We start from the raw sequence: 57,671 nt of genomic DNA on the forward strand, positions 1-57,671 counted from the left end.
CTCTACAAGTTGAATTCTCACACAGGCAGAGCCTGTGGTTTTAAAACCAGTAAATGAAAAAACAATCTAGCTAAGAGCTACATTGTTTTAGCGAAATCTATGATTACTTTGAGGCATTAATTTGAATTTGACTAAACACTGTCGGGATATAATATTTACTATACATCGCTGGATATTTATCACTTATATATACACTCTCTATGAATAGATCACATTGTTCGCCTTTAAATAAATTATATTTTTGTGTAGTTGGATTACCAGCAACAGAATGCTTTATCGTTATAGTCGATGAATTTACATAGTCATATATTTTTTGCTCCAGCATGTTTTTTAATTGGGTATTATCCTGTAAGTCAATTTGGAGCTCAGTTACAGCTTCAATTGGCAACATAGACAGCGCATATCCAATTACATTATTCCCGCTTTTATACCAACGATCACAATATACAACAGCAGAAGTCTCTCGTTGCAACACTTCTAGCGCATAATCACTCGCCATTTCAATTCTAAAATTCAATTCTATCGCAGTAATTTCTTCTGTACAGCATTTATAGACAGGATTACCGACCTTCTCGAGACCGATGGTTTGGCGATTACAGTGCGTTTTCAAGATGAAGTTACCTTTACCATGGATGTTCTTAATTAGTCCGTCATCCTGTAACAAAGCAAGCGCCTGCCTTAATGTCATTCGACTAACGCCAAACATCTTAGCTAAATCAGGCTCAGATGGAAGTCTACTTTCAGGAGGAAATGTACCATCCATAATGAGCTTATAAAGCTTATCATATATTTTTGTATATAACGGTTTCTTTGATTGATGTACTGCGTCTAAATTAAATTTCATTATCTCACTTCCAATTTCCTGTCAGCTTACCTTCATCACTTCATACTATTATAACATGTTCTATCGCTAACCTTAATTTTGGAGGTATTGGGCGCTTCAAAAAAGGAGACGAGAACATGACTCGACTCCTTTTCATACATTTATCTTGGCGGACGGTTTTGCCGATATTTTTTATCATCTTTCATCGCATTCAACTCTTCTTTACTTTTGTTTTTCTTCTTCTTTCCTTTACTCACTGACCATCCCTCCTTTTTCCATATTGTTCACTAGTTGTGGCGAAACATGTGGCATTCAATGAATAATTTTTTACACAACCATGCAAAATAGTGCTAACTATAAAACGAGGAGGGAAAGAGATTGTCGGAAGAAAACAAAAATCGAAACAAGGATAAAAACAAACAAAATAATAAAAACAAGCATAACAAGCAGCTGGGTCATGATGTGGAATTTTCCAATGACAGTGAGTTTCTAAATTTAGATAACAAAAAGAACAAACGCAAACGAACATAAAGCAGACTGATATTTATTCGCATCAACATTTAAAAAGATCTGTGCTGATTGGTACGCCTGCACAGATCTTTCTTTATTATTTAACAAGAAAACGCGTTTCGCTTGCACCTTCTTTTAATTTTTTCACCTCTAACACAGCTGGGAAAATGGTTTTCAACTCTTGTACGTGAGAAATAACCCCAATCATACGTCCCGACTGCTGCAAATCAACCAGTGTATCGATTGCCTTATTTAACGATTCCTCATCCAATGTACCAAAGCCTTCATCAATAAACATCGTTTCAATAGAAATACTTCCTTGAAAGCTTTGAATAACATCTGCCATCCCTAATGCTAAACAAAGAGAGGCATTAAATTTCTCACCACCAGATAATGTCTTCACATCTCTTGTCTGGCCAGTATATACATCATAAACATCCAATGCGAGACCACTTTGGCGACCATGGGATTCCTGACGATCACTTCGCGTTAAAGAATATTGTCCATTCGATAAACCCTTTAATCGTTGATTGGCGGCAGAAATAATTTGCTCTAAATATTCAATTTGCAAATATCTTTCAAAGGATACCTTCTGTGGATTTTGTCCTCGAATCAGGTCATATAAGTCAATAACAAGGCTCAATTCTTTTTCCTGTTTATTTACTGCTTCATCTGCTTCACTTATCATTGTTATTAAGCGTTTTGCTTCTTGTAAATGATCTTCACTTTGATTCCATTGATTCAAGGCGGTTTCAAAGGCCTTCTTCAGCTGTTCTACTTGCAGCTCTAACGCAGACAAATCTACACGTTGTTTATCCTTCAGCTCTGCTTGCAGCTCTTGAACTTGTTCCTTCACTGTTGCAAGCTGCTGCTTGTACATCTCAATCTGTTCCTTTAAATGCTGGCGAGTTGCCTCATCCAGCTTTGCCTCAAAATACGCTTCCTCTGATGGAAAGCCGGATTTTTCAATTTCTTGCGTGAATTGAAGAACGACTTGCCGATGCTTTATTTTTGTCTCCTCAAGCTGTTTTTCTGCATTCGAGAGATTCGTTTTTGCTTTCGTTAGCTCATTGTTAGCATAGTTTAATTGCTCCTGAGCTTTTGTCCAAGCTACTTCCAATTGTGCTTGTTTCATTTCTGTTTCACGAATCCGCTCCTGTAAAATAGACAGATTCTGATATTCTTCTGGAATCGGTTTTAAGCGTTCTTCATAAACAGCATACGCTGTCTCATATTTTTTTGTTAACTGGTGATAAAAAGTGAGCTGTTCTTCTTTTGCTGCTTCCAGTTGTTTTAATGCTGCTTGAGCTTTTTCTTGTGTAGACTTTAATTCCACTAGCTGTTGTTTGCCTTTTTCTAGCTCATCCACTTCTTCTTTTAACTTCTTCCCTTTTAAGACAAGCTGTTCTTGAATCCCTTCTGCATCTATAGGCTGAAATGAATGCGCAATTACTTCCTTTTCCTTCTCCATTAAAGCAGTCGCATTAACACTTAGGTTTGCTTGAACAGTTCGATAGGCATTGTCCTTTTCATCCAAGCTTTTCTTAGCTGATTCCATTTCATTCTCGTCAACCAGAGCTGTTTTTTCAGTAGCTAATGCAGGATGATCTAAGCTCCCACAAACAGGACATGGGGTTCCATCATGTAGGTGACTTGCTAAGCGGCTAGCTTGATTATTTAACCAGGCCGACTCTAATTTTTCATAGTCGGTCTTTTGTTTGTAAAAGTCAGCCTCTTTCTCTTTTACATCCTTTTCAAAACCCTTCTGTTTCTTTACAAGCTTTAAATAATCCATTAATACCTTTACTTGCTCGCGCATTTTATGTAGCGCTTCTTGTTTATCTGGTAATTGAGCAATTCCTTGATTAAGCTTTTCAATTTGTTGATGTAATTTTTCGAGTTCCTCTCTTTTTTGCTTAACCTTTTCTTCCGTTTTATCGTAGGTCTCTTTTTTCTCTGTTTCTTCTTTTTTTACTTTTACAAGCTGTTCCTTTTGTGTAGCGATATCCTTAACAATTGGTAAATAATCGTAAAAACGATTAAGCTGCAAGCCCGTTTTTTCTCGTTCTGCTTTTTTTCCTTCTTCCTGCACATAGACTTGCTGTGCATGTTGTAGCGCTTTTTCTGCTGATGCATGGCTCGAAGTTGCCGCTTGTAACTGTTCTTCTCGTCCCTGCTTTTCATGCTTCCACTCATCGATTTGTTTTTCAAAATACTGAAGTCCGTTCGCTTGTTCTGCACTTTTTAACTTCTGTTCAAACGCCTGTATTTCTTTCCCTTGCTCCATTAAGCGTGTTAGCAATTGTTCTTTTTGTTCTAGATTATTAAATTGCTTATTAATAAATTCTGCTTCTGTATAGGCTTTCTGTTTCGCGTCGTGCGCATTGGATGCTGATCGATACTGCTTTTTATCCGTTTCTATCTTGGCCTCATAATAAAGACATTCTGTTTCCAAAGCCTGCACAATTTGATGAACATTCGTATACTCCTCCTGCAGCAAGTGGAACAAAGGTGAATCTGCTCGTTCAGGAAGTACCGCTTGAATATGTTGCACATACGTATCCAACATTTGCTTCGCCTCACGATACTTTTCTTCCATACTACTTTTTCGTTCCTTTAAACGTTCACTAATTCGTTTATAGGGCTCTGTTTTAAACAGCCTACGTAAAATCTCCTCTTTATTTTCGGTTTGCGAGGTTAGAAGCTTCCGAAATTCCCCTTGCGGCAGCATAACAATTTGCTTAAACTGATCCTGGGTTAGCCCCATAAGTGCTTCTACCTTTTTATCGATTTCAGATACGATTTGCCTGTCTACACATGAAATTTCACGTCCATCCTTTAGTTCGAAGAACGCATACTTTTCCCCAGTTTTTGATTTATTTCCTTTTTTCACATGCCCTAATTGACGTAATATTTTATAACGACGACCCTTTAATTCAAATTCCAACTCCACAGCTGTATGTACTTCATCGGAAGCAAAGTCACTTCGAAGCATCATCGTATTTTCCCGATCTTGACCACTTGCCGCACCATAAAGTGCAAAGCAAATCCCATCAAAAATCGTTGTTTTTCCTGCACCCGTATTTCCAGAGATAACAAATAGACTATTTCCTTGTAAATCTCTAAAATCAATTATCTCGGTATTTTTATAAGGTCCAAATGCGGTCATCGTTAATTTTATTGGTCTCACTTCTCTTTTCCTCCTTTCATCCTTTTATCGCGTATGGTTTCTTCTCACCTTGAGAAATTGTTTCATTATTTTCCTTTAATAAATCCTCTAGCACCTCTTTGAAAATTCCTTGTATTTCTTCTGAAGGCTCGATTCCTTTCACTTCTTTGTAAAACGCTTGAAATAACTCCATATCACTCAAACTTGTTCGTTCTATTTTATCCTCACCGGAAGCCGCGCCTTCAATTTCCCTTCTGCTTGCACGTTCTACATGCATGGCATTTGGATATACGGAACGTACTTTTTCCATCGGAGAAAGGACTGGTGCCTCATCGGTTAGTTTAATAAATACATAGTCTTCATTTACAGGATGTTTTAGCAGTTCTTCTATTTCTCCTTCAACCGTACGCATATCCCTTTTTGGCGTTAATAGACGCTTTTCTACCTTTACTTCTCCGTTTGCATCCATTTCAACTACAAGATAGCCCTTTTTATGATGTTCCTCTGAGATAGAATACTTTAGGATAGAGCCTGCATAGCGAATTGTCTCATTTCCTACGTAATGCGCTTGATGTAAATGGCCAAGTGCTGTGTAATGAAAAGGGGTGAAATTCCTTGCATCAACATATTCTGATCCGCCAATAGATAAAGGGCGTTCGGAATCGCTTGTATTTGCTTCCACTTCACCATATGGTGTAACAAATGCATGTCCAACCAAAACGTGACGAGCATTCGGATCCATCCTCTTTTGTATTTGTTCGATTATTTTTTCAGCAGCATCATTGTGGGTTCGAATAGACTCAGCCTCTAATACATTGCGAACGATGCTTGGATCTGTATATGGTACAAGATGGAAATGTACTTCCCCTGCTTCATCACTCAGTTTAATCGGCTCTGGATTTTCGGTTATATGTCCAGCAATATGCAAGCCATTTTTTTTCATTATCTTACTACCGAAATGAACCCGACTAGGACTATCATGGTTCCCTGCTATCGCAAGAACAGGAACTTTTAAGTCCATCACAATTTTATCGAACACATCATTTAATAAATAGACTGCCTCTGTTGGAGGAACCGCCCGATCATAGAGATCGCCAGCAATTATAACAGCATCTGGCTTTTCTTCCTCGATTGCTTGCACAAATTGCTTAAGGATATCGTCTTGATCCTCTGTCATGTATACACCTTGTACTAATTTTCCTAAGTGCCAATCAGCAGTGTGAAAGAATTTCATTATATTCGCCCCTTCCAATAGAATAAATATATAATCGATAACATTATGTTCTAGTAAGCTAATATATCTATTTTACTAGATACACGATTCATAAGGTACTCATTTATTTGCGCCCCACCGAATAAAATTTCACAATATCTTGTCATTGTTGTTCATTCCAATATGACAGTCTTTTTCACATACGCTACACTAAGTATAAGAATACGAGAAGGGAGATATCGTTGCATGGAAAAAACAACTGATCACCTAGGTCGTTCGCTAGCATATCGTTATCCACCGAAACGAATTATTTCGTTATGCCCTGCTATCACAGATACAATGTACTATTTACAGCTAGATGATGAAATCATTGGCAGAACTAGATTTTGCATTCATCCAAAAAGCAAGGTAAAAAAAATCCCACCTGTTGGGGGAACAAAAGATTTAAAAATCGAACGAATTCATGCATTACAACCAGATCTCATTATTGCAGAAAAAGAAGAAAATACAAAAGAGATGGTCGAACAATTAGAGAAAGACTATCCTGTTCACGTATTTGAGGTTAATAATTATGAAAGTGCATTACGCATGATAACAGATCTTGGAGCACTTACGAATCGAGATAATGAAGCAGCAAAGCTCCTGCAACGCATTCAAATACAATTTGACTCCATCCCCCAAATAATGAATAAACGTGTTGCCTACGTTATCTGGAAAAAACCATACATGGTTGTTGGGAAAAACACATATATTCATTCACTTTTAGAAAAAATGGGATTCATTAACCCATTTACTTCGTATGAAGGAAGATATCCTGTCATCACAGAAAAAGATTTTGAACAAGCTGCCCTTGATTATATCTTTCTGTCAACCGAACCATTTCCTTTTCAGGATAAGCATAAAAGTGAATTTGCATCGATGCTTCCTAACACGAAACCAATGATCGTAGCTGGGGAAATGTTTTGGTATGGTGCTAAAATGCTTGAAGCTGCACCTTATTTTCAAAAACACCTTTCCACTATGCAATCATCCTAACCATCGAACGAATACGAGCACATATGGCTTTTTACACATCACTTGAATCAGTGGGACATACTTTTCCCCACTGATTCAAAAATAAGCAGATAAGGACTACAAAAAAATGTATACCTTGTTGGACATCCTATAAATATAGCTTGGAGAGCTATTAGCACGACACTTTTTTAAAATTTACGAAAAAGAGGGGTTTTTTTATGCTTGAAACAGAACATACGTTCGTATATAATGAAAACAACTTACGCAAATAGGGCGGAATTACGCTTTGGACAACTTGCACATCACTCGATGAAAACAGTTGCGATTTTCAGTGACCCGACAGCAGTGTATTTTACGATTATTATTTTAAAGGAATAATTAGGAGGGATTTCGTTGCGTACAAACCAAGAAAAATTTACTTTTGAAGAAGTTTTCAAGCAAAACAAAAATAGAATTCACTATCACATTAACCGCTTGAACATTCACGACCCTCATGAAGAGTATTTCCAAGAAGGACTGTTTGCACTTTGGAACGCCTATGAAAAGTACGAACCTGATAAAGGACCACTTGCTACTTATTTTAATTACACCATTCGCAATCGGCTCATCGATCAAATTCGCAAGGAAAGTAGACGAATGGAAAAAGAGTCCATCGTTTGTGAGGAAAATCGGAAGCAGTATGATAATGGAAATCGTCATCGCCGAACAGAAGTCTCTTATCCAATGATTGAAAATAACGGTATCACCGTAAACAATCCAGAACTTTGGGATCGATTAAAAGAGCAGTTAACCGATAATCAATGGAAATGGGTTTCTCTTTTTATAATCGAAAACATGTCTATCAAAGAAATTGCTGCGAAAGAAGGAAAGACAGAGGAGGCTGTGAAAAGCTGGGGAAAACAAGTACGAAAAAAATTACGAAATGACGACTTTCGAAAAAAAATAAAGCTTGATGTAACTGATTAAGCCTTTTCTAGTCGACAAAACAAGAGCATTTTTATTAAAAATCTGAACAATTCCCTAGCAGTTTGAAAATGGGTTCGCTTTCCCCGGGAGCGGCCTCAACTAACTCGGAAAAGAAAGTCTGCTTTTCCGAGTGGTTTTTCGACGTACAGAACGTAGCGGTTTTAGTCTGCGTTCCCCTGTTGCTGTTCCCGAGGGAGTCCCCCCAATTCAAGTGTTCAATAATTTCATTTAATTAAACAGATTGTTTTGTTCCAGTGCTTTCTCTTACATACTTGCATTATTTACGGGAGCAACTGTCTTCTTTTTTCGTTTTCGTTCCGACGCATCAACAATAACACTTGCTGAAGCATCACCAATGACATTAACAGATGTACGCATCATATCAAGTATCCGATCAATACCAGCTACAAGTGCTAGCCCTTCTAATGGCAAGTTGATTGCCGCCATTACCATTGTCAGCATAATCATACCTGCTCCTGGAACGCCTGCTGTCCCGATTGAAGCTAACGTACCAATTAAAGCGACGGTTACGAGCTGGGAAAATGTTAAATCGACTCCAAAATACTGGGCAATAAACACAACTGCTAACCCTTGATAAATAGCAGTTCCATCCATATTAATAGTTGCGCCTAATGGTAACACAAAGCTACTCGTTTCCTTTGATACCTTTAGGTTTTCTTCTGCACATTTCATCGTTACAGGTAACGTTCCAGAACTACTACTCGTGCTAAATGCAACAACAGCTGCTGGGAAAATCCCTTTTAAAAAGGTAATAGGGTTCATTTTCCCTAACGTTTTCACTGCAATAGAATATAAGACGGTTACGTGGATAATACTTGCTACAAACATTGCTATGATTAACTTGATTAAAGGAAGCAATACCGCTGCACCATACGCTCCGACAATTGGTGCAAGCAATCCAAATATCCCAATAGGAACGACCATCATGACAATGCTCGTTATTTTATACATAACCTCGGCTAGCCCATCAAAAAAACGTTGAACAGGTTTCGCCTTTTCACCAGCAATTGTAATTCCGACTCCTAAAAAGATAGCAAAGAAAATAATTTGCAGCACATTACCAGTAGCAAGCGCTTCAAATGGATTGGTCGGAATGATATTTAGAATCGTTTGTACGACACCTTCTGTTTCGTTTACACTCACTTCCTCTTGACCGGTAAGCTCGATATCCGTTCCAATTCCAGGTGAGAAAACATAACCAGCAAGGAGTCCAAGAGAAATGGCAACGAGACTCGTTAATAGATAAAACGAAATTGTCTTTCCTCCCAAACGGCCAAGTTTTTTCACATCATTCGTACTCGTTACGCCTACAATAATTGTTGATAGAATTAAAGGAACAATAATGAATTTAATTAATCGTAAAAACAAATCACCAAGTGGCTTTACTACTTCTATTTTTTCACCGAATAATAAACCAGCAATAATAGCTAATATAAACGCTCCAATTATTTGCCACATTAAGCCTTTTTTCATCGTAATCCCCTTTCCTATTTATTATGTAAAGATCCATTTATAAACAAACTGTTATAAAATAGTTTATTTTAAACTCATCATAATATCAATATAATTTCGATTTATGGTAATATTCACCAATTTTACTTCACCGATTAAGTGAAACTTTTAACATGTGGTTTTTCTTTTATTCCTTATTGCTTAATTGTGAATAGAATCGCACATTTAACGTTCACCCAACTAACCGCTTCATTATCGCCTCACATGCTAGATTTAGCGGGCTTAATGCCAGTTAAGTGCAAAATAAAAAACATAAAAATATCATACCATACGTAGTTTTTGTTCAACTGTGAGCAAAATCACAGTAATATTTTTCCCTTTCCTTTATAATACCCTCATAGGTATATTTTATTTTATGAATTGGGGGAGTAATAATGTCTAAAAAAATTGTTATTGTAGGTGGAGTTGCTGGTGGTGCAACAGCTGCAGCTCGTTTAAGAAGATTAGATGAAACGTCACACATTGTTTTGTTTGAACGTGGGGAGCATATTTCTTTCGCGAATTGCGGATTACCTTATTACATTGGTGAAGTGATTCAAGATCGAAATAAGCTTATGGTACAGACAGTTGAAGGGATGAGCAAACGTTATAATTTAGATATTCGTAATTTAACAGAAGTAACGCAAATCAACCGTGAAACGAAAACAGTGAGCGCTAAAAACGTAGTTACACAGGAAACATATGAAGAAACCTATGACGTACTCATTCTTTCTCCTGGAGCACAACCAATCGCACCGCCAATTCCAGGATTAAAGGAAGCAACAAACATTTTTACATTGCGTAATATCCCGGACACAGATCAGATTAAAGATTATGTAGATCATCAACATCCAAAGCATGCTGTTGTAGTCGGTGGTGGATTTATCGGTCTAGAAATGGCAGAAAACCTCGTAGAACGTGGTATTCAAGTAACCGTTATTGAGATGGCAAATCAAGTCATGGCACCACTTGACATTGAAATGGCAGCAATCGTTCATAATCAACTCAAGGAGCATGGGGTTGAGCTGATTTTAGAAGATGGTGTCAAATCCTTTGAAAATAATGGGGCAAAGGTGATCCTTTCAAGTGGTAAGGAAATTGATACAGAACTCATTATTCTATCCATTGGAGTGAAACCAGAGAATAAGCTTGCAATGGATGCAGGGCTAAACATTGGTGAACGTGGTGGCATTCAAGTAAATGACCATCTACAAACGAATGATCCTGTTATTTATGCACTTGGTGATGCGATAGAAGTAAAGGATTTTGTTTCTGATCATCCAGCAATGATACCACTTGCAGGACCAGCAAATCGCCAAGCACGTATTGTTGCAAATAATATTTACAATCGAAACGAAGTGTATCAAGGTACATTAGGAACATCGGTCGCTAAAATATTTGATCTAACCGTTGCAACAACAGGAAACAACGAAAAGGTATTAAAACGAAACAAAACAGCCTATGAAGCACTTCACATTCATCCTGTTTCCCATGCGGGTTATTATCCTGGTGCCTCTCCAATTGCTTTAAAAGTGATCTTCGATAAAGAAACTGGAAAAATATTTGGCGCACAAGCTGTAGGTAAAGACGGCGTTGAAAAAAGAATCGATGTCATCGCAACAGCAATAAAAGGAAATATATCTGTATTTGATTTAACAGATATCGAGCTTTCCTATGCTCCACCATTTTCATCGGCTAAGGATCCAGTAAATATGGCAGGATATGTCGCATCGAACATGAAAGAAGATGGAATCCAAACAGTCCAATGGCATGAAATTGATGAAATAGTGAACAATGGAGGTATCCTTGTTGACGTACGTGAAGAAAAAGAGGTCGCAAAAGATGGAATGATTCCAGGCTCCATCAACATTCCGCTAAATGATGTTCGTGATCGAATGCATGAACTACCGAAGGATAAAACAATTCATGTTACATGTCGCTCTGGCCAACGTGGATATTTAGCAACGCGGATATTACTTGCTAATGGCTTTGATGTGAAAAATTTAGATGGTGCTTGGTTAACGTATGCTGCAATGTTTGGCAATCAAGCATAACACCCTTAAACCCAAACAGCTTTAATTGTTGTTTGGGTTTTTCTTTGAGTCTACTTACTTATTTTCCATTCCAATATATTCATTGATCTCAATTAAGTTTCCCTCAGGATCTCTAAAATGAGCAACACGGATTCCCCAATCTGAACGATTCATCGGCGCTGTCACAAAGTCTACTTTTTCCTGCCAGCTGGAGTAAAATTGATCAACATTTTCAACACGAAAAATTAACATTACTTGTTCCTGCTTTTTGGAACTTTCAATTGGTACCTCCCCTATTGCTTGAAGCATTTGTTTGCGTTCAAATATCGCTAATTTGAAATGATTATTCACGAGAAAATCTCCATATAAAGAATTCTCATCTCCCCACCCTACAGTAAATCCTAAAACATCACGATAAAATAAGAAACATGCTTTATAATCATCAACTAAAAGACGGATATGGGTCATGTTCATGCTTATTTCTCCTCTCCTTCAAAAAATTCCATATGCTTTTTTGCATCCTTATAATAATCTAAGCGTTCCTTTAATGTACCTGTATGAAATTCAAATTTATGGCCATCTGGATCGGTAAAGTAAATGGATTGCTTATCCCTTTGCTCACGCTTACGACCTGGTAAAATCGGAACTTGTAGACGCTGAAGTCGTTGATAAATTCCATCGTAATCAGCTTCATTAATTGAAAATGCTATATGAGTGTATGATTCATTTATCTCATTTCGAGGAATATCTTTTTCTTCATTTAAAGCAATCCATAAATTATTCAAGTCCAAATATGCCGTTGTTTTACCTTTCACTAGTAGCTTTGCATGAAAAACATTTTCGTAAAATGAAATCGATTGATCTAGATTTGATACAGAAAACAACAAATGATTAATTCCTTTTATATCCATGTTTTGCTCCTCCTAATCTCTACTTACTTCGACAAAAATGACCTGTTCCCTTTTTTATTCCGATAAGAAAGCATACAAAGAACGAAGCAATGTTTGCTTCGTTCTACACAACATTAATTATTATCATACTTTGGTCTGCTTTTTCTATTTGTTCTACTACTTAAGAATCTTTTAATAAATGGTAGCAAGATAGGTCCGTATTTAATAAGTAGTTTAATAAATCGCTTCACCAAATCCCCTCCAGCATTAGCAAGCTAAAATAGCTTTCTTCCCATCCCCAAAGCTACTTTATAACTTACCATGTTTTGTCCAATTGTTTTGCGTAAAAAGAAATAGCATTTTCATATTTCTTAATCCATTCTATCGAGGAACACTGTGCTACTAAATGTAATAAGATTTCCATCCCTTGCTTTGCTTTATTTTGATTATATAATACCATGGCATAAAAAACATTCAAAGCTTCATTGGTTGGATATCGCTGTAAACCGGCCTTCAGTAAACGTTCTGCCTCTTCATATTGACCGATACTTCGGTAACTGCTTCCTAACTGACAATACGCCGCAATCAGTCGCTCCTCATCTATTCCTTCTTCAATTACTTGTTCATAATAAGGGATTGCTTTTCTCTCAGCACCTTGCGCATCAAAAGTAACAGCAATATAATAATTTTTTTCAGCACCCTCTAAATTATTACCATTATTAAAGAGTATATTTCTCGCTTCATCATACTGCTTATTTCGGATTAGCTGTTCTACTTTATCCTTCAAAGTTACTTCTCCTCTCTTAATTCACAAAGCAGCTGCCAGGTAACTTGTGTAATTTTTCGGATATCGTGTTCATGTTTAGAGTCTTTTACAGCATCGGCAAGCGATACTAAAACACTTTCTACAAGATGAACTCTTGGCTGTTCGGTTGAAATCTCTTCTCGTAAAAATCGCACAAGCTCGATCTGTTTTTTTGAACTTCCGTTCGCAACAAGTTGGTCCTCTAAATCCTCTAAATCTGAAAGAATAACATGATTCAACTCTGAAACTGAACGCTCATTTAATGCAGTTGCAAGCCAATTAACAGGAAAAAATACTTCCTTAGAGGCTAATTGATCATTTATCATCGGCTTTAACCGATTTAAGGCAAACTGAACCACTTTTTCTGAGGCAATTTCCTTCTTTGTTCCGAGTCTCCATAATTGCATAAGATGATGAATCATTCCAAGTAGTAAAGCACCATGGTCAAGCGCATATTTGTTCGTCTCTGGTGTAAAAACCTCTGCGATTCTACCAGAGATCCACTCGATCTCTTCAATGTGCATTTTTTTAATAAAATTTAGAAGTACTTTATCATCTGAAAAAGATGCTGCTTCAAAAAGAGCAATTAAGTTATGATCACGGTTCATGTTCATCCGAATAGCAAGCTGCTCCACAAGCAATTTTTCCTCTCGTTTATCTCGACCATATTCAAGCTCGCGACGCTTTTGATCTCCTTGTTGTTTCACATAATCCAAGATCGCCATAAGACATTCATTTTTAGATGCAAAATAGTTATAAAATGTTCCTTTGGATATATCTGCTTCCTTTAAAATATCCTGAATAGAAGTTAAAGCAAATCCTTTTTCAACAAATAACTTCAATGCCGCTTCAATAATTTGCATTTTCTTGGAGTTCACTAATTTTGCCACCTTTCTAGGTGTTTTATACTATCATTCTACTTTCAAAACATTACCAAATCAACATTTATTAATATTTTAAATCATTAATATTGATTTTATTGAACTATCGGTATAAAATACTATGAGTAAATAACAACTTATATTAAAGGAAGTGATTCATGCAATGACCGACATGCAAGTGAACCATAAAAATCCGCCGTATGGCATTATTATAGTTCTATTCATCGGAGCATTTGTTGCAATCTTGAATGAAACATTGTTAAACGTAGCACTGCCATCTATTATGAATGAGTTTGACGTGAAAGCAACGTCAGTTCAATGGCTTTCTACAGGCTACATGCTTATCAATGGTATCCTCATTCCAGCAAGTGCTTTTTTTATTCAACGTTTTTCTAACCGTTCCTTATTTATTACAGCAATGGGATTGTTTACAGCGGGAACGATCGTAGCTAGTTTATCCCCTACATTTAACATACTGTTGATCGCACGAATGATTCAAGCATCTGGATCTGCAGTAATGATGCCTTTATTGATGAATGTTATGCTCGTCTCTTTTCCAATTGAAAAAAGAGGAGCGGCAATGGGGACATTTGGTTTAGTTATATTTGTTGCACCAGCGCTTGGACCAACACTATCTGGCTGGATTGTAGAACATTATAGCTGGAGAGCTTTATTTGACATCATCATCCCATTTGCAGTATTAACCTTGCTGTATGCTATTTTCAAATTAAAAAACCTTACACCACAGCGCGATATTAAGTTAGATGTTTTATCTATCATTTTATCAAGTATTGGTTTTGGTGGCTTATTGTACGGTTTTAGTTCTGCTGGAGATAAGGGGTGGGACAGTCCTTTCGTATATGGAACCATTCTCATTGGTGCAATATCATTATTGTCGATGATTCTTCGACAGCTTCGAATGCATGACCCGATGCTCGAATTTCGGATCTTCAAATATCCAATGTATGCTCTTGCATCAACTATTTCAATTGTGCTATCCATCGCACTGTTTTCCGGGATGATTCTTGTTCCTATTTATTTGCAAACCATCCGCGGATTTTCACCGATGGATGCTGGTCTTTTAATGCTACCAGGAGCAGTTATCATGGGAATCATGTCACCAGTTACTGGACGTCTATTTGACAAGTATGGTCCAAAGACATTAGCATTGCTTGGTTTATCCATAACCGTTATTACAACCTTTTATTTTAGTAAGCTAGATATGGAAATCGCGTATAGTCAGCTTGTTCTATTATTTACGCTTCGCAGCTTCGGCATGTCGATGGTAATGATGCCCATTATGACGAATGGACTTAACCAACTGCCGCAAAAGTATTATCCGCATGGTACAGCGATGAATAATACGCTGCAACAGATTTCTGGTGCAATTGGTTCTGCATTATTAATTACGGTAATGAATAGTCGTACAGAGTCCAAAGCAGCAGATCTCGCAACACAAGCAATGGCAAAAATGGATGAAGGTACAACGATTTCTGCCCAAGCAGCTGCGGAAATGGAACAACAAATTTTACATGAAGCAATGTTAAACGGCATCAATTTCTCGTTCTTTATTTCAACCATTATTGTCGCCTTAGCATTGTTTTTAACCTTTTTCATCCGTCGGGTAACATCTCCTGGAGCGGATTTTACGAAAAAAGCAGATCCTAAAGACAAGCTACCAATTGATCCTGTTGAAGCTCCGGCCCATTAAGAACCAAAGAGTAATCGCCATATGTACTCACCTTTGAGGGATTGGTACTAGAGCTGAGCAGAAACTCCTTACCAACAGGATCAACTATAAAAAAGCTCATTGAATAATTATTATTCGATGAGCTTTTTCTATATGATGTGTGGATATCGTTCGTTATAGTTTTTTTATTTTTATGGCGATCGTTCCCCACTTTTTCTCCTGTTCAGGGGTATAAATGCGGTATGTACTTTCAACCATTCTATCTATCGAGGCATCTGTTGCGCCAAATGCCGCCGCAGGAATCTGTTCATACATTTCTCGAAAGGTTGGAAACATGTGTAATTCTACGATTTCTACTTGAAGCTTTTCACTTTCATCAGAGAGCTTCGTAAATTCAATTCGATCATTTACTCGAAGCTTGCGCCGTTTTTCATCATATAAACGAACCTCTATCGTTTTCAATCCCGTCGCAATCTTGTTATATGGCTCGTCATAGAGTCCCATTTGATAAAGCATCGCTCCACCCACTTTCTTCGTTCATTATTTTTAGATATACACCACGTTTCGCACGTTTATATGCCTGTTCGTTCATTTCTTTAATGCTCGCAGATAATTTAGAAGCACGAATGGTTCTTTCATTCTGGTAGATTATTGGATCGATTAAACGTGTTTTAGGTTGCTGATATAGATCATAGTCTTCTGCTTGTTCCACCACCTGCACGTTAGGTGTTATCTGTGCTACCATGTTTTGAATCTTTTCATTCGTTGATTTACTTAGGCGTTCTAATACTTTTTCATCTGTTTCTAATAGATCTGCCCATTGAAGTACGTCACTTTCTAATGCAAGCTGTATCGTTTTCGCCATCATTTCATTTGCATATACATTCCATGGATCCATAAAAAAATCAATTACTTCTTTATAATATGTTTTCACAAACCACTCTGCGGCAGAAAGTGATTGTAAGCAAATCATGCCATCCTTTATTATCAAGCTATCGAGAAAATCTTTAACCTCAGTCAAACTTATTTGCCCATATGTATACATGTCACGTAATGTATAGTCGATTCGATCCGCACACAAAAGTGGTGCCGGTTGCTCTAACAACGTCCATTTGCCAAAGGAAGAAAGGATTTCTTTAGGAGAATATCCATATAACTCTAGTATATTTGGAATCTCCGACTGGTTGACAATTTCATCGAATATCAATTCATGTACATTTTCCGATTGGTTTTCAACTGCATAATCAACAACATGGGAAAAAGCTGTATGAGAAACGTCATGTAGTAATCCGGCAACTTGCTCCTCAACCGAACCTCCTAACCTTTTAATTAACAGCATCACTCCGACAGAATGATCATAGCGTGTATTATTCCAGCTTGCATTTACTAAATAGCTTGCCCCTCCTTGATGAATCCCTTTTAGACGCTGTATTGGTTTACTTTGAATTAATGCACCAATAACATCATCAACGAAATACGCTCCGTATAATTTATCAGTAATTTTCACTCCATCACTCTTTTCACAATATATCAGAAACAAATTTTTACAGTATATTCACACTAGTAAAGCGGATTTAATTTGGTTAAAATGATGGTTATCATGCTCTGTTAAACCATTGAAATATTCAAATAGGGTCAATTCATTTTTGCCAATTCTTATCGTTTGCTTCCATTGATCATTAGAAAGATTCATTATTTCTTCTAAAAGTCTCTCACGCACATGTAAATACGTTTGAATTGTTTCCTCTTTCCTACTTTCTCTACTCGCTTTTGCAGCTGCCTGATTCATAATCTCCACATTTGGACCAGCAGGAAGCATTTCTGTTTTAAACAAATAAGGGATTCGCTTTGTTATAATAAACTCGTCCCACGGAGTAAGGTGACCGATTACCTCCGCAATAGTCCACTTCCCTCTTGAGATTGGCGTTCTCCACTCTTTTTCTGTTAATGATTCTAAACCTCTTACCCACATCATCGTTTGCTTATAGTGCTCTATAATTTGTTTCTTCTGACTGTCCATATTTCCTCTCCCCGGCTTATCAGTTTTACACGTAAAAGTGTAGAAATAATCCGCCTTCTTTTACTTCCATGCTTTCTTTTTATTATAGACATTCGGACTGCTGAAGCATATGGTGAAGAAATTCTCGATCTTCTGGAAACGACAAGTATAACACTTCTATATCTTTTCTCGACTGCCATGCGATCGCATGAATTAACTGATCTGGATCTTGGATAGTCATTTTGCCACCAATAATATCCACCAAATAATAATGTACAACTACATCTATATTCTGAAAATCGGCTTCCTTCACGAAGAGTGGCTTTTTGATATGGCCGATATAACCTGTTTCTTCATATAGCTCACGAATACAACATTCTTCAAATGTTTCATTCCTCTCTAGCCCACCAGAAGGAACAGACCAGGAATGCGCTTCCGTTTGTTTTCCTTGCTTTACCATTAAGAGTTCGTTTTGGCTATTGATACAAACAGCTGCAGCTCCAACCCATTTCTCCATCGTTTCCACCTCATCAGTTTATTCGACCACTCCGTAGCAAGGAACGGCATTTATTCAATCCTTATTCAACATGGATATAGTGGTTAGATCGATATGCTCACCTTCTATTACAATTGCCGTTAGCCCATGTTCTGACACCGTCTCATGACCTTCCCCTTTTTCCCACAACACAGCATCCCCTTGTGTCACCTCGTACTTAATATTTTCCTTTCCTAATACAGTTCCTTTTCCCTCTACAATAAGAAGGAGCTGGGGAGCTACTGCTTCATGATACCCTACGCTTCCTCCAGCTTCTATACGCATCCAAGCAATATGAAGCTGGGATGCTTTATTTACAATTTTACTCAAGTAGAAATCTGAGTCATATTGGGTAATCTTCTTTTCCTTTGAAACTGAAAAGCGTTGCATTCCTCTTCCCCTCCAAGCCAATAATGTCTACTTCTTTAACACCATACGCACTGTTTTTAATATATGACCATCAAAATCATCATCGAATTGAGAAGAGACTTCAAAGCCTTTCGCTTGATAAAAATGCATCCCTATTTCATTATCCTTTTCAACGTTAATATATAATTCCTGCAGCTCTTGAAACTCCTGTAAGCCTTTTTCAAGCAATGAAGTTCCAATTCCTTTTCCCTGATAAGCAGGTAATAAATAAATAGCTCCTAGCTCTCGCTTCCCGTTGTGATTTGGTGAAAAGTTAGCAAAGCCTACTACTTGACCTTTCTGCTCTGCAACAAAAACGACCGAATGCGCAAGTCTTTTCTCCATGTTCTGATCACTATAAGCTTCTGCTAAAAACCTATTCTGCACTTCCTCTGGAATGATTCCTTCATAAGTTGATTTCCAGCTTGTTCGTGCCACATGCTGAATCGCTGAAACATCTCTTTCTGTTGCTTGTCTAATAATTGCTTGCATGTTATTTGATCCTTTCCTTCTTCATTGTCCATTCGCAATATGAATTGAATTGTTTAGCATGTACACGCCATGATGACATTCCCGTCTGGGTCTTTAAAATTAAACCACGCAAAATGCTCTCCAATACGTTCTATCTCTCTAACAATAGGAATGCCAAGACTTTGAACAAACTGGTACGCCTCGTCAATATCTTCAACTAGAAAATTAAAGAGTGGATTTGGACTGGGCTGATGTGTAAAGCCATTATCAAATGTATGATCATCTAAGGTCAGTCCTGTACTGCCTTGAATCGGAATGTTATATACTGGGGATTCTACTTTATTCAGGTCAACGGAAAATCCTAATAGTCGGCTATACCACGTAACAGATTTCTTTAAATCGCGGACATGGACAAAGATAGTTGGAATTCCACTTTGAATTGGTCTACTGTTTACTTGCTTCTCATGCATAATGAACATCCTTTCGTAACTGTTTATTCATATGAAAATTGCACTTCCACCCTTGCCGTTATGTTAACTTGCCCGGGAACAATCGGCGTAGTTCCACTTTTCTCCGCAAGTGATAATGCCATTGGGTGAATTTGTCCTTCTGATACAAGCTCTTTTATTTTTACTGGCTCTGGATGTAAATGAAGCTGCAATGTTTCTGCGATTGTCTGGGCATTTCCAATCGCATTTACAATGGCATTGCTTAATGCTTGCTGATAAAAAACATGGTGATTCTGAACAGTAAATTGCAGCGAAGAAATATGATTAATCCCATTAGCTACCGCTTGGTCAATAACCCCTCCTGCCTGACTAGCATCCTCTAAAATAACCCGTAGGGCATTCACTACTTCATAGCCTCGAAACACTTGCTTTCCTTCCACATAATCATAGCGTGGTGTAATCGTATATGCGGTAGTTTGAATATTTTCTTTTGGAATATGCCATTGCATGATAGACTGTATGACTTGATTCATTTTTTGCGCATTTTGCTGCTGCGCGCTTTGCAAGGACTCATTCTCTGTGATAACCTCCATTTGAATTTGAAATTGATCTGGTGTTACCTCCATGCTTCCTTGCCCAATAACTGTCATTACTTGCTTTTGCCTTTCTCTATATGGATATTGCACGCTTATCCACCTCTCCATCAGCATATGTCGTACTAAAGCATATGCAGGACAGTGGATAAAATAGAATGATTGCAGATCGGCTTTTTTTTAATTAATGTGACGTCTTTTTATCTGCTAAACACTAATTTACAAGCAATTACTCGGTTACTTTATTTCGTTGTAATGTCGGTGGACATGCATAATTGTATGTTTTAATTTTTTTATTTATTTCCTTTATCTTTCGCTGTTTCTCTTTTCCAGTTGTTTGTTGCAATGCTTCCTTCAGCTGATCTATTTCTTTTCCTAATTCAACCCATCTTGGTAGAACGTGATTATCTTTCATCGTTTTATACATTTGGCTTTCATAGGAATTGCCATACGAATTGCCAATATGTAATGGTTTACCTTTGCCAGGTAAATCATCAAACTGCCCTTCACGTTCTGCTTTTTTTATAATTTCGGTTAAGTGATCGGTATAGCTTAGACGTTCATCCACTTCATGTTCCTCATTTAAAGCATCCCAGTCTGATTTAAGCAACGCGTAAACGAAGGCATCATGAGATTTTCCATTTTGGAATAAATAGCCCCTTAGCAGACCTTCCCGTTGAAAGCCTAGCCGTCGTAGTAGACGATTAGATGACTCATTAGCAGGAAAGGTAATCGCACCAATTCGAAACAGCTTTAGCTCTACAAAGATATAAGAGAGTATGGCTTCAACCGCTTCTGTCATAAAGCCTTGCTTCCAATGATCTGGGTGTAGCTCGTAACCAATTTCTGTTCTTTTTGCAGCCTTATTTAAATGATTTAAACCGATCGTACCGATAAATTGTTCCGTATCCTTAAGAAAGATTCCCCATCGCAATCCACGTTCCATTTCATAGGCCTTTTGAAAGGAGGAGATGATTTGTTTTGCTTCCTCCAATGTTTCTAAACGATTCATTCCATAATACTGCATCACTTCTTCACGGGACATGACATCGTAATATTTTTCTACATCCCTTTCACTTAACTTCCTAAGTTTTAATCGCTTTGTTGTAATTATCGGAAAAGTGTCCACAGTCATCCCACCTTCGTCTTCTCTATTAAACTTATTTCGGCAGCGAACGAAAAAATCCTGCAAACTTTCCAAAATAACGCATAAGCATGTGCTAAGATAATAAAAAGTGCAGCTTCAATGGGTTCGGGACTTGAATGAGCGATGCTCCCTTTCATAGAGAGCATACACATAAGAAGTGAGGAGAGATTTTCGTGGAAATATTCATCCTAACAAGTGTCATCGTTTATCTTGGTATGATTGGGATTGGCATAATTTTAAGGAAAAAACGTGCGATTTTCACCTTCATCCTACCATTAATTGGTGTTTTCTTTAGTCTCGTTCTTTTCGGAATTTCATTTAGTATCGGTAGCTGGGAAGGAATGATCATTGGATTGTTCGGGGTTTTCATTTTTGTTGGATCAATACTTGCAATTTTAACCTTTCTCATTTGGCTAGCAATCCAACATGTAAGAAATAAATAAGAGCAGTAATTCTCCCATTATAGATTGTCCCAATAAGCAGGATCTTGCATTTGCAGTTCTAAGGCGGCATCCTCCAAATCTTCAGGCCGAATAATAAATACCAGATAGCTTGCATGCTTTTTCGCTTGTTCATAAAAAAAACGCGTACTTCCTGGAAATTCCTCGTCCATCAGCATTAAACAACCATCACTCTTGTCAACAAACCACATATTTTTCGCTCTAAATTGATAAGGCGCCTTATAATCTCCCTTGTAGATCGGTTCAAAGAAATCCGCACCAAACATTAACTCCTGATATACTTGCTGGATAGGCTCTGGCCAACGACTTTCTTGATTTTCAAAAGGAGGAAAGAAGCCTAAACGAATCGGATATTCTTCCTGTAATTCCATCACAATCTCAGCTGCCCACATTTCAACACCGATTTGCCCAGAAACAATCACCCACTCTAATCCTTCTTCAATAAATCGAACAATATGTTTCCGAAGCGCATATTTTATTACGTCAATTCGTTTGTCATCCGCTTTAAAAATATTTAATTCAAAGGACTTATACCCTGTAACTGCCAATACCTTCATCATACCTGCACCCTTTCTATTCATACTTGCTTCCTAGATTGTCCATTTATGACAAGTAAAGAACTGGCAATTTATGCTTGCCAGTTCCTTAAGCTTAACACCATTTGTTCTTTTGTTTCCAGTGCGGCATGCCTGGTTGCATTGCTCCCGCTACCTGACCGGGCGGCATGCCTGGGCCCATGCCTGGTTGCATTACTCCTGCTACCTGACCGGGTGGCATGCCTGGTTGCATTGCACCTGCTACCTGACTTGGCGTTACGCCTGGTGTCGGTCTAGGTGGATAAGGTACAGGGAAAGTTCCGCCATAAATATCGACACTGTCCACTGTATTTTGAACAGAAGTAGAGTAAGGGAAAACATGTTTATTCTTTATAAGATGATGATTCATAACCGTTGTATGCGATGGATGAACATGCTCTACTTCACTTTCCGTACAATGCTGGACACAATATTGCTTTACAGGATATACAATTTGCTTCGGACAGCCATGATGGTGTCTCATATAAAATCCCCTTTCTTGTGATAGGTCACTATTAACCTATGACAGTTGACCGAGGTTTGTATAAGACACGTACCTATTTTTAAAAATTATATTGTACAACAGCCTGCCCTTTTCACCTGTACCTTTAATAATGGGCAAGCAATCCTTTGCGCATTGCGATCCGTTCACAAAAGAGAAAAACACCGAGCCCAAGGACCGCATCAGATTGCAGATGGCTTTATTAAAGTAAGACAGATATTATGTACTATGTACAACCTTATAAAGTTCTATATATGCAGTTGAGAAAATAAACCTACAACGTAAACATGTGGTAATGTAAAGCGTACAATGCGTTTAAGATTTCCATTAAGGTACACTTTTTAAATTACTTGTTATCATTGTTGGTTTACCGGATATTAAAGAAGAACAAATGTGTTTTTTACTTTTCCTGAAATCTTTAAAACACATCGAAAATTGAGTGTATTGAAATAACGTGTACATGAAAGATTAACTGATAAGTTTCTGGCCAACAATTACTCTTGATATTTTTATTATGAACATTGGTTTAATAAAAATCGAGTTCATGGATTACTTAATAATCAAACACAAGCGGATAGTGGCCAGAAAATTTAAATCGTCTACCTACTTTGTGATTCATTTTAAATTACATATACGACAAAGAGCACCTTATATAGCTGTATTTATTACTTTACCATCACTCAATGTAATCGTCTGGTCGAACAACATATTATCATCAGACGAAAATCCATGAGAGGCAACAACAATCATTTTACCTTTTTCTTTTAGTTGAATCAGTAAATCAATTGCCATTTTATAATTCTCTTCGTCAAGAGCATTAAAAGGTTCATCTAATATTAATATATCTGGTTCCTCCATAATAGCTTGACATAATCCAAGTCTTTGTTTCATTCCCAAAGAGAATGTTTTAACCTTGTAATTCCTTTCATCGTATAAATTGACTTGTTTTAAAGATTCTATTATCTTGTTCTCGTCAATTACGTTATTGATAGCCGCTAGATATTTAAGATTGTATAGAGCCGTTTCATTTTCTAAAAAGGAAGGATTTTCTATCATAACACCATAAGTGTAATCTTGATTTCTCATTATTTCTCCACTCGAAGGCTTTAATAAGTCACACAGCATTCTAAGGAGCATAGTTTTTCCGCTACCATTATGCCCTTTGATTAAATATGCTTTTCCTTCAATAAATTCTAAACTGATATCCTGTAGTATATTTCTTCCTTTTAAGCTTTTGCAAACAGACGCTAATTCTATCAAACTTTTTCCCCTCCATAAATTTCATACTTATACACTGTTTTTCTTAAATACCAGAAGAGTATTAACAAAAGTAATATTTTGCTGGCAATTAAAAAAAGAACATCTTCCCTATAATTTATAGAAGCAACTACAAATATAGATATGAATTTATTATCATAAGATAATAATTGAAGAATCATTACAAATGTTATAGCTATAAACTGCGTGACTCCTTTGTCAATTTTAAAAAGAGCTAATAATATAATGATAAGGCCCCACATAAAAAACGTGGTCACATATAAAAAAAATAAAAATAAGAGCCATTGTAATTGGTTTGAATCTATCCAGATACAAAAAAGTATATCTACAATCAACTTGATACCAGCTAATTTGATTGTAGACCTTCCTACTTCATGCAAAAGTAAATTCATAAATTTTTTTTTAGAACTTCTAGGTAAAATGTATTTAGCCATAATAAATATATCGTTCGTTTTTTTTATTATGGTATAAATAAACATAACAGCAATACTCATGTATAATACTAAAAGAAATAAAGAAAAATGATTCGCTTCCTTGTCAAATGATGTGACTAATTGCTCAACACCACGATATCCCCAAACATCTGTATAATGATACATCACAACACAATTTATTAAGAAAAGATATAAGAAAATATAGGCGTTTTTTTTATTTTTCATTTAATAAATTCCTTTTTATTACTTGTCGTATACAAATAGGTCACGATAACCATAGTGATAATACCAAAAAGAAACCAATTTAAATGATTGTTTTGTATAACGATCATATTTGTTATTCCTCCATAGTAATTCATTCCTATATAAGAAACTAGTAACAAGAAATTGACTGAAATAATCGTAAAAAATGCGAGGATATGTTTGTATGAAATAATATAAATCAATAGATATACAAAATAAATATATGAGCAGAATATAAATAATTTTAATATATGTAAAAGTAAATAGCTTCCAATCTGTATGGATATTCCAACAATAGCAGAACCTAGTATCATGATTATAAATGTTAACAAGGTATAAACAACGCTTGAGTATACTCCATGTTTGATTAATATCATGGAAAATCTTTTATTGTAACGAATTAATAGTTCAGGCTGTACAAAGTTAACTCTTGAAATATAAAGATATAGTATAAATACAATGGTTGTATTAAATAGTAACTTTTGTGGGTTTTCTACTAAATCATAAATCATTTGACTATTAAACACTCCATACTGATGAATAGTAGCGTATTGCTGAATCATATATAGTAATAATATGGTATACATTAACGTCCAAATTAGCTTGTTTTTTTTTACAATCATTTAATATAATCCCTCTTGTATAATTTTATATTTACATGCGTTAAAAACAAAATCATTAACAATAAAATAGATGGTAATGCTACGATGGATAAGACTTTTTCTAATATGGGTATAGAAGAATTGTAATAAAAATATAAACTTAACAAATAATCATCTGATACCAAAAACCCTGTGCTTTTACCCAAAAATTCGGTTATATTCCCAATGGTTGAAGCAATTAATAATGGTAAAAAATATATGCATAGTGGTATTATTTGCAATATATATTGGTTTTTCAAGTATGGGGTGCTTAACGAAGTAACAATACTCACAAAAATCAGATAGATGATTAATAAAACAATATGTGAGATTAGAGCAAGGAAATACCTCCCTCCCTGAACATCTATCAAATGTAGATTTGTCTTAATTGAGAAATCACCTCCACCAAAGATATACGTTATGACAAATAACAAAAAGAAATAGGATATAACAAATGTTACAATATACATACTTTGAGCAAATATCACATTCATCATATATTTTTGATAACCTAACTTTGTAACAATTAACGAGCCATAACCAGATTCTAGATGTTTAAATGTAACAGGTCCAATATGTATACCAAATCCAAATAATAAAATGATAACAAAAATAAGATAAAAATCATTTGAAAAAATAAACGTGTCAATATACGACATACCATTGTATCCATTGACAATCTCATTCACTTTTTCTATATTAAGATCCGGTGCAGGAGAGTGTAATAAATTTATCCACTCTTGCTTATCCAAATAAGTTGTAAAGTAACTCATGAGAACGGGAATCGTAATTAAAAATAAAAGCAGTAGATTTACTTTTGACTTAATATAGCGCAAATATTCTTGTTTAACCATTCGGAATCTTTTCCTTTCTAGGCATTATTAAAGCTTGATGCTGTGAATGTGATAATGGTGTTAATTGTAATTTCGATATAATCTCAAACAAAAACACCATTTCACATTCACAGTTTGAACTATATTTAAGTGTGTTACTTGCTATCTAGCGTTGACTTGAAATTTCATACTATCGGTTCCAACTTGGTTCCATGCAGGCTTTGCTTGTCCGTAGTAATAATACCCATTAGTCCCGGTATTATTACTACCTGTATATACTGTATCTATTCCTTTAACACTTACTGAACTGCTTCTTTTTTCTCCATTTGAATTAGCCAATCTAACACTAGGATTTGAAGTCATAGTTTTTGAAGTTGCTAAAACGTCAAAATTGCTATCATTATTTTTCATTTTATAAGATCTAGCGTCTGAGGTTTTCCAACTATCATTCCATTTTAGACTTATAGTTGCCAGGTTCCCCCAGCTACTAGCATTTACTAATACAGTGAAACATAAAGAAAATACTAAGGTGAGTGTGATAATTTTTTTTAGATTCATTATAATCCTCTCCTTTGGTTAATTTCTTCATTGCTCGATTTTCACTCTTGCTGAGATTTAAAATGTGGGTCATTATCTTAATTGATAGATACATAAACCACCTCCAAACCTATTAATTTCCATTTTAGTATATAATTATGAAATGTCAATAAATTTTGTGAATTATTCACCTGTACCTTTAATAATGGGCAAGCAATCCTTTGCGCATTGCGATCCGTTCACAAAAGAGAAAAACACCGAGCCCAAGGATAAAATAAAAGATCGCATTGAAACCAAGAATCAAAAAGTCAACACCACTAATTTCTTGAAATGACCATCCTTTAATCATTACATTGCGCACGAGATCTACCCCTTTAACAAATGGAAGAAAAACCATAAGTGGTGCAACCGATAACGGAATAAAGGTTAATCCTGCTAAAATAAACTGTAAAATTTGTAAAAAAGCTTGCACCTGCTTCCAAATTATTGAAATACCAGCAATCATAAATCCGACTCCAATCATACTTACAAGTGTGAGAAGCATAATAGGAAGAATCGTTACAACATCAATATTGAGCCATTGCCCAGTTGTTAGCATCGTCCCAACTAACAATACAACAATAATAATCAAATACAAAAATGTAGATGAAAACAGACGAGCGGAAAGAATTCTCCATAGCCCCATTGGTGACATACAAAGCTGTTCAAGCGTACCACGCATCGCTTCGTTTGTAATTTCCCAGCCAATATTTTGCATGATCATAATGCTTAAAAACCAAAAAATATAGTTTACGATCGCATACTGTGTATTCACATCCTGTGAAGCTGGGTCACCGATAATTTGAATGCCAGCAAACATTCCTAAAAAAATCGCATAAAAGGTAACGATAAGTGCTATCGTATTTGGTAAATACCGTTTCATTTCTAAATATTCCTTTTGTACATTTGCATTAAGAAGATGGACCCATTGCATGATTAAACTCCCCCTTTACGATTTTCATAAATACGTTCTCAAAATTAACGGTAGCCCGATCAATCGCCTCTACAGGTGTATTTTCTTTTTTAAGGACATCAAATAAATCATAAATTTCTTCACTTCTAAGGAGGTTTACTTTTAATGTAGATTCTACGGTATCTGGTGTATATTCAAACTGTGGGAACTTCTGAAGTAATTGTCTTTGTTGTTCATCAGAAAGGAGTCCTCCAAGTGTTATTGTGTATGCACGTACTTGAAACAATTGCAGCAGGTTTTCTATTTTATCATTCGTAACTACTTTTCCTTCATTGATAATTACCGTACGATCACATAAGTCTTGGATAACATCCATATCATGTGAACTAATAATGATCGTGCGATTATAATTAGAAACAAAATCCCGCAGCAATTCTCTTACCTCATAGCCAGTCTCAACATCTAATCCAAGGGTCGGTTCGTCAAGTAAGATAATCTCAGAATCAGCAAGCATTGCAACCATGATTGCGAGCTTTTGTTGCATTCCACGTGACAGTCGATTAACAAGTTCATTTTCTTTTTCCTTTAGATTAAATTTTTCTAATAAATCTTCAATCCTTTCTGCTGCTTCTTTTTTAGAAACACCTCTATTTCCTGCAAAGTAATTTAAATTCTCTCGGACGGTTAAGCGCCAATATAAATTGCGATTCCCTTCTAAGACCGCACTAATATGCTTTAATGCTTCCAATCGTTTTTTCTGATTATCGACACCATTTACATAAATTTCGCCTGAGTCAGGAATTAATAGTCCACAAATCATTTTTATCGTCGTCGTTTTTCCTGCTCCATTTGGTCCTAACAATCCAACAATTTCTCCTTTTTTTACTTGAAAGGAAACATCATTTACTGCGTGTACATATTCCTTCGATTTTCTTTTTTTATAAGCCTTTTTTAAATGCTTTACTTCAATAATTGTTTCCACGCTTTTCATCCCTTCTTCCTTTAGTCTAGTTTTAGCATATACATTCTAAAGCGAACAAACGACAATCCAAGGGTTGAAATATGCTCCGTCTAGAGACTGATAATCGAATATTTATTAAAAAAGTATCCAGAAACATTTTGGCACCTGTGTGGATGATGCCAATTCTAATCGATTTTCCCAATTAAACCCCCTTACTATTTACACTAAATTGCGTTATGATTTGTTAGTATGAAACTTTTTTTATTGAATATCGTATAGATGGAAAATATGTTTTAAGGAGGTGAATACAGATGTTTATGGAGTTACTAACAGAACTGATTAATGAAACCTCTCCATTTTACTTTTATTTGAGTATTATGCTTTCAGCGATTAGCTCAATGCATTTCATCCATTTAGATATGCATCGCTTCGTTACAGAGCACAACAAGTTCTATACTAAAAAAGCAAGTCTGGTTGATTGTCAGCCTGCAAGAGAAAGAAAGCCATTAGGAGAGATTTCCGAAGTGCAGCACTGGATTTTCCAAAAAGCCATGCGAATGGATGGACCTGATGATGATACAGATGGTAATTCCTTTTGTTTTTTCAACCAACTAAAGAAAAAACAAGGAGGATCACAATTACAGTGGCAAAAAAATCTGTATTCACATTCAAACGAGGTTATTTATTCATAGGAATTCTCATCAGCATCCTATTATTATCAGGATGTGCTGGAGCAGTTAATGATCCCATCGATGCAAACACGACAGGATGGTTTAATCATTATTTCGTTTATAATTTTTCGTTATTAATCAAGGCATTGGCATCTATTTTTCACGGGAGCTATGGACTTTCCATTATCGTCATAACACTTGCGATTCGCCTTGCCGTGATGCCTTTTATGCTAAAGCAAACAAAAAACAGTCTAGAAATACAAGATAAAATGCAGGAATTAAAGCCAGATATCAATGCGATACAAAAGAAATATAAAGACAAGAAAGATCGCGAATCGCAAATGAAAATGCAGCAAGAAATGATGGCTTTATATCAAAAACATCAATTTAATCCGCTCGCATCGTTCGCTGGTTGTTTACCAATGCTAATTCAATTCCCTATCTTGCTTGGCTTTTACTATGCAATACGGCGAACACCTGAAATTGCTACACATACGTTTTTGTGGTTTGATCTCGGTCAAACAGATATTGTATTGACAGCAATTGCTGTCATTGTATATTTTATTCAATTTAAAGTTTCACAAATTGGTCTTGCGGAGCAACAACGAAAGCAAATGGCAATGATCGGCTGGGTGTCACCAGTAATGATCGGCTTTATTTCATTAAATGCGCCTGCAGCATTACCGCTTTATTGGACCATTGGTGGACTGTTTATTATTGGACAAACATTAATATCTAAGCGGATCTATTTAGCCCATAAAAAAAGAAATACATCCGCATAACAAAGAAACGAAGCATGAAGAAACCGTGAAGAATTATCGATCTTCACGGTTTTTGTTTATGTTTACTTGGACACCATTTTGTTGTTCTTTTAAAAGATCACGAATTTCCGTTAGCAAGGCTTCCTTTGGATCAACTTTAACTTCTTCCACGACCTTCTCTTCTTCTTTTTTCCGCTTAAATTTCATTAATAATCGAACAAACAAAAATATCGAGAATGCAATAATAAAGAAATCAACAATCGATTGGATAAATTCTCCGTATTGTATTTCGATTCCCTTCACCTGTTTGGATAAATTGGAAAATTTTATTCCCTGTAGCAAAATACTCACGACTGGCATAATAATATTGTCAACAAGTGATGATACGATCTTTCCAAAGGCTGTCCCAATAACCACAGCTACTGCCAAATCAAGCACATTCCCCTTAAATGCAAATTCCTTAAAATCCTTCCACATCGTTGTCCCTCCTCATCCACTACGATACGATCATACTATTTCTGGATGAGAAAAAACAAGAAAAACCAATAGATAGATAAAAGAAACCCTATCTTGCCAAAGGCTTATAAATCATGATCTGATTTCTGCTTTTGTCTCGAATGGTTCGCATTTTTAACTTTTTTTGAACCGCTTAATGGCTCACCATACGGCTGCTGTGGGCTTTTTGGAAGATTTACTCTCTCTTGTTGTTTCGGACCTTTTGGACGAGAAGCCATCCTATCCCCTCCTTTCCCTATTAGTTTCAGAAAGCAGAAAGAAATTATGCATGTGGAAAGAATAGGAATCCCTCTCCATTTAGGTTTATATGCTATACTTGAATAGGCATGGTATAATTTATCTATTTTTTTTGCGCAAATGAGGGTTGTTGCTTTCCTCATTTCTATTTTCATTATAAGAAGAGGAGTGACCAGTTAGATTGTTCAAGGATGAGCGTTTTAAAGGATTAACTACGGAAAGCTTGAAGCGTGATTTTATTTCTGGAATAACCGTAGGAATTGTGGCCATACCTCTAGGGATGGCTTTTGCTATTGCATCTGGAGTAAAACCAGAATACGGTCTTTATACAACTGTTATTGCTGGAATTATGGTTGCGCTTTTTGGTGGTTCACGTTATCAAATAGCTGGACCTACTGGCGCATTTATTCCGATTTTACTAGCAATAGTATTAGAATACGGCTACGAAGATTTGTTAATTGCCGGTCTTCTTGCAGGAATCATGCTAATTATGATGGGCTTATTCAAACTTGGCGGACTTATTAAATTTATTCCAAGACCAGTAACTATCGGTTTCACATCAGGTATTGCAGTCATTATCTTTAGTGGACAAATTGGGGACTTTCTAGGTCTTGAAGGGCTAGAAAAAAAGCAATATTTCCATGAAAATATGCTAGAGCTAGGAAATCAGCTGCCAACGATAAATATGTATAGCATGCTGACCGCAAGTATTGGATTGCTTGTATTAATCATTATTCCAAAAATTTTCCCTCGCATACCAGTATTGCTTTTTGCCTTACTCGTACCGACAATTATAGCAACCATATTTTTTCCTGAGAAAGTCGCTACAATCGGCAGTGCTTTTGGAGGAATTCCGCAAGCATTACCTAGTTTTCAGCTTCCAGCCATCACGTTTGATAAAATCATACAGCTATGGCAGCCAGCATTTGTCATTGCAATGCTTGGTGGGATTGAATCCTTACTTTCTGCTGTCGTTTCTGATGGGATGACTGGTAAACGTCATCATTCTAATCGTGAACTAGTCGGTCAGGGGATAGCGAATGTAGTAACGCCATTTTTTGGTGGTATACCTGCTACAGGAGCGATTGCAAGAACCGCTACAAATATAAAAGCTGGCGCCGTAAGTCCCGTATCTGGACTTGTACAAGGAGGATTTGTTTTTCTTACCATATTGCTTTTAGCACCTTATGCTGCAAGTATACCTTTGGCAAGTATGGCTCCTATTCTAATGGTAGTTTCCTATAACATGAGTGAAATGAAATCCTTCTTACACATTATAAAATTAAAGAACAGTGATTCGCTCGTTTTAGTTACGACCTTTTTGCTTACCGTATTCATTAATCTAACTGTTGCTGTGCAATTTGGATTGTTGATGGCAGCCATATTATTTATTAAACGAATGAGTGAGGTACTCGCTGTAAAAGAAGTTATTCCTTCGCTCACAAAGGAAAATAATATCGGGGAAGAGGCGGTTGAAGATAGTGGTAACTGCTCACAGCTATCCTTTTATACTGTGGCTGGGCCGTTATTCTTTGGGGCTGCGGATAAATTTGAATCGATAATTACTCGGTCAATCAACAAGCGTCCACAAGTACTTATTTTAAAAATGAAATATGTTTCATTGTTGGATGCTACAGGTGCAACGAATCTAAGCGCCTTAGTAAAAGATTTCAAACAAATAGGTGGAACAATTCTCATTTCAGAAGTAAATGAAAATGTACTACCAATATTAAAAACGAGCGGGATATACTCGCTTATCGGTGAGGAGCATTTTTTTCAACGTTCCACAGATGCCGTAGATTATGCTTTACAACGCATCAATATAAAAAAATGTTCTCGCTGTAATCGCTGTAGTGATAATGCCTGTCAGGTTTTCGTTCCTAGTAACAAAATAAAGCAGATATCCTCATAATAGTGCTTGGAACATTTCTTTTTCAGTCCATGAGGTCGTCTCCGCGACAGAAGACACCGCGAAAATTCAGCTTGACGCGGTGTCGCACTTTTTTTAGGATTATAGAGTTAAATAACCGTCATTATCCTAAGATAATTTGAGCATGGAAGAAAGATCAGCTGTCGCTGTTGGATATACATACATAACCTGCTGCAAATCCTTAATTGGTAGCTTTAATTGAATCGCCATTGCAAAATAGTTAATTAATTCATCTGCTTGATTACTTAATAAATGTGCCCCAACAATCACACCTGTTTCTTTATCCTGAATCACTTTAGCAAAAGCAGTTTCTTCATTTTGATAGCGATACGTAAACCATTCTGATAAATCAAAGGTATGAAGTGAATACCGATCCTCTTTTTCTGCTGCTTCGACACTTATTCCCGCCATCGCTAGTTTAGGCGTTGTAAACACGACTGCTGGACTCCCGTAATAACTTCTTGCTGGGCTACGCTTATTTAATATCGCATCACTAACGATCCTTGCCTCAAGCTGCGCAACTGGTGTTAAAGGAAGTCCTTCTGTATTTGTCACATCTCCGGCTGCAAAAACAGACGGATTCGATGTACTTTGCAATGCTTCATTTACAACGATTCCCTTTTTATCAAAGGCAACATTTGCTTTTTCCAATGCGAACGTATCAATTGCTGGAACCCGCCCAGCACCATGAATCACACATTCTGCTTGCCACGCAACCTCCTCGTCCTCCTGTTTTCCTTTAACTATAAACCCTTCAGCTTGTTTTTCAATTTGTATAACCTCGGTATTTACATGAACTTGGATGCCAAGCTTCTCAGATGCTTCCACAAGCATTGTCGTTAAACCCTTATCAAATTGCTTTAGCACATGGTTTCCACGCTGGATAATATGCACCTCACTTCCAGCTCGAGCAGCAATATGTGCAAATTCAAAAGCAATATAGCCTCCGCCAACAAAGATGAGCTTTTTTGGTAATTGTTCCAGCTCTAAAAAATCGTCACTATAAAGCAGATGCTCCGCTCCATCAATTGGTAATGGTGCTGGCTTTGCACCAGTTGCGATAACGATGTGTTTTCCTTTTAGTATTTCATGATGTACTTGTATTTCGTTCTTGCTGATAAAAGAAGCCTTTCCACAATAGGTTGCTATTCCTCTTTTATTTAACTTTGCTTCTGTATTTTTGGAAACAGGTTCCGTGAATGTTCGTTTAAATGCCATCAGATCCTGCCAATCCAATTGATATGTTCCTCGAATTCCTTTTCCATCCAACCGGTCCATTTGTGCAATCAAATTGGCAGCATGAGCAAGTACTTTTTTCGGATTACAGCCTCGTAATGGACAAGTTCCTCCAAAGCCACGTGATTCAATGACAGCTACAGTAAGGCCATTTTCATTACATGCCTTGGCAATATTTAACCCTGCAGGACCTGCTCCAACAATTATGACGTCATACGTTTTATTCATCGGTATCTTCTCCCTTGAATCTCTTTTTTATAGTACCCTTCCCTCTTCCGACGATTTAAAAACGAAAAAACGGCTCACGATGATCGTGAACCGTCCATTATGAACACTTATTTTTCCATAGTTGATAAATCGCCAGCTGGTAAATCAAGCTCCCACGCTTTTAATACACGGCGCATTATTTTACCACTTCTCGTTTTTGGTAGAAAATCACGAATTTCGATTTCTCTTGGAGCTGCATGTGCCGCAAGTCCTTCCTTTACAAATTGGCGCAGCTCTTGTTCTAGTGTATCGCTTTTTTCATAACCATCTCGAAGGGCAACAAAGGCTTTTACAATTTCCCCGCGAACTGGATCTGGCTTTCCGATAACTGCCGCTTCTGCTACTGCTGGATGCTCGACAAGCTTACTTTCGACTTCAAATGGACCTACCCGTTCACCTGATGTCATAATGACATCATCATCCCGTCCTTGGAACCATATATAGCCGTCCTCATCCATTGTAGCGAGATCTCCCGAGATATACCAGCCTTCTAATTCAAAATACTCCTTCATCTTCGCTTCATTTTTCCAAATATGTCGCATCATTGATGGCCATCCTGCTCTTATACATAGACGCCCCATTTGCCCCCTCGAGACTTCATTTCCCTCACCATCTAATATAGCTGCTTCGATTCCCGGAAACGGTCTGCCCATGGAGCCAGGCTTAATTTCCATCGCAGGATAATTGGAAATCAAAACGCCTCCTGTTTCTGTCATCCACCAATGATCATGGATGCTCAACCCATACACCTTTCTTCCCCAATGCACAACCTCCGCATTCAATGGCTCACCAACACTCAAAATATGCCTTAAGGAGCTTAAATCATAGTTTTTAATGAGGTCGTCGCCAACAGCCATTAGTCGACGAAAAGCGGTCGGCGCACTATACCAAATTGTTACTCGATATTTTTCAATCGTGGCATACCAATCCTCAGGGGTAAACCGACCGCCCCGAATCACATTCGAGGCCCCATTTAACCATGGTCCGAATACGCCATAGGAAGTACCTGTTACCCAGCCAGGGTCAGCCGTACACCAATAAATGTCATCCTCCTTTAAATCGATTATCCATTTTGCCGTTTGATAATGCTGAATCATCGCATTATGAACATGTAGTACTCCTTTTGGCTTACCTGTTGAGCCAGAGGTGTAGTGCAAAATCATGCCATCCTCACGATCCACCCATTCTAAATCAAGTTCTCTACTTGCTTGCTTCATTTCTGTTTCATAATGGTGAAACCGTGTATTTGGCGTATCTTCTGGAATATCTCCATCACCGACTAAAATTATATCCTTTAAGTGTGGGAGCTCTTCGTACGGAACGCGTGGCAATAACGCGCCTGTCGTAACTAGCGTAGAAGCGTCACTATTTTCTAACCGATCACGTACCGCTTGCTCCATAAAAGCTTCAAATAAAGGACCAGCGATCGCACCGACCTTTAAAATTCCTATCAAACTAACATAGGTTTCAGGCTGACGCGGTAAAAATAAAAATACGCGGTCTCCCTTTTTTACATCTATTTTTCGTAGAACATTTCCAAACTTATTCGACAAGTACTTTAAATCCTGAAATGTATATTTTTCATCCCGTTTTAAATCACTGTAATATAAAGCCACCTTGTTTTTTCGCCATGATTCTGCATGTCGATCAATCGCTTCATACGCCATGTTCACCTTTCCTGTCTCATACCAGGAAAATTCCTTTTCTACGTCTTTCCAGGAAAAGCTTGCATAGGCTTCCTCATAGTTTGGCATATTTGGCTGTCCTTGTATGGATGCAGCTGTTTTACTCATACTTATTTCCTCCCCCAATACTGTAGTTAATTTATTCTATGGAAAAGCTATCGGCACTATGACCAACCGTTACGTACTTACATACACCCTTGACTCGTTCCTTACGATTCCCGATAGCCTGTATTCGCTTTTACCTTTACTTCTGCATATCGTACAGGATCTTGTTCCTTGGATAGAATTGTTCCGATATATCCGCCAAGAAAGCCTAATGGAACGGATACAAGGGCTGGATTAGCTAATGGAAACAAAGGCTCTCCAACAAACAATGCAGCACCTTCTACCGGTGAAAATACGCTCGGACTAATCGAAACGAGTATTAACGCGGAAAGTAATCCAGAAAGCATGGCCGTAATAGCGCCAGCTGTATTGAACTTTTTCCAATAAACCGTGTATAAAATAATGGGTAAGTTCGCACTTGCTGCAATACAAAAGGCAAGTGAAACAAGAAATGCAACATTCAACGTTTGAGCAAATAAGGCGAGTATAATCGAGAAAATGGAGACAGCTAACGCAGCATAGCGCGCAGCGAGCATTTGCTGCCTATCTGTCGCCTTGCCTTTTTTCATGATTTGACCATATAAATCATGGGCAAAGGCAGAAGCCCCCGACAGCACTAGCCCCGCTACAACAGCGAGAATAGTTGCAAATGCAACGGCTGAAATAAAGGCAAATAAAATATCCCCACCAATTGCTTTTGCTAACAATGGAGCAGCCATGTTCCCACCTGGATTCGCCGCTAAAATATCACTATGCCCAACGAACGCAGCAGCTCCAAAGCCTAAAAAGAGCGTTAATATATAAAATATGCCGATTGTCCATGTTGCTGTAATGACCGAGCTTCTTGCTGTTCGCGCATCCTTTACCGTAAAAAAGCGCATCAAAATATGTGGTAGTCCTGCTGTTCCGAGCACGAGTGCAATCATAAGCGAAATCGTTCCAAGTGGCTCGGTATACTTTAAGCCTGGCTTTAAAAAGTCAGCTCCATGACTTGTCACTGTTTTTACCTCGGTAAACATCGTCGAAATATTAAAGTTATACTTTAATAGAACAAGAAATGAAATAATGACCATTCCCGCCATTAACAAGACGGCCTTTGTGATCTGCACCCAGCTTGTAGCAATCATGCCACCAAACAAGACGTAGATCGTCATCATCACACCAACAATTAACACTGCAATCCAATAATCAATCCCAAATAATAATTGGATAAGTGCTCCTGCTCCAACAAGCTGGGCAATCATATAAAATAAAACGATAGTAATGGTACTTAACGCGGCGGCACCACGAACCTTCTTCGCATCAAAGCGCGCGTTTATCATATCGGCAAGCGTGTATTTTCCGAGATTCCGTAATGGCTCTGCAACGAGAAATAACACGACTAAGTAAGCAATGAGAAAGCCAATACTATAAAAGAATCCGTCAAATCCATTGAGCGCAATGGCTCCAGCAATTCCTAAGAAGGATGCCGCCGACAAATAGTCTCCAGCAATCGCGAGTCCATTTTGCCAGCCTGTTAGACCACCACCAGCAGTATAAAAATCCCCAGTCGTTTGTGTTCGCTTTGCAGCAAAATACGTAATGACTAGTGTTAATATCACAATAAGCAAAAATAGAATTACGACGGTCATATCCATCTTCATGAGGCTTTTCCTCCTTTTTCAATTTGATCTGCAATAATTTGATCTGCTTGCTCGTCAAAGGAAGAAGCTTTTTTCACATAAATGGTACATAAAACCCATGTCATCACAAATTGCGAAAACGCAAAGATCCATACCCAAGAAATATCACCAAATACCGGTGTATTCAAAAAGGTCGTATAAGAGGTTAAGATCGGCAGCATAAAATAAAACACAAAAAAGAAAATGGTTAGCGGCAAAATAAACCTTTTTCGATCTTGCATTAGCTTTTTAAATTGTGGACTTTTCGCTACCTTTACATAATCTACCTTTGGCATTGTCCGTTCTTGCTTATCCAACTGACCACTCAATGCTATCATCTCCCTTTCATTCCCCTTGAAAAATGCTCCTCCAAAATAGAAGTGAAGGATTGCCGTACCCTTTTCTTTTATTTCGAAAGCGCTTACTATTAGTATAGAGAGCACCGCTAAGTGAGTGGGATATTTTGTATGAATGGTAGAAATGATGGATTAAATGGTTTGAATCATTTCATGAATGGTTCGCTTGAAAAATCGTAAATAATGCTTTTCTTGCTGCTCGACTTACAGGAATCGTTGTTTGTTGTTTGTCCTTTAAGGTAATATTGCTCGTGCCGTTAAACCAAGGAGTAATTTCTTCGATTTGATCAAGGTTAACTAAATAACTGCGATGTGTTCGAAAAAATGCATAGCCTGCCAGCTTCTCCTCTAGCTCCTGTAGTGTCATGCGACTACGAATAACTTTATCTGCGGTATGAATCTCCAGCATGCGATTATCGGGCACCGCATAATAAATCGATTCTGGGGCAATAACAACCATTCGTTCCCCATCATCTAGTAATAGCTTCGGCGAGGCAGAAACAGGTGATTGCCGCTTTTTTTTCGCTCGCTTTCCTTCCTCCTCTATTTGCAAGCACCGTTTTCGCACGCGGGTCATCGCTGTTCGAAATCGCTGGTCATCATAGGGCTTTAATAAATAATCAATCGCTTCTATTTCAAAGGCATCCATCGCATAATCATCATATGCGGTCGTGAAAATAAATAACGGGGGCTGCTGCTCGCAAGCTTGACAAATTTGTTTAGCCGCGTCTACACCAGACATGCCTGGCATTTGCACATCAAGAAATATAACATCTGGTTCATGCATAAAATACTGCTCAACAAGCTGCTCGCCTGTTTCCGCTTCCGAACAAACATGCACATCGCTTTCTTGCGCGAGTAAAAAAGCCAGCTCCTTTCGTGCCATATGCTCATCTTCCGCGATTAACACACGAATACTCATGAGATCTCCTCCTTTCTTTGCTGCATTGTTTTCGGAATTCGAAATAGTACTTTACAGCCTCCTTCATCTAAATTCTCAAATTGAAGCTGTGCAGTTTCTCCTACCAATTGGATAAGCCGTTGATTCACGTTGTTCAAGCCTGTTCTATCTGCATCCTCTGTCTGCTTTTCTTGCATTACAAGCAAACGCTCTCGTGAAAAACCAATGCCATTATCTGTTACCGAGATACACCATGTATCCGTTTCTTCTTTGATTCGAACATCAATCCGTCCATTATGTGTCACGTTTCGTAAGCCATGCTGTACCGCATTTTCAACAAGCGGCTGAATCGTTGAGGGGGGAATATAAACCTCTGGCAAATGATCTGGTCGTGAAAAGTGAATAGCCATTTGACTTGCAAACCGAGCTTGAATAATATCAATATACGCTGCAACATGTGCACATTCTTTTTCTAATTTTACTAATGGATTAGATACAAGCTTCAGGTTAAACCGCATATAGTTGGCAAGCTGTACCGTAATATATCTTGCTCTTTCCGAATCTTCGCGGAATAAGGAACTAATTAATTGGAGCGTATTAAACAGAAAGTGTGGATTAATCTGCGCTTGCAAATTACGCAGCTCCGCATCACGAATATGTGATTTCAGCTTCTCAGCGGCAATTGTATTCAGCTGTTTTGACATCAATTGACCTAACCCCTTCGCAAGCATGATTTCAACAGGACGAATATGCTGTGCCTTGCGAAAATAAAATTTGATTAGCCAGGTAGCTTCATCCGCCTCTACTACTGGAATGATAATTGCCGCATCAAGCGGACAATCTTGTCTTCCACATTGAATTTCCGAACGGGAATAGGCAATTTTCATTTCCTTTGTACGCATCGCTTCCCGCGATATCGCCGTAATGATTTGATCTCCAGCCCGATGATGATCATCAGCAATGCCTACATGTGCAAGCACCTCCGTCCCACTCGTAACAGAAACCGCAGCAAGTCGGAGCCTTTCATGCAATAGGTCGGCAATACCAGCGGCCATCTGCTGCGGGTAATCCTTTTTCAAAAAGGGAAGTGCCTCCTCTGCAATGGAAAGCGCCTGTTTAGCGGCAAGTGCTGCTTCATTTTCTTGCTCTCGTAAAACAATGCCAATCATGGCAGTAAAAATAGCGATGGCAATAGAGTTGGATAATACTAAAGGCAACCCAATTTGATTAACAATCGCAACCGTTCCATTTGCTTCTGGATTGATTATTAATAATAATTGCATATGTAATACAGGAGGAAAGATGCCAATAAAAAGCGCCTTCATTGGTGAAATAACCCGTTCATTTGAAAAAAAACGTGCAGTTAATCCTGCTAATAATCCAGTTAAGGGATTCACTATTCCATTGGCAACCGCACCAATCCCCCCAAGGAACAGCAAGTGTGCACCTGCTATACTACCAGCTCCAAACCCGACAAACGGACCGCCGAGAAGCCCTGCCATTACAATTGCAACAAGGCTTGAACTGACAACTAGCTGATCCGCTTCCACTGTCCAAATAAAACTTCGTATGATCGTTTCTCCATCCATCATAATGCCAGTTATCGTGCTAGCAACCCCAAACAAGCCGAACACAAAGGCATGTACGATAGACATTTTCAAGCTATATTCGCGATATAGTAACGAACGAAATCCAGGGGTACGTGTTAAAACAAAGGCAATAACAAGCAACAATCCTAGTCGCTCAAATAAGATCATCGTTAATTCCTTCAAGCGCCTTCTCTCCTTGTAGCAATACCTGTATGTGCTTTTATGAAAAACTCCTTTTCCTCTACATGAAGCTGCTTACTTTCTGGCGATAAATAACTACCAATAATCGCACCTAGAAATCCGATCGGAATCACAACAATACCTGGATTAGAAAGCTGGAATATCGGCTCCCTTGAAATCCATCCACCATCCAAGTTCATAATATGTGGTCCAAGCACAACAAAAACAAAAGAAGCAATAAGCCCACTAATCATCCCCGTCATTGCCCCAACTTTATTAAAGCGCTTCCAATAAATCGTTAACAACAGCACAGGAAAATTACTTGAAGCCGCCACAATAAAGGTTAAGGAAACTAAAAACGTCACATTCATATTTTCAAGTCGTAATGCAAAGAGCGTTGATATAAAACCAATCCCTAGTGCAGTCCACCTCGCAGCAGTAAGCTGTTCCTTTTCCGTTGATTTCCCTTTTTTAATGAGATGGTGATATACATCATGAGAAAATGCCGTTGTCGCTGAGATGACTAAGCCTGCTACTACCGCAACGATCGTCGTGAACGCGATCGCCGAAATAAACGCGAGCAAAAAATCCCCGCCAACTGCCTGTGCAAGTAAAGGTGCTGCTAAATTTCCTGTTGAATCGGCAGCAACCAATTGTTCAAAGCCAACAATAGCAATCGCTCCAAGTCCAAGAACGAGTGTCATAACATAAAAAAAGCCAATTATCCAGGTTGCGCTAGTTATAGAACGACGCACCTCATGTGTGTTTTTTACCGTGAACAGCCGAATTAAAATATGCGGTAAACCAGCCGTACCCAAAATCAAAGCCAATTGCAACGAAAGCATTTCCAATGGCTGCTGAAATAAATTCCCGGAAAGAAAGAACCCTTCACCTAATGGGGTTCCATCTTGGACAGCCGCTAGCAATGCGTTAACATTCCAATCAAATCGCGAAAAGACAATTAATACTAATAGAAAGGTTCCCGACATAAGTACAACCGTTTTCACAATTTGCACCCATGAAGTCGCTAGCATTCCACCGAACACTACGTAAACGGTCATCAAACTGCCGATTATAACGACAGAGATAGAGTAATCGATATTTAATAGAAGACGAATGAGTAAGCCTGATGCGACAAGCTGTGGAATCATATAAAGAATAGATATTAAAAAAGCACCAACCGCCATCATTAAACGCATATGCGTGCCGGGAAAACGTGCACAGATGACATCACCAAGCGAATATTTCCCAAGATGGTGTACTGGCTCTGCAATAAAATAAAGGACAATTAAATAAGATACTAGAAAGCCAATTGAATATAGAAAGCCGTCATACCCATGAAGTGCAATCGCACCGACAATGCCTAGAAAAGAAGCTGCACTAATAAAATCTCCCGCAATCGCCATTCCATTTTGCAATCCCGTTAAACTGCCTGCTGCCGTATAAAAGCGATTTGCCGTCTTGCTTCGTTTTGCTGCCCAATATGTAATGATTAACGTACAAAGGATAATACATATAAAAAACAGGAAATAGGTAAGATTCACGATACTACCTCCTGTTTTCGCTCTTCTATCCACTGATCGAGTTGCTTTGCATTTCTACAATAAAGCCAGCCAACAATCCACGTCATCGGGATTTGTAGAAAGGCATAAAGCCAGCCCCATGTTATTTGAAAAACAACACTCGAACTATTCATAACATCTGGAAAGAAAGCAAGCGACAATGGAAGCATAAAATAAAAAGCAAACAAAAAAACGAGCATAGGTAAAACAAAACGTTTCTTCTTATCGATCAGTTTTGCAACATGTTCATCAAGCAACAAAGCCCACCTTCTTCCAAAAGTGAAAAGGTTTCGTACCTTCTCTATTATTATCAGTATTTTCACTTTATTATGAACATAGTAACTGAACAGAGAATGCTTGTAAAGCATTTTCACACAACTCTCGTAAGCAAATGTGCATAGAAAAAGCTTGCAAAGAAAGAGTGACGCTTTCTTTACAAGCTCTAGTTAGAAACAGTTATTTTTATGCATTAAATGCATCTGTTAAATTCGTTACAATTTGTTTTTTACGTGATACAACCCCTTTTAACAGGGCACGATTATGCTTTAATTCTACTCCGAACGCTTTTTCTACCTTTTCTTTTTTCGTTCCAAGTGCCAACACTTCTGAATTACTATTTAATATATCTGTTACAACAAATAAGAAAAGAGATAACGATTGATCCTTAATCGTTGCCGCCATTTCTTCCTCAATCTCTGCTTGCTTTGCATACACTTGATTTATATCAATAGCATTTACTTGTGCGATGACCACTTGTTCTCCATTCATTTCAAAGGTTTTCGCATCCATTGTAAGCAGATCAGCGACGCTTTTATCATTTAAATCTGTCCCTGCCTTCAACATCTCTAAGCCATATTCCTCTACATTCACACCAGCAATGTTAGCTAATTCCTGTGCTGCTTCTTTATCTTCCTGTGTGCAGGTTGGCGATTTAAAAAGCAAGGAGTCCGAAATAATGGCTGACAATAACAGTCCTGCAGCTGTTTTCGAAACCGTTACTCCTTTTTCCTGATACATCTTATAAAGAATGGTAGCTGTACAGCCAACAGGCTCCGCACGAAAATATAATGGTTCCTTTGTTTCAAAGTTTGAAACACGGTGATGGTCAATTACTTCAGCAATTCGTACATCTTTTATATTCGCTACGCTTTGTTGAAATTCATTGTGATCAACTAAAATGACTTCCTTCACGTCATCTCCTACTTTTTCAATAAAGCGAGGTGCTTTTACACCAAAATAATCAAGTGCATACTGTGTTTCCTTATTCGGTTCGCCAAGTCTAACCGCTTCCGCATTTATACCTAATTCATTTTTCAATTCTGCATAAACTAAAGCTGAACAGATCGTATCTGTATCCGGATTTTTGTGACCAAAAATTAATGTTTTTTCCATGTGTGACTCTCCTTACTATTTCAAGTCCATTATCATAACGGTTTTATTATTTCCATCTATAATAGATTACCATAAATAAAGGATATTTGAATAGCATTTACGCATGCTTTACGTTTCTGTCACATGGTAGGTTTTAGCATAGTCTAGATAGGCTAATTTTCGTTTTTGCGTTAAGGTAACTGCTCTTCAAATTATCGATTCCCATTTATAGTTCTCTAGTTAAAATCCTTTATATATCGAAACACTAGATATATTCCTGTGGCAAAGAATGCAATAGAATACTTATATAAGAAGAAAATTTGCCACATATATTCTTTCGGGAAAATTATGTCGCACAAAACCAATACAAATAACATAATAAGAGCACTTATTAATTTAATGTGGTTTGTTCTTTCGTCAGCTTCTCCAATTTTTTTAAGATAAACAAATATCAGAATCAATCCGATAAAAACCAATACAAAACCACTTCCAATAAGCATATTCCAATTACCGGTTGATCCTTCCGCCCAGGTTCTTAACGGATCAAAAATTGTAATTAATATTTCTGAGCTAATTTTCATTTTGATCACTTCCTCTCACATAAGTAAAAATATCGTTCACATTTACATTAAAGAAATCTGCTATTCGAAAAGCTAAAACGAGAGAAGGTGAATAATTATTCTTCTCCATAACAAATATAGTTTGCTTAGAAACACCGACAGCGTCCGCCAACTCCTTTTGTGTCATCCTTTTTAAAACCCTATATTCATACACCTTATTCTCAATGCAATCCTCAAATTTTTTCTTCAAGGTCAACACCTTCCTTTATAAGTACATCTATACAGTAAACTATAGTGTTATAAAAGTAAAGTAAACTTATATAAAATAAAATAAAAATTTGATTAGACCCTAAATGTTTAGAATCTAACCATTCTATAACTATGAACAAACTGGTCGGGTCGCTTACATATTTCATCACCTTTCAAATTAATAATTAGAGGGACTATAGACCTAGCTAATTATACTTTAAGCTCAGATGTTTGAGTAACACTAGCAATGTCAACCTCTTGATTAGACAACAAAAGATCCTACTGGACAATCCAAATAGTGTTAGCAATCCATCATAAGGATCCAGTCTTGATAATAGATTAAAAGAAAAAAACCTAATTCCTATCTTAAATACGGAATTAGGTTTGTGTTGTTCCTTAATGTCACTTTTTAAATACATATCCTATTTCATAAAACAACTATGGTGATAAAAATACGTATTGACGGCTCGATATTATTTCCTCTACTTTTATTGTACGGTTATTAATAAGTTATTTATAGACTTATATTTTAGTATTTTCGCGACTATACTATTATAGACAAATTTAAAAAAGAGGTGCACTCGTATGAATGATAAAAAAGATGTTTTAGATAATGGTCCTTTTTTCCATGGTACTAAAGCCGAACTAAAAATCGGAGATCTATTAGAACCGCAACACTTATCAAATTATCAAGACAAAAAAACTAACCATATATATTTTACTGCAACACTAGATGCAGCTAAATGGGGTGCTGAGTTAGCAGCCTCAAAATCTAAAGAAAGAATTTATATTGTAGAACCATTAGGTGAATTTGAAAATGATCCGAATGTAACCGACAAAAGATTTCCAGGAAATCCAACACGTTCTTATAGGTCTAAATCGCCTTTGAAAATAGTAGCAGAGTTAGGTTATTGGGAAAGACATTCTGATGCAGAGATAAACAATATGCTGAAGTCTTTAACAAAGCTACGTGAACAAGGAAATGCAGTAATATACGATTAGTCTAAATGTGTAAGGTGAATTTGAATGTTGCTTATAACCACTGAACTTTTGGACTATTATATAGAACTAAGTTCATTATTCATATGCTTTGGTACCAACCACCGCTACGTGCTCCTCAAAATCATAACGTAACCTCTCCCTTATAGCGATATTACAGACTACTCCTAATTACGAAAAAGTAGACCGATTGAAGGAATTCATTGTAAATTATTAGTGGGGCGGCCCATGGTTGTATGGATCATTTTCAACTCTATTCTACAAATCGGTTAAAAAAATGACATTACCATTACTTGCATTCACCCCGTATTGACAATCTAATTTACCGCACAAAAGATATTGTTTTTGTTCAAAGTCATACACATAATAAGGCTTTAACTCATATAAATTTTTCAATTTTTTATATGCCTCTCCCTTATTAATCGTTGAATTATCTGGTGCTTGAAATTGGTCAAAGATCTCCAACATCGGTTTATTATCCATATAATTTACTGCTTGTAAGCTGCTGCCATCAATGATAACCCTAAGTTTTCTTTGAAAGATGCGGTTGTCCTGTTTATTTGTTCCTAAGGATGCGTGAATATAGCCTTTATCACGATGTAGCGTTTTAAGGTTCCAAACGCCTGAGTCATTCGGATATTCTTGACGTAAAAAGTCTTTGACTGCTAAGACAGACGCTTCTTGCTCTTTCTTAGTAATCGGACAAGAATCAGGACTTGGCTGAGATGAAAAGGCTTGATCAGCTGTTATCCCCTCACATCTGATTTCTTTTCTAATAAATGAAATTTTCATTGGTGTATCCCAAGAAATGGTTTTATCGATGTTTATATAGGATCTTACATTAGCAATAAAATCAAACGGAATCATCGTCATTTGCTTATTTAAAATATAAACCTCTTCAACTCCATATACAGGGATTAATCTTTTTTGATCATGCGAAGGAAATTCAATCAACTTCAATTGTTCCTTTGCTAAATGTTCTACCTTATCAAAAGAGAGTGTATATGTTTCTTCTTTTATCATCTCCTTGGAAGGGAATTGGCCATGAACAGCAAAAAAAGTCAGCTTTCCTTCTTCATCAATTTTTATTTCTACAGAGCCAGACGGGGAAACATCAACTCCATTAATTACTTCTTTAAATAGAAGTCTCCCATCATCTTCTTTTTGAAGTTGCAATTGTCTTCCATAAGTTAAGCCAGTTTCCTGTTCCACCCATTTTATGATGTCGTTTATATGAAGACCTGCAAAGCTAATCCCGTTTTTTGCATATGTCTTTTCCATTACAAAAATAGCGCTGACAAACTTATGAGAATGAACATTGACTTCAATAACTGCTGTTCCTTCTGGGTTGGAATCATCCTCTGGTTCCTCCACATGGTTAGGAAACCATTCCATCGATAATGTATACACGGTTTCATTAAAGATATTTACATAACGATCAAGTCCATGTCTTTTTAAATAGTAGTTATCTAAGCCAAATTTTATTTTTGTAGCATCAATTAATCTTTTTATTCTACTATCCATCTTTCTATTCCCTCTCCTCTTATGACGAATACTTGCGCCAGTTTTGCTTATAAGTATTATCATTTCATCAATTCGGTCGCTATATTTTATCGTTGCCGATAGAGAAATTCGTTAGATCATAAGATTACGCCAGATCCCTATTTGTATATATAACCTTCATTCCTGTTCTTCTCTATTTTTTGACTAACACTTTCATACGTGGATTGACTTATAATTGTGTGTTGTATAGCTTGCTACAGCCGTTTTAATATTCATATACTCTAATACAGTCAAATTGTGCTCAATTGATGAACAATCACATTGTCTTCTTCATCTTTCAATCACATCATCCGGGTCAATCAAATTTGCAAATGACCACGTCTTGCCATTGTCCACCGAGATAAATTTAGCCAGGACATTTCCTCCTTGAAAATCTCCGTTTGGCCCCTGATTCACAAGCAGTATACCTTGGGACCCGTCAAATGTTGGAATTTCCGCTACTGTGAAAACCCCCTTGTACTCTGCCGGAATGGGTACATCCACCTGTGTCCAAGTTTCTCCGGCATCATCAGTTCGATATAAGTCTGGCACTTCCGGTTGGGAATTTCTAGAAATCGATCCGAATGACACGTATCCTAGTTTCTCATCGATAAATCCGCCACTCGTCACTTTTCGTTCTGTTGGTACACTTCCTACCTGACGCCAAGTTGAACCAGAATCAATTGTTTTGAAAATCATGTTGCCCTCCCAGCTCATTGTGCGATCTCCTGTTAAGATCAAAAAGCCATTGCTCTTGGATACAAAATCAAGGAGCCGCATCCGTATTGCTTGGAATGGCGTAGGAACTGATGATGTATTCCACGTTTCACCCTGATCCGTTGATTGGAGCACCTCTATATGCTGAAGTCCGCCAACAATAAAAGCTGTCCGTTCCGGTTTAATTATATAGCTTTCTTCCATTAATTCATGTTTTGGTCCATTATATTCGCCTTCAAATAATTTATTGATTTCTACTGGAACGCCCTTCCAATTTTCGCCGTTATCATATGTAACTTCGAGTGTGTTTTTCTCTATTCGATAACGATTGTTCTCATCAGGAACATCGATTCCCGCTTCTTTTTGATAGGTATTTTCAACAGGTGGTAAATCGCCAACAGAATTCGATATGTCATCAATCCTAAGGAGTGTATATTTGTTTTGACTCGTCTTTTTAATCCGGAATGTCCATTGGATATTTTTCACCGTTCCGTCATTCTGTACTTCACCCCAGTTGTGGTGGGTTGACCAGTTTCCCTTATCTAGCTTTGCCCAGAATGTTACCTCAACAGCAAACTCTGCTTCATCACCAGCCAATAATTGAAATTTATTGTAACGTACATCCGTCAGTCGCTTCCAAGGGCTTACGTCTTCCCCCGTGTACTGTTTCATATAATCAAACCAAAATCGATAAGCTATATCTTCCGGTTCACGACTGTCTTCTGCATCTACAGTAATAGTCATTGGCAGTGGTTTGTTCAAGTCTTCGTTGTAAAAAAAATAATAATATATGAAAGCAACTGCCGCCCCAAAAAAAATGAGCAAGACACTGGTTATAACGATTCTTTTTTTAGTTGAGATCATCCAATTCTCCTTTAACCACAATTTACAAGAGTGAAATTGTCTTTTTCCTTCGTAAAAGCACCCCAAAACCTCTTAATACCAATTATTTCAAATTAATCGATTGAACTCAATCTTTTTCCACAAAAAAGGCGCTTCCTTTTACGGTAAGCGTCCATTTCTAGAAATTATAAAACGAATAACCAAACTTATACCTTTTTGTTAGGATCTATTTATTTAAAAGAAAAATATATTATCCTTTAGCTTTTTTCGGCCATATAAAATTACTAACAGCTACTAGAAAATCGATTCCAAGTATGAGTGTCCATAACTTTAGGAAGCCATCAAGCACTTCAGTTCGAGAAGGATCATTGATGAAATAGATTAGACCAAATAATATTCCAGCACCTATTAAATATGCGATTACATGCTGTCCCCAGCTTTTCAAATAATCTTTCGCATAATCCATTCCATATCTTTTAACTGGTTTGGATCCCTGTTTCATTACATAATACTGAAATCGTATATCCGCCCATGCAATCATACTTTTACCAAACGCGATGGATACTCCAATATAAACCGCAGCAATGGCATGCACTTTCGTTGCGGTGGCACCCCGATATAAATCAATACTCGTAGCAATCAGTAAAATAAGGTCAATAACTGGTGTTAAAGCCAAAAAGAATAGACCAAGGCGTTTAAATTTTAAAATATAACGTGTAATGAGGCCTAATAAAATTAAAATCCAAAATCCAATTTCACTTAAAACAATCAGCCATGCAATAAAATTCACATCTACACTTCCTTATCTTTTTTTATCTAATGCTCGTATGTACAAATCTCTCATTGTATTTGTTTTAACTACCTATAGCTATGCTAAAACAGTCATTAAAACCATAATTCCATTAGTTAAACCGTGAATAATAACTGCGGGCCAGATCGAGTTGGTTCGTTCATACGCCAAAGCAAAGATAATTCCACTAAAGAAATTTACTGGCATTGTATTATATGTTGGTATATGAGCAGTTGTAAAGATTATGGAGCTGAATAAAATGGCTCCATTAAAACCTATGCGTGTACGTAGCCAACGATATAAAAAACCGCGATAAAAAATTTCTTCGTATATTGGTGAAACGACTGCCGCAGAGATAAAGGCAATTAGAAACGAAAAGAAAGTTACATTTTGCTGAATTGCTTCTGTTTTTCTATTTTCCCATCCATACTCTATAAGACTTGTAAGAACTACAATTAATAGAGCACCCACCATTAAAATAACAGAAAATAGAATAATGATGTTCCAGTCCTTCGCAGCGAACGGTTTGACCCCTACTTCACTCCATGAGAGTTTTTTTGGACGGAGGGCAATAAAATAAATGCCGAATACTAGAATTACTGCTATTGTTAACCCCATTAATGTTCCGGAATATAGCTGATTATCAAACCATGCTAAATAAATTGGCTGAATGATGTATTTAATACAACCAATTACAACTACAAATTCAAGCAACATTAAAAATATGAATTCTTTTACACTCCAACAGTCTTGTTCTTTCCAGTTCATTTGATTTTTTCCCATTCGTTCCCCCTCTTTCAATATGATATAATCTAACTATAATAGGTTACGCTGCGTAACCTTCAAGTTTTTTTCGAGGAGGAAGAGAAAGTAATGAAACGATGGACCACTGGAGAGTTATCGAAACAGCGAAATATATCCGTACGCACACTCCGTTATTATGATCAGATTAATCTCCTTACACCAAGCTTTAAGGAGGCTAACGGAAAGCGGTATTACTCAGAGAATGACTTATTTCAATTAGAAAAAATTTTGATTCTGAAATCTCTTTCGCTTCCATTAGAGGATATTCGCGGAATGTTGGATAAGCTGTCCTATAAGCAAATCCTAACTTCCCACTACAATTACCTACAAGAACAACTCGCGGAAATAAAAACAAGTATTTCTAACACTACTTCACTCATCAACATGATAGATTTAGAGGAATCCTTGCGTTGGGAAGATGTCTCCAAGCTGGTTCAAAACGCACAAAAAAACGCAAAAAAATGGCTTGACTATTTTCAAGAAAATGAACAAGCCATCCTACAAGAGACCCTTCCCAATCTCAGTAACAATGATGAAACAACACATCAATATATTTTACTATTGCAGCGTATTGAGTGGTGTATAAAGCAAGGAATGAAGCCAGAATCAGAGGAAGGCGTTCAAATCGCATCTAAATTAATTGCGTTATCAAATAATACGTTTCACGGAAATAGAGAGCTAGAAGAGAAATTCTGGGAGGTTAGAAAGCTGCCTGTTGAGGAAACTGGGCTATATCCGATTTCAGAAGATGTGCTAGAATTTGTAGAACGTTGTATTGCTTACACATCAAAGGGGTAACGTCTCGTTCGATAATGCCCCTATCCACTCACAATATGACTAATTTGCATTGTTTTTTTTCAGCTTTCTATAGCCCCAAAAAACATACCCACTCAAACATAACTGAATCACACTAAATCCTAAAAACGGATACGTTACGATATAGTCTTCATCTAAAATACAGATTTGAAATATCAAGCTACTGAAGAAAATGGCTCCCATAATAGCAGATACATACCAGACACTGTTATGCCTTGATGTAAAGCTAAACACCGCAGCGATAATATTACCTAGTCCAAATATGATAATCGCAAGAATTCCTGGCATAACCCAACTATCAAACGGAAGCTTTTCCGCCCAATTTTTAGGGTATGGTTCGGCAAATATCCCGCTACTTAACTGCACCATTTGAATTCCAAACCAAATGGCACCTGTCGCCAAAAACAAATCGTAAATAGCAAGCACCTTTGGTCTTTTTTGCTTCATGTTATTGATTTCCCCCTTTTAAACTTAAATTTTATTATAATTTATCTCATAAATAAAATATATATTCAGAAAACATATCGAAATAACTTTGAATCACACCATCCCAAATAGTGCACATGCCTTAGCCATTTCTCATAGCACGGACCATTACAACATGCTATAATCAACATAAACTGACCATAAACGCTTTCCTCAACTACGTTTGTGCATGAATAGTAGAAATGGTTGGTGCGATCAAACTATACGACAAAGGATTATTACATATGAAAAACTATCTTATTATCGGCGCTGGGATATTAGGCGCAACAACTGCATATAAGCTTGCCAAGTATGGCGCACAGGTTACTATTATTGATCGAAAAGCTCCTGGTCAAGCAACGGAGGCAGCTGCTGGAATTATATGCCCATGGCTTTCACAACGAAGAAACAAAGCATGGTATACACTAGCTAAAAACGGTGCACGCATGTATCCAGCATTAATTAAGGAACTAAATGAAGATGGCATTCAAGATACTGGCTATACCAAATCAGGCGCATTAAGCATTCACAATGACGAAGCTAAATTACAAGCGATGAAAAAAAGAGCAGAAGAACGCCGCCAAGATGCACCTGAGATCGGAGAAATTTCCTTCCTTAATGAAGAAGAAACGAGAGAATTGTTCCCACCAATTGCGGAGGGCTATCAATCCATCCACATAAGCGGAGCTGGAAGCGTAGATGGAAAGAAATTGCGAGACGCCCTGTTAAAAGGGGCTATCTTGCACGGTGCCAAATTCGTTGAAGGAGAAGCCACGCTTTCCTTGGAAGGACAGCTTGTAACCGGAGCAATCGTCAACGAAACGCATTATGCTGCTGATATTGTTATTGCAACGGCCGGGGCATGGATGAAACAGCTTCTTGAGCCTACACAGCTGCTATTTAACGGCAAAGCACAAAAAGGACAGCTTATCCATATTACGTTACCAGACATGGATACAACAAATTGGCCACTTGTCATGCCACCTATTCCTCAATCAATCGTTCCATTTGCTGATCATATTACACTTGGAGCAACACATGAGGATGCCCATTCATTTGATTTACGACCAACAATCGGGGCTGTTCATGATATTCTCTCAAAAGCACTCCAGTTTGCACCAGGGCTTGCAAATAGCACCTTAGTTGATGTAAAAGTAGGTTATCGTCCTTTCACACCCGGATTCCTTCCTGTATTCGGCAAGGTTCCAGAGCTTCAAGGACTGTTAATGGCTAATGGGCTTGGCTCATCAGGATTGACTACAGGACCTTATGTCGGTTCAGAGCTGGCAAAGCTTGCCTTAGGACTTCAAACAGAAATCAATGCACAAGATTATAATGTCGGTACGGCATTTTAGTAAACTACGAAAAATGAGGAACATATCATTTCGCAAACCATGATTACAAAGGGGGACTTCTTTTGAAAGGAAATAAACTGATCGTCATTATTATAATTACGATTGTATTAGCGATGGCATTAAGCTTTTATTTAATGGAAGTAATGGTAGAGGATAAGCAAGCGATGCATTCAATCAAAGTAAACGAATATCATTCCCTTCTATGAAACGCATATGCGCTCCATTTTGTATCGGACGTGAGATGGCAAAAGCCATCTCACCCTTTTTCATTAGCATTATTCGATAACACTACAACATTTTTTCCTTGAATTTTCTCGGTGTCATTCCAGTAAATCTTTTAAACAGACTTGTGTAATGACTTTGATTACAAAATCCAAATAATAACGCAATATCAAGTAATGATGAGTCCGTATGACGCAAAAAATACTTCGACTCATCTATTTTTTTATGATTAATATACGTTTTCAGATGCACACCAACTACTTTATAAAACATCGCAGATAAATAGTTAGCACTTACATTTGTTTCTATTGCAATCTCCTTTAAAGTTAGTGGCTGGAGTATATGATCGTGAATATATTGAACGGCACGATCAACAATTTCATTGTGATAAGCACTTTTCCGATAATCCTCGACTGCTTGAATAAAATAATGGACCATCTCATATTCAAGCTTCCTTACCCCTTCTGAATCCGGCGTATTCTCAACCCTACGGATAAACACATCACTTAAATCAAAGGCATGCTCTGGAGGAACACCCGCTCGAATTGTCGCTCGTGCAAACAACGTACAAGAGCATATTAAAGAATTTTTCAACGAACGAAGCGGAATATGCGCTAACGTTGCGCGGTCCAATTCATTAATTTGCTGCAATAATTCCTGGGCTTTTGCTTCATCTGCTTTTTCCACCCAATATAAAAGCTCCCGTTCTAGTCGATAGTTCGGGTGTGTGAATAATGACTCTTCATTATCCTTTCTTGCTTTTAGAAAATCCTGGATAACACTTTTCTGAATGGAAGACGTTTTTTGCATTTCATTCATCTCCAGTATATACAAGTTAAATTTTTAATAAAAAACATAATATTCTAATATAAATGTACGATGAAAGCACTTACAATGCAAGTGAGAGTTAGAAGAAAATAAAGAGGAGGTCAACAAAAATGAAAAAAATGAAATCAATCTTATTATTTTTTACCACTTTATTACTATTTTTATTAGTTGCTTGTAGTGAGGATAGCAACAAATCCTCGGATGACGCAGAGAAAAAAGATGATGATGCAGCAGCATCTGAAGAAGTTGTTATTAAGCTTGGAGCACAGAATGACAATACTCCGGCAACACAGGCACTTATCGATGCCTTCAACGAGAGTCAAGATAAGTACACGGTGGAATGGGATCCATTAACAAATGACTCAGCCCAAATGCATGACCAATTGCTTAACTCCTTAACAAGTGGTTCCAGTGAATACGATGTTATTTCCATGGATGTCGTTTGGGCAGGAGAATTTGCTGGTGCTGGCTTTTTAGAGCCAATTGATGTTCATATGAATAAGGCTGGATTAAACAAGGAATTATTTAATGCCGGATCAATGGATTCCGGAAATTATAAAGGAAAACAATATACACTTCCATTCTTCCCTGATGTTGGCCTGCTTTATTTCCGCTCCGATATTGTAGATGAGGCGGATGCAGCAAAGCTAGAAAGCGGCGATTATACGTATGAAGATTTATATGCAATGGCAGAAAAGTATACAGGGAAAGCAGACACAAAATATGGGTTTTTATATCAATCCAAGCAATATGAGGGATTAACAGTAAACGTAACTGAATTTAGTAATTCCTTTGGAGATGTAGCTGCTGGACTAGAGCAAATGCATCAATTTACAACTGCTTCTTTCTCACCAAAGGATTTATTAAACTTTACTGAAGGAGAAACACATACGAATTTTGAACAAGGAAATGCTGTTTTTGCTAGAAACTGGCCATATCAATTTGGACGCATTTCTGGTGAAGAAGATGGGGTAACGATTTCAACGGATCAGGTTGGTATCGCTCCTCTTCCAAATGGCGGCTCTGTTGGTGGCTGGCTGCTCGGTATCAACAAAAACTCAGAGCATGTAGAAGGCGCATGGGAATTCATTCAGTTTGCAGCAGGGGAAAAAGGACAAACAATTATGGCAACAGAAGGTGGATACTTACCAGGCTACAATGCATTGCTAGAAGACAGTGCTGTACAGGATTCGAATGTTATGCTTACCTTCCCTGGCTTCCAAAAGGCGCTAGCAAATGCGATTGCACGCCCTGTTTCTCCAGAATACAACAAAGTTTCTGATACGATTCAAGTGGAAGCACATAAATATCTTAGCTCTGGAGAAGGACTGGAGGAAGTCACAGCCGCAATTAAAGAAGCGATTGCAGAATAATTACGCTTCCATAAACTCCTTATGACTGCTTTCATAAGGAGTTTCCTTTTTCTCCAGTCTATTGAAACCGTTTCATCCCAATACACAAAGAGGTGATCGAAATGAAGCATAAGTTGGGCTTTAGCGGCTGGTTTTATTTATTACCAACCCTTATTCTAATTGGAATATTTTCCATTTGGCCCGTTTTTCAGTCTATCACATATACGATGTTTGATTATAAGCTAAATGACCAACAAAAAGCTGGTCTGTACGTAAACGATCGGTTTAATACCGACTTATTTAATGAAACCACCTTATATGTTGGCATGTTTCTCGAAGAAGAGCTCGCTTCTGTTTCCGAGCAAGCGGATAAAGATTTAATCCGTGACACGTTAACCAACTTAAAAGAAAGTGCTGCACCATATGCATCACAAGAAGGAATCATTAAGCTTTCTTCAAGTGAAGCTAAGGGTATTCAAGCACTGTATACTACAACGAAAAAAACAATCGATACGTTAAGTCAAAAATATACATTAACACATGCTGAAAACCTACCACTATTAGTAGAAGATATTAACAATAGTATGATACCTTCCAATTTTATCGGTTTAAAAGCCTATAAAGAGGTCTTGTCCGATGAACGGATGCATATTGCGCTATGGAATACGATCTTATTCACCCTTGTATCTGTCAGCATTGAGCTTGTATTAGGTTTAGGGCTGGCAATGATCTTAAACAAGGCAATGGTCGGCAAAGGGATTGTAAGAACAACCTCCCTCATTCCGTGGGCAATTCCAACAGCAGTAGCTGCCCTCATGTGGAGCTATCTCTATGATGGTAGCAGTGGTATAGTCGCTCATTTCTTCGAAAACGTAGGATTAATTAGTCAATCACAGGATCTATTATTAAGTGGCAGTGGTGCAATGGTATCTACAATCATCGCCGACGTTTGGAAAACAACGCCATATATGGCGCTATTATTATTGGCAGGACTGCAAAATATACCAAAAGCATTATATGAAGCGGCAGCTATTGATGGTGCTTCTCGTATAAAGTCATTCTTCCAGGTTACATTGCCATTATTAAAATCTTCTATACTTGTCGCCCTATTATTTCGAACACTCGATGCATTTCGTGTCTTTGACTTAATTTATGTACTAACAGGCGGTGGTCCTGGCGGAGCAACAGAAACGATGTCTATTTATGGCTATAAGCTGATGTTCGGGCAAACCAACTTTGGCTATGGCTCTGTTATCGTCATGGTAATGTTCGTCTGTGTCGCCCTGATCGCAATTATATTTGTGCGCTTACTCGGGACGAATCTATTAGATCGAAATTAAAGGAGTGAAAACTATGAAAGCCACTAAAAAAAGACGTTGGATCATTTTTGCTGCCTTTGTAATAGTCTACCTGTTTATTATGATTTTTCCTTTTTTATGGATTTTCATCACTTCCTTTAAAACAAGTGGAGAAATCTTTGGTACTGGTGCATTTCGTGCTATCCCAGAAGACCCGACGTTTGGTAATTATGTCACCGTATTATTCGAAAAAGGAATCCTAAAAGCAATTGCAAATAGCTTTATTGTCGCAACAACGACAACAATCTATGTCATTATTGTCGCAACCTTATGTGCTTACGCAATTTCACGGTTTCGTTTTAGAGGAAAAAGTATTTTACTAGGAATCATTTTAGCAGTATCTATGTTTCCACAAATGATTATTACTGGTCCTGTTTACAATCTTTTTTATAAGCTCGACTTGTTAAATAGCTATGCAGTTATACTGCCTTATTCAACGATTACACTTCCAATGGGAGTTTGGATTCTTGTCACCCATTTTAATCAAATTCCATTGGCGTTAGAAGAATCAGCAGAAATTGATGGGGCAACCCGTTTTCAAACATTGTACAAAATTGTCTTTCCATTAGCAGCACCTGGAGTTTTTACAACCGCAATCATTACCTTTATAGCTGCTTGGAATGAATTTCTATTAACTATTACATTGAATACAAATGCAGCATATCACACTGTTCCAGTTGCCATTTCCTTTTTGCGCACCCAGTTCTCGATTTTGTGGGGCGAGGTCGCTGCTGCAACAGCAATTGTAACAATACCTACATTAATTATCGTATTGATTTTCCAAAAGCAAATCATCTCCGGCCTTACAACAGGAGGCGTAAAGGAATAGAAAAACGCTGTCACATATTACTGTATCAACAAGAAGTGTAAGGAGTGATACTATGTCATGGGTTATACAATCCCAAGCAACGGACAAAGAAAGCATCGAACTAGAAGAAAGCTTATTTTTTACTGGAAATGGCTATATTGGTATCCGGGGAAATTTCGAAGAAGGTGCACCAGACGAAATTCAATCCATCCGCGGAACTTATCTGAATGGATTCCATGATATTGTTCCGATTTCATATGGTGAAAAACTATACGGCTTTCCTGATACACAGCAAAAGCTTGTTAATATGATAGATGCCCAAGAGGTACAAATTTGGGTCGGTGAACAGGATGAAGCAGAACAGCTTTCCTTATCAACTAGCGAACTATTAGATTATGAACGAACGCTCT

General features: G+C 37.4%; 62 protein-coding genes (1 of these 62 running past the window's edge). 18 read left to right on the forward strand and 44 right to left on the reverse strand.

Features of this window, described 5'->3' with window-relative positions; all coding sequences use genetic code 11:
- Nucleotides 1-103: 103 nt before the first annotated feature.
- A complete protein-coding gene (locus SPK86_RS13550) occupies nucleotides 104-844 on the reverse strand; it encodes a GntR family transcriptional regulator (protein ID WP_330949601.1) in 741 nt (246 codons plus the stop codon).
- Between the two features lie 357 nt (nucleotides 845-1,201).
- Between SPK86_RS13550 and SPK86_RS13555 the strand changes: the two genes are divergently transcribed.
- Nucleotides 1,202-1,354 (forward strand): hypothetical protein, encoded by a 153-nt coding sequence (locus tag SPK86_RS13555; protein WP_330949602.1) that lies wholly within the window; start codon nucleotides 1,202-1,204, stop codon nucleotides 1,352-1,354.
- A 76-nt stretch (nucleotides 1,355-1,430) separates the two neighbouring features.
- Here the strand turns inward: SPK86_RS13555 and SPK86_RS13560 are convergent, their stop codons facing one another.
- Nucleotides 1,431-4,523: an SMC family ATPase gene (locus tag SPK86_RS13560; protein ID WP_330949603.1), complete on the reverse strand. Its 3,093-nt coding sequence runs from the start codon at nucleotides 4,521-4,523 to the stop codon at nucleotides 1,431-1,433.
- Nucleotides 4,524-4,539: 16 nt separating this feature from the next.
- Entirely contained in the window at nucleotides 4,540-5,736 is a 1,197-nt protein-coding gene (locus SPK86_RS13565) for an exonuclease SbcCD subunit D (protein WP_284139576.1), read from the reverse strand.
- Nucleotides 5,737-5,961: 225 nt separating this feature from the next.
- Between SPK86_RS13565 and SPK86_RS13570 the strand changes: the two genes are divergently transcribed.
- The 3 genes from SPK86_RS13570 to SPK86_RS13580 all read left to right on the forward strand — a co-directional run bounded on the left by SPK86_RS13570 (nucleotide 5,962) and on the right by SPK86_RS13580 (nucleotide 7,695).
- Nucleotides 5,962-6,750, forward strand: a complete 789-nt coding sequence (locus tag SPK86_RS13570; RefSeq protein ID WP_330949604.1) for an ABC transporter substrate-binding protein — start codon at nucleotides 5,962-5,964, stop codon at nucleotides 6,748-6,750.
- 201 nt (nucleotides 6,751-6,951) lie between these two features.
- Nucleotides 6,952-7,107 (forward strand): hypothetical protein, encoded by a 156-nt coding sequence (locus tag SPK86_RS13575; RefSeq protein WP_284139578.1) that lies wholly within the window; start codon nucleotides 6,952-6,954, stop codon nucleotides 7,105-7,107.
- Nucleotides 7,108-7,122: 15 nt separating this feature from the next.
- Nucleotides 7,123-7,695: a sigma-70 family RNA polymerase sigma factor gene (locus SPK86_RS13580; RefSeq protein ID WP_284139579.1), complete on the forward strand. Its 573-nt coding sequence runs from the start codon at nucleotides 7,123-7,125 to the stop codon at nucleotides 7,693-7,695.
- A gap of 264 nt (nucleotides 7,696-7,959) precedes the next feature.
- On the opposite strand, the gene SPK86_RS13585 is transcribed toward SPK86_RS13580, so the two are convergent.
- Nucleotides 7,960-9,189: a dicarboxylate/amino acid:cation symporter gene (locus SPK86_RS13585; protein ID WP_284139580.1), complete on the reverse strand. Its 1,230-nt coding sequence runs from the start codon at nucleotides 9,187-9,189 to the stop codon at nucleotides 7,960-7,962.
- Between the two features lie 413 nt (nucleotides 9,190-9,602).
- Here SPK86_RS13585 and SPK86_RS13590 point away from each other — a divergent pair, with 413 nt between their 5' ends.
- Nucleotides 9,603-11,261 carry a CoA-disulfide reductase gene (locus SPK86_RS13590; RefSeq protein ID WP_284139581.1) on the forward strand — a complete coding sequence of 553 codons (1,659 nt, stop codon included), beginning with the start codon at nucleotides 9,603-9,605 and terminating at the stop codon, nucleotides 11,259-11,261.
- Nucleotides 11,262-11,315: 54 nt separating this feature from the next.
- Here the strand turns inward: SPK86_RS13590 and SPK86_RS13595 are convergent, their stop codons facing one another.
- The 4 genes from SPK86_RS13595 to SPK86_RS13610 form a co-directional block, all read right to left on the reverse strand.
- On the reverse strand, nucleotides 11,316-11,714 hold the full coding sequence (locus tag SPK86_RS13595; RefSeq protein ID WP_284139582.1) for a VOC family protein: 399 nt from the start codon (nucleotides 11,712-11,714) through the stop codon (nucleotides 11,316-11,318).
- A 2-nt stretch (nucleotides 11,715-11,716) separates the two neighbouring features.
- A complete protein-coding gene (gene fosB, locus SPK86_RS13600) occupies nucleotides 11,717-12,151 on the reverse strand; it encodes a metallothiol transferase FosB (RefSeq protein WP_284139583.1) in 435 nt (144 codons plus the stop codon).
- A gap of 295 nt (nucleotides 12,152-12,446) precedes the next feature.
- Nucleotides 12,447-12,917: a tetratricopeptide repeat protein gene (locus SPK86_RS13605; RefSeq protein WP_284139584.1), complete on the reverse strand. Its 471-nt coding sequence runs from the start codon at nucleotides 12,915-12,917 to the stop codon at nucleotides 12,447-12,449.
- A 2-nt stretch (nucleotides 12,918-12,919) separates the two neighbouring features.
- Complete coding sequence (locus SPK86_RS13610) at nucleotides 12,920-13,813, reverse strand: TetR/AcrR family transcriptional regulator (protein ID WP_284139585.1); 894 nt, start codon at nucleotides 13,811-13,813, stop codon at nucleotides 12,920-12,922.
- Between the two features lie 166 nt (nucleotides 13,814-13,979).
- Between SPK86_RS13610 and SPK86_RS13615 the strand changes: the two genes are divergently transcribed.
- Nucleotides 13,980-15,527, forward strand: a complete 1,548-nt coding sequence (locus tag SPK86_RS13615; RefSeq protein WP_284139586.1) for a DHA2 family efflux MFS transporter permease subunit — start codon at nucleotides 13,980-13,982, stop codon at nucleotides 15,525-15,527.
- Between the two features lie 153 nt (nucleotides 15,528-15,680).
- Here the strand turns inward: SPK86_RS13615 and SPK86_RS13620 are convergent, their stop codons facing one another.
- From SPK86_RS13620 to SPK86_RS13660, 9 genes are all read right to left on the reverse strand, one after another.
- The gene (locus SPK86_RS13620; RefSeq protein WP_284139587.1) at nucleotides 15,681-16,022 is read right to left on the reverse strand and encodes an ASCH domain-containing protein; all 342 of its coding nucleotides are present in this window, start codon (nucleotides 16,020-16,022) and stop codon (nucleotides 15,681-15,683) included.
- A complete protein-coding gene (locus SPK86_RS13625; RefSeq protein WP_330949605.1) occupies nucleotides 15,997-17,013 on the reverse strand; it encodes an HD domain-containing protein in 1,017 nt (338 codons plus the stop codon). Before SPK86_RS13625 ends, SPK86_RS13620 begins: the two co-directional genes overlap by 26 nt.
- Before the next feature lie 48 nt (nucleotides 17,014-17,061).
- A complete protein-coding gene (locus SPK86_RS13630) occupies nucleotides 17,062-17,526 on the reverse strand; it encodes a DinB family protein (protein WP_330949606.1) in 465 nt (154 codons plus the stop codon).
- Nucleotides 17,527-17,608: 82 nt separating this feature from the next.
- On the reverse strand, nucleotides 17,609-18,022 hold the full coding sequence (locus SPK86_RS13635; protein WP_330949607.1) for an NUDIX hydrolase: 414 nt from the start codon (nucleotides 18,020-18,022) through the stop codon (nucleotides 17,609-17,611).
- Nucleotides 18,023-18,076: 54 nt separating this feature from the next.
- The gene (locus tag SPK86_RS13640; protein WP_330949608.1) at nucleotides 18,077-18,430 is read right to left on the reverse strand and encodes a cupin; all 354 of its coding nucleotides are present in this window, start codon (nucleotides 18,428-18,430) and stop codon (nucleotides 18,077-18,079) included.
- 27 nt (nucleotides 18,431-18,457) lie between these two features.
- Nucleotides 18,458-18,940 carry a GNAT family N-acetyltransferase gene (locus SPK86_RS13645; RefSeq protein ID WP_330949609.1) on the reverse strand — a complete coding sequence of 161 codons (483 nt, stop codon included), beginning with the start codon at nucleotides 18,938-18,940 and terminating at the stop codon, nucleotides 18,458-18,460.
- Nucleotides 18,941-18,993: 53 nt separating this feature from the next.
- On the reverse strand, nucleotides 18,994-19,389 hold the full coding sequence (locus SPK86_RS13650; protein WP_330949610.1) for a VOC family protein: 396 nt from the start codon (nucleotides 19,387-19,389) through the stop codon (nucleotides 18,994-18,996).
- Between the two features lie 23 nt (nucleotides 19,390-19,412).
- On the reverse strand, nucleotides 19,413-20,054 hold the full coding sequence (locus SPK86_RS13655) for an SIMPL domain-containing protein (protein ID WP_330949611.1): 642 nt from the start codon (nucleotides 20,052-20,054) through the stop codon (nucleotides 19,413-19,415).
- Between the two features lie 136 nt (nucleotides 20,055-20,190).
- Complete coding sequence (locus SPK86_RS13660; protein WP_330949612.1) at nucleotides 20,191-21,090, reverse strand: GNAT family N-acetyltransferase; 900 nt, start codon at nucleotides 21,088-21,090, stop codon at nucleotides 20,191-20,193.
- A 191-nt stretch (nucleotides 21,091-21,281) separates the two neighbouring features.
- Between SPK86_RS13660 and SPK86_RS13665 the strand changes: the two genes are divergently transcribed.
- Entirely contained in the window at nucleotides 21,282-21,551 is a 270-nt protein-coding gene (locus SPK86_RS13665) for a hypothetical protein (RefSeq protein WP_330949613.1), read from the forward strand.
- Between the two features lie 17 nt (nucleotides 21,552-21,568).
- Here SPK86_RS13665 and SPK86_RS13670 read toward each other — a convergent pair whose 3' ends face one another.
- From SPK86_RS13670 to SPK86_RS13705, 8 genes are all read right to left on the reverse strand, one after another.
- Complete coding sequence (locus tag SPK86_RS13670; protein ID WP_330949614.1) at nucleotides 21,569-22,150, reverse strand: DUF1273 domain-containing protein; 582 nt, start codon at nucleotides 22,148-22,150, stop codon at nucleotides 21,569-21,571.
- Nucleotides 22,151-22,220: 70 nt separating this feature from the next.
- Nucleotides 22,221-22,628 (reverse strand): CotD family spore coat protein, encoded by a 408-nt coding sequence (locus SPK86_RS13675; RefSeq protein WP_330949615.1) that lies wholly within the window; start codon nucleotides 22,626-22,628, stop codon nucleotides 22,221-22,223.
- Nucleotides 22,629-23,294: 666 nt separating this feature from the next.
- Nucleotides 23,295-23,906 carry an ATP-binding cassette domain-containing protein gene (locus SPK86_RS13680; protein WP_284139597.1) on the reverse strand — a complete coding sequence of 204 codons (612 nt, stop codon included), beginning with the start codon at nucleotides 23,904-23,906 and terminating at the stop codon, nucleotides 23,295-23,297.
- Nucleotides 23,903-24,583 (reverse strand): hypothetical protein, encoded by a 681-nt coding sequence (locus tag SPK86_RS13685; RefSeq protein ID WP_284139598.1) that lies wholly within the window; start codon nucleotides 24,581-24,583, stop codon nucleotides 23,903-23,905. The genes SPK86_RS13680 and SPK86_RS13685 overlap by 4 nt, the downstream gene beginning before the upstream one ends.
- A 637-nt stretch (nucleotides 24,584-25,220) precedes the next feature.
- Entirely contained in the window at nucleotides 25,221-26,096 is an 876-nt protein-coding gene (locus tag SPK86_RS13690) for a hypothetical protein (RefSeq protein WP_284139599.1), read from the reverse strand.
- Between the two features lie 141 nt (nucleotides 26,097-26,237).
- Nucleotides 26,238-26,633, reverse strand: a complete 396-nt coding sequence (locus SPK86_RS13695; RefSeq protein WP_284139600.1) for a hypothetical protein — start codon at nucleotides 26,631-26,633, stop codon at nucleotides 26,238-26,240.
- A gap of 178 nt (nucleotides 26,634-26,811) precedes the next feature.
- The gene (locus SPK86_RS13700; protein WP_284139601.1) at nucleotides 26,812-27,585 is read right to left on the reverse strand and encodes an ABC transporter permease; all 774 of its coding nucleotides are present in this window, start codon (nucleotides 27,583-27,585) and stop codon (nucleotides 26,812-26,814) included.
- Entirely contained in the window at nucleotides 27,563-28,546 is a 984-nt protein-coding gene (locus tag SPK86_RS13705; protein WP_284139651.1) for an ABC transporter ATP-binding protein, read from the reverse strand. The genes SPK86_RS13700 and SPK86_RS13705 overlap by 23 nt, the downstream gene beginning before the upstream one ends.
- Before the next feature lie 290 nt (nucleotides 28,547-28,836).
- Between SPK86_RS13705 and SPK86_RS13710 the strand changes: the two genes are divergently transcribed.
- Entirely contained in the window at nucleotides 28,837-29,217 is a 381-nt protein-coding gene (locus tag SPK86_RS13710; RefSeq protein WP_284139602.1) for a hypothetical protein, read from the forward strand.
- Nucleotides 29,169-29,978 (forward strand): membrane protein insertase YidC, encoded by an 810-nt coding sequence (gene yidC / locus SPK86_RS13715; RefSeq protein ID WP_284139603.1) that lies wholly within the window; start codon nucleotides 29,169-29,171, stop codon nucleotides 29,976-29,978. Before SPK86_RS13710 ends, yidC begins: the two co-directional genes overlap by 49 nt.
- A 33-nt stretch (nucleotides 29,979-30,011) precedes the next feature.
- On the opposite strand, the gene mscL is transcribed toward yidC, so the two are convergent.
- Nucleotides 30,012-30,434 (reverse strand): large conductance mechanosensitive channel protein MscL, encoded by a 423-nt coding sequence (mscL, locus tag SPK86_RS13720; RefSeq protein ID WP_284139604.1) that lies wholly within the window; start codon nucleotides 30,432-30,434, stop codon nucleotides 30,012-30,014.
- 104 nt (nucleotides 30,435-30,538) lie between these two features.
- The gene (locus tag SPK86_RS13725) at nucleotides 30,539-30,691 is read right to left on the reverse strand and encodes a small acid-soluble spore protein P (protein ID WP_284139605.1); all 153 of its coding nucleotides are present in this window, start codon (nucleotides 30,689-30,691) and stop codon (nucleotides 30,539-30,541) included.
- A 200-nt stretch (nucleotides 30,692-30,891) separates the two neighbouring features.
- Here SPK86_RS13725 and SPK86_RS13730 point away from each other — a divergent pair, with 200 nt between their 5' ends.
- On the forward strand, nucleotides 30,892-32,622 hold the full coding sequence (locus SPK86_RS13730) for a SulP family inorganic anion transporter (RefSeq protein WP_330949616.1): 1,731 nt from the start codon (nucleotides 30,892-30,894) through the stop codon (nucleotides 32,620-32,622).
- Nucleotides 32,623-32,748: 126 nt separating this feature from the next.
- Here the strand turns inward: SPK86_RS13730 and SPK86_RS13735 are convergent, their stop codons facing one another.
- From SPK86_RS13735 to SPK86_RS13785, 11 genes are all read right to left on the reverse strand, one after another.
- A complete protein-coding gene (locus SPK86_RS13735; protein ID WP_330949617.1) occupies nucleotides 32,749-34,104 on the reverse strand; it encodes a dihydrolipoyl dehydrogenase family protein in 1,356 nt (451 codons plus the stop codon).
- A 107-nt stretch (nucleotides 34,105-34,211) separates the two neighbouring features.
- On the reverse strand, nucleotides 34,212-35,936 hold the full coding sequence (gene acsA / locus SPK86_RS13740; protein ID WP_330949618.1) for an acetate--CoA ligase: 1,725 nt from the start codon (nucleotides 35,934-35,936) through the stop codon (nucleotides 34,212-34,214).
- A gap of 101 nt (nucleotides 35,937-36,037) precedes the next feature.
- The gene (locus SPK86_RS13745; protein WP_330949636.1) at nucleotides 36,038-37,570 is read right to left on the reverse strand and encodes a solute symporter family protein; all 1,533 of its coding nucleotides are present in this window, start codon (nucleotides 37,568-37,570) and stop codon (nucleotides 36,038-36,040) included.
- Nucleotides 37,571-37,572: 2 nt separating this feature from the next.
- Nucleotides 37,573-37,932, reverse strand: a complete 360-nt coding sequence (locus SPK86_RS13750; RefSeq protein WP_443089787.1) for a DUF485 domain-containing protein — start codon at nucleotides 37,930-37,932, stop codon at nucleotides 37,573-37,575.
- A gap of 169 nt (nucleotides 37,933-38,101) precedes the next feature.
- Complete coding sequence (locus SPK86_RS13755; RefSeq protein ID WP_330949619.1) at nucleotides 38,102-38,872, reverse strand: LytR/AlgR family response regulator transcription factor; 771 nt, start codon at nucleotides 38,870-38,872, stop codon at nucleotides 38,102-38,104.
- Nucleotides 38,869-40,623, reverse strand: coding sequence for a LytS/YhcK type 5TM receptor domain-containing protein (locus tag SPK86_RS13760; protein WP_330949620.1), 1,755 nt, complete (start codon nucleotides 40,621-40,623; stop codon nucleotides 38,869-38,871). Before SPK86_RS13760 ends, SPK86_RS13755 begins: the two co-directional genes overlap by 4 nt.
- A complete protein-coding gene (locus tag SPK86_RS13765; RefSeq protein ID WP_284139611.1) occupies nucleotides 40,620-42,164 on the reverse strand; it encodes a solute symporter family protein in 1,545 nt (514 codons plus the stop codon). Before SPK86_RS13765 ends, SPK86_RS13760 begins: the two co-directional genes overlap by 4 nt.
- A complete protein-coding gene (locus SPK86_RS13770; RefSeq protein ID WP_284139612.1) occupies nucleotides 42,161-42,439 on the reverse strand; it encodes a DUF485 domain-containing protein in 279 nt (92 codons plus the stop codon). Before SPK86_RS13770 ends, SPK86_RS13765 begins: the two co-directional genes overlap by 4 nt.
- A 205-nt stretch (nucleotides 42,440-42,644) precedes the next feature.
- Nucleotides 42,645-43,574, reverse strand: a complete 930-nt coding sequence (locus SPK86_RS13775) for a manganese-dependent inorganic pyrophosphatase (RefSeq protein WP_284139613.1) — start codon at nucleotides 43,572-43,574, stop codon at nucleotides 42,645-42,647.
- Nucleotides 43,575-43,789: 215 nt separating this feature from the next.
- Entirely contained in the window at nucleotides 43,790-44,134 is a 345-nt protein-coding gene (locus SPK86_RS13780) for a DUF2178 domain-containing protein (protein WP_330949621.1), read from the reverse strand.
- Nucleotides 44,124-44,363 (reverse strand): helix-turn-helix transcriptional regulator, encoded by a 240-nt coding sequence (locus SPK86_RS13785; protein WP_284139615.1) that lies wholly within the window; start codon nucleotides 44,361-44,363, stop codon nucleotides 44,124-44,126. The genes SPK86_RS13780 and SPK86_RS13785 overlap by 11 nt, the downstream gene beginning before the upstream one ends.
- 584 nt (nucleotides 44,364-44,947) lie before the next feature.
- On the opposite strand from SPK86_RS13785, the gene arr reads away from it, so the two are divergent.
- Entirely contained in the window at nucleotides 44,948-45,364 is a 417-nt protein-coding gene (gene arr, locus SPK86_RS13790) for an NAD(+)--rifampin ADP-ribosyltransferase (protein WP_284139616.1), read from the forward strand.
- Between the two features lie 255 nt (nucleotides 45,365-45,619).
- On the opposite strand, the gene SPK86_RS13795 is transcribed toward arr, so the two are convergent.
- From SPK86_RS13795 to SPK86_RS13810, 4 genes are all read right to left on the reverse strand, one after another.
- Complete coding sequence (locus tag SPK86_RS13795; RefSeq protein WP_284139617.1) at nucleotides 45,620-46,885, reverse strand: hypothetical protein; 1,266 nt, start codon at nucleotides 46,883-46,885, stop codon at nucleotides 45,620-45,622.
- A 309-nt stretch (nucleotides 46,886-47,194) separates the two neighbouring features.
- Entirely contained in the window at nucleotides 47,195-48,484 is a 1,290-nt protein-coding gene (locus tag SPK86_RS13800) for a WD40/YVTN/BNR-like repeat-containing protein (protein ID WP_330949622.1), read from the reverse strand.
- 229 nt (nucleotides 48,485-48,713) lie between these two features.
- Nucleotides 48,714-49,253, reverse strand: coding sequence for a hypothetical protein (locus tag SPK86_RS13805; protein ID WP_284139619.1), 540 nt, complete (start codon nucleotides 49,251-49,253; stop codon nucleotides 48,714-48,716).
- A gap of 78 nt (nucleotides 49,254-49,331) precedes the next feature.
- On the reverse strand, nucleotides 49,332-50,036 hold the full coding sequence (locus SPK86_RS13810; protein WP_330949623.1) for a CPBP family intramembrane glutamic endopeptidase: 705 nt from the start codon (nucleotides 50,034-50,036) through the stop codon (nucleotides 49,332-49,334).
- Between the two features lie 90 nt (nucleotides 50,037-50,126).
- Between SPK86_RS13810 and SPK86_RS13815 the strand changes: the two genes are divergently transcribed.
- Complete coding sequence (locus SPK86_RS13815) at nucleotides 50,127-50,855, forward strand: MerR family transcriptional regulator (RefSeq protein ID WP_330949624.1); 729 nt, start codon at nucleotides 50,127-50,129, stop codon at nucleotides 50,853-50,855.
- Nucleotides 50,856-50,894: 39 nt separating this feature from the next.
- On the opposite strand, the gene SPK86_RS13820 is transcribed toward SPK86_RS13815, so the two are convergent.
- Nucleotides 50,895-51,320 carry a hypothetical protein gene (locus SPK86_RS13820; protein ID WP_330949625.1) on the reverse strand — a complete coding sequence of 142 codons (426 nt, stop codon included), beginning with the start codon at nucleotides 51,318-51,320 and terminating at the stop codon, nucleotides 50,895-50,897.
- Nucleotides 51,321-51,583: 263 nt separating this feature from the next.
- On the opposite strand from SPK86_RS13820, the gene SPK86_RS13825 reads away from it, so the two are divergent.
- Together SPK86_RS13825 and SPK86_RS13830 are read left to right on the forward strand one after the other, a co-directional pair.
- Nucleotides 51,584-52,693, forward strand: a complete 1,110-nt coding sequence (locus tag SPK86_RS13825; protein ID WP_330949626.1) for an NAD(P)/FAD-dependent oxidoreductase — start codon at nucleotides 51,584-51,586, stop codon at nucleotides 52,691-52,693.
- 62 nt (nucleotides 52,694-52,755) lie between these two features.
- The gene (locus SPK86_RS13830; RefSeq protein WP_330949627.1) at nucleotides 52,756-52,899 is read left to right on the forward strand and encodes a hypothetical protein; all 144 of its coding nucleotides are present in this window, start codon (nucleotides 52,756-52,758) and stop codon (nucleotides 52,897-52,899) included.
- Nucleotides 52,900-52,981: 82 nt separating this feature from the next.
- Here the strand turns inward: SPK86_RS13830 and SPK86_RS13835 are convergent, their stop codons facing one another.
- Nucleotides 52,982-53,725 (reverse strand): helix-turn-helix domain-containing protein, encoded by a 744-nt coding sequence (locus tag SPK86_RS13835; protein ID WP_284139625.1) that lies wholly within the window; start codon nucleotides 53,723-53,725, stop codon nucleotides 52,982-52,984.
- 128 nt (nucleotides 53,726-53,853) lie between these two features.
- Between SPK86_RS13835 and SPK86_RS13840 the strand changes: the two genes are divergently transcribed.
- The 4 genes from SPK86_RS13840 to SPK86_RS13855 all read left to right on the forward strand — a co-directional run.
- Nucleotides 53,854-55,116 carry an extracellular solute-binding protein gene (locus SPK86_RS13840; protein WP_284139626.1) on the forward strand — a complete coding sequence of 421 codons (1,263 nt, stop codon included), beginning with the start codon at nucleotides 53,854-53,856 and terminating at the stop codon, nucleotides 55,114-55,116.
- Nucleotides 55,117-55,217: 101 nt separating this feature from the next.
- Nucleotides 55,218-56,435, forward strand: a complete 1,218-nt coding sequence (locus tag SPK86_RS13845; RefSeq protein ID WP_330949628.1) for a carbohydrate ABC transporter permease — start codon at nucleotides 55,218-55,220, stop codon at nucleotides 56,433-56,435.
- Between the two features lie 13 nt (nucleotides 56,436-56,448).
- On the forward strand, nucleotides 56,449-57,282 hold the full coding sequence (locus SPK86_RS13850; protein WP_330949629.1) for a carbohydrate ABC transporter permease: 834 nt from the start codon (nucleotides 56,449-56,451) through the stop codon (nucleotides 57,280-57,282).
- A gap of 52 nt (nucleotides 57,283-57,334) precedes the next feature.
- Nucleotides 57,335-57,671, forward strand: partial view of a glycoside hydrolase family 65 protein gene (locus tag SPK86_RS13855; protein WP_330949630.1) — the 5' end (the start) only. It continues 1,973 nt past the right edge of the window; 337 of the gene's 2,310 nt are visible here — the first part of the coding sequence; the start codon lies at nucleotides 57,335-57,337; the stop codon falls past the right edge of the window.

The organism is Virgibacillus sp. MG-45, from assembly GCF_036409425.1.
Classification (GTDB): Bacteria; Bacillota; Bacilli; order Bacillales; family Amphibacillaceae; genus LDC-1.

Bases quoted from the DNA above. Each gene is read 5' to 3' on its own strand.
- SPK86_RS13590 (WP_284139581.1), top strand. From the start codon at position 9,603: ATGTCTAAAAAAATTGTTATTGTAGGTGGAGTTGCTGGTGGTGCAACA.
- SPK86_RS13810 (WP_330949623.1), bottom strand. From the start codon at position 50,036: ATGGGAAAAAATCAAATGAACTGGAAAGAACAAGACTGTTGGAGTGTA.
- SPK86_RS13725 (WP_284139605.1), bottom strand. From the start codon at position 30,691: ATGGCTTCTCGTCCAAAAGGTCCGAAACAACAAGAGAGAGTAAATCTT.
- SPK86_RS13635 (WP_330949607.1), bottom strand. From the start codon at position 18,022: ATGGAGAAATGGGTTGGAGCTGCAGCTGTTTGTATCAATAGCCAAAAC.
- SPK86_RS13815 (WP_330949624.1), top strand. From the start codon at position 50,127: ATGAAACGATGGACCACTGGAGAGTTATCGAAACAGCGAAATATATCC.
- SPK86_RS13750 (WP_443089787.1), bottom strand. From the start codon at position 37,932: ATGATAGCATTGAGTGGTCAGTTGGATAAGCAAGAACGGACAATGCCA.
- SPK86_RS13755 (WP_330949619.1), bottom strand. From the start codon at position 38,872: ATGAGTATTCGTGTGTTAATCGCGGAAGATGAGCATATGGCACGAAAG.
- fosB (WP_284139583.1), bottom strand. From the start codon at position 12,151: ATGGATATAAAAGGAATTAATCATTTGTTGTTTTCTGTATCAAATCTA.
- SPK86_RS13595 (WP_284139582.1), bottom strand. From the start codon at position 11,714: ATGAACATGACCCATATCCGTCTTTTAGTTGATGATTATAAAGCATGT.
- SPK86_RS13615 (WP_284139586.1), top strand. From the start codon at position 13,980: ATGACCGACATGCAAGTGAACCATAAAAATCCGCCGTATGGCATTATT.
- SPK86_RS13795 (WP_284139617.1), bottom strand. From the start codon at position 46,885: ATGGATAGTAGAATAAAAAGATTAATTGATGCTACAAAAATAAAATTT.
- SPK86_RS13780 (WP_330949621.1), bottom strand. From the start codon at position 44,134: ATGAAAATTAGCTCAGAAATATTAATTACAATTTTTGATCCGTTAAGA.
- SPK86_RS13710 (WP_284139602.1), top strand. From the start codon at position 28,837: ATGTTTATGGAGTTACTAACAGAACTGATTAATGAAACCTCTCCATTT.
- SPK86_RS13650 (WP_330949610.1), bottom strand. From the start codon at position 19,389: ATGCATGAGAAGCAAGTAAACAGTAGACCAATTCAAAGTGGAATTCCA.
- SPK86_RS13820 (WP_330949625.1), bottom strand. From the start codon at position 51,320: ATGAAGCAAAAAAGACCAAAGGTGCTTGCTATTTACGATTTGTTTTTG.
- SPK86_RS13550 (WP_330949601.1), bottom strand. From the start codon at position 844: ATGAAATTTAATTTAGACGCAGTACATCAATCAAAGAAACCGTTATAT.
- SPK86_RS13840 (WP_284139626.1), top strand. From the start codon at position 53,854: ATGAAAAAAATGAAATCAATCTTATTATTTTTTACCACTTTATTACTA.
- SPK86_RS13565 (WP_284139576.1), bottom strand. From the start codon at position 5,736: ATGAAATTCTTTCACACTGCTGATTGGCACTTAGGAAAATTAGTACAA.
- SPK86_RS13825 (WP_330949626.1), top strand. From the start codon at position 51,584: ATGAAAAACTATCTTATTATCGGCGCTGGGATATTAGGCGCAACAACT.
- SPK86_RS13695 (WP_284139600.1), bottom strand. From the start codon at position 26,633: ATGAATCTAAAAAAAATTATCACACTCACCTTAGTATTTTCTTTATGT.
- SPK86_RS13570 (WP_330949604.1), top strand. From the start codon at position 5,962: ATGGAAAAAACAACTGATCACCTAGGTCGTTCGCTAGCATATCGTTAT.
- mscL (WP_284139604.1), bottom strand. From the start codon at position 30,434: ATGTGGAAGGATTTTAAGGAATTTGCATTTAAGGGGAATGTGCTTGAT.
- SPK86_RS13640 (WP_330949608.1), bottom strand. From the start codon at position 18,430: ATGCAACGCTTTTCAGTTTCAAAGGAAAAGAAGATTACCCAATATGAC.
- SPK86_RS13745 (WP_330949636.1), bottom strand. From the start codon at position 37,570: ATGGATATGACCGTCGTAATTCTATTTTTGCTTATTGTGATATTAACA.
- SPK86_RS13850 (WP_330949629.1), top strand. From the start codon at position 56,449: ATGAAAGCCACTAAAAAAAGACGTTGGATCATTTTTGCTGCCTTTGTA.
- SPK86_RS13800 (WP_330949622.1), bottom strand. From the start codon at position 48,484: ATGATCTCAACTAAAAAAAGAATCGTTATAACCAGTGTCTTGCTCATT.
- SPK86_RS13835 (WP_284139625.1), bottom strand. From the start codon at position 53,725: ATGCAAAAAACGTCTTCCATTCAGAAAAGTGTTATCCAGGATTTTCTA.
- acsA (WP_330949618.1), bottom strand. From the start codon at position 35,936: ATGAGTAAAACAGCTGCATCCATACAAGGACAGCCAAATATGCCAAAC.
- SPK86_RS13620 (WP_284139587.1), bottom strand. From the start codon at position 16,022: ATGCTTTATCAAATGGGACTCTATGACGAGCCATATAACAAGATTGCG.
- SPK86_RS13675 (WP_330949615.1), bottom strand. From the start codon at position 22,628: ATGAGACACCATCATGGCTGTCCGAAGCAAATTGTATATCCTGTAAAG.
- SPK86_RS13645 (WP_330949609.1), bottom strand. From the start codon at position 18,940: ATGCAAGCAATTATTAGACAAGCAACAGAAAGAGATGTTTCAGCGATT.
- SPK86_RS13630 (WP_330949606.1), bottom strand. From the start codon at position 17,526: ATGGACAGTCAGAAGAAACAAATTATAGAGCACTATAAGCAAACGATG.
- SPK86_RS13775 (WP_284139613.1), bottom strand. From the start codon at position 43,574: ATGGAAAAAACATTAATTTTTGGTCACAAAAATCCGGATACAGATACG.
- SPK86_RS13690 (WP_284139599.1), bottom strand. From the start codon at position 26,096: ATGGTTAAACAAGAATATTTGCGCTATATTAAGTCAAAAGTAAATCTA.
- SPK86_RS13670 (WP_330949614.1), bottom strand. From the start codon at position 22,150: ATGAATAGAAAGGGTGCAGGTATGATGAAGGTATTGGCAGTTACAGGG.
- SPK86_RS13735 (WP_330949617.1), bottom strand. From the start codon at position 34,104: ATGAATAAAACGTATGACGTCATAATTGTTGGAGCAGGTCCTGCAGGG.
- SPK86_RS13685 (WP_284139598.1), bottom strand. From the start codon at position 24,583: ATGAAAAATAAAAAAAACGCCTATATTTTCTTATATCTTTTCTTAATA.
- SPK86_RS13700 (WP_284139601.1), bottom strand. From the start codon at position 27,585: ATGCAATGGGTCCATCTTCTTAATGCAAATGTACAAAAGGAATATTTA.
- SPK86_RS13845 (WP_330949628.1), top strand. From the start codon at position 55,218: ATGAAGCATAAGTTGGGCTTTAGCGGCTGGTTTTATTTATTACCAACC.
- SPK86_RS13585 (WP_284139580.1), bottom strand. From the start codon at position 9,189: ATGAAAAAAGGCTTAATGTGGCAAATAATTGGAGCGTTTATATTAGCT.
- arr (WP_284139616.1), top strand. From the start codon at position 44,948: ATGAATGATAAAAAAGATGTTTTAGATAATGGTCCTTTTTTCCATGGT.